The organism is Saccharothrix sp. NPDC042600, assembly GCF_040647305.1.
Lineage (GTDB): Bacteria > Actinomycetota > Actinomycetes > Mycobacteriales > Pseudonocardiaceae > Actinosynnema > Actinosynnema mutabilis.
Genome location: NZ_JBEZBW010000031.1, coordinates 1 through 57,671, shown reverse-complemented (window position 1 = coordinate 57,671; position 57,671 = coordinate 1). Strand labels below are relative to the sequence as shown.

Annotated in this window: 52 protein-coding genes, 1 tRNA gene and 2 pseudogenes (1 of these 55 running past the window's edge); 20 read left to right on the top strand and 35 right to left on the bottom strand. The window is 68.7% G+C overall.

The window, feature by feature from the left end:
- Positions 1-30, top strand: partial view of an MFS transporter gene (locus AB0A74_RS20380; RefSeq protein ID WP_358251483.1) — the 3' end only. The gene continues 1,236 nt to the left of window position 1, outside the view; only the last 30 of its 1,266 coding nucleotides appear in the window; its start codon lies off the left edge, out of view; its stop codon occupies positions 28-30.
- Here AB0A74_RS20380 and AB0A74_RS20375 read toward each other — a convergent pair.
- Entirely contained in the window at positions 14-835 is an 822-nt protein-coding gene (locus tag AB0A74_RS20375; protein ID WP_358251481.1) for a class I SAM-dependent methyltransferase, read from the bottom strand. The genes AB0A74_RS20380 and AB0A74_RS20375 overlap by 17 nt on opposite strands.
- A gap of 329 nt (positions 836-1,164) precedes the next feature.
- Positions 1,165-2,181 (bottom strand): hypothetical protein, encoded by a 1,017-nt coding sequence (locus tag AB0A74_RS20370; protein WP_358251479.1) that lies wholly within the window; start codon positions 2,179-2,181, stop codon positions 1,165-1,167.
- 178 nt (positions 2,182-2,359) lie between these two features.
- On the opposite strand from AB0A74_RS20370, the gene AB0A74_RS20365 reads away from it, so the two are divergent.
- Positions 2,360-2,866: a DUF6630 family protein gene (locus tag AB0A74_RS20365; protein ID WP_358251477.1), complete on the top strand. Its 507-nt coding sequence runs from the start codon at positions 2,360-2,362 to the stop codon at positions 2,864-2,866.
- A 33-nt stretch (positions 2,867-2,899) separates the two neighbouring features.
- Here the strand turns inward: AB0A74_RS20365 and AB0A74_RS20360 are convergent, their stop codons facing one another.
- From AB0A74_RS20360 to AB0A74_RS20340, 5 genes are all read right to left on the bottom strand, one after another.
- Positions 2,900-4,207, bottom strand: a complete 1,308-nt coding sequence (locus tag AB0A74_RS20360) for a hypothetical protein (RefSeq protein WP_358251475.1) — start codon at positions 4,205-4,207, stop codon at positions 2,900-2,902.
- A 107-nt stretch (positions 4,208-4,314) separates the two neighbouring features.
- Positions 4,315-4,713 carry a hypothetical protein gene (locus tag AB0A74_RS20355; RefSeq protein ID WP_358251473.1) on the bottom strand — a complete coding sequence of 133 codons (399 nt, stop codon included), beginning with the start codon at positions 4,711-4,713 and terminating at the stop codon, positions 4,315-4,317.
- Positions 4,714-4,910: 197 nt separating this feature from the next.
- Positions 4,911-5,459: a PH domain-containing protein gene (locus tag AB0A74_RS20350; protein ID WP_358251471.1), complete on the bottom strand. Its 549-nt coding sequence runs from the start codon at positions 5,457-5,459 to the stop codon at positions 4,911-4,913.
- An 80-nt stretch (positions 5,460-5,539) separates the two neighbouring features.
- A complete protein-coding gene (locus AB0A74_RS20345; protein ID WP_358251470.1) occupies positions 5,540-11,731 on the bottom strand; it encodes a PA14 domain-containing protein in 6,192 nt (2,063 codons plus the stop codon).
- 190 nt (positions 11,732-11,921) lie between these two features.
- Complete coding sequence (locus AB0A74_RS20340; protein ID WP_358251469.1) at positions 11,922-12,314, bottom strand: MerR family transcriptional regulator; 393 nt, start codon at positions 12,312-12,314, stop codon at positions 11,922-11,924.
- 59 nt (positions 12,315-12,373) lie between these two features.
- On the opposite strand from AB0A74_RS20340, the gene AB0A74_RS20335 reads away from it, so the two are divergent.
- Positions 12,374-13,747 (top strand): MFS transporter, encoded by a 1,374-nt coding sequence (locus AB0A74_RS20335; RefSeq protein ID WP_358251467.1) that lies wholly within the window; start codon positions 12,374-12,376, stop codon positions 13,745-13,747.
- A gap of 77 nt (positions 13,748-13,824) precedes the next feature.
- Here the strand turns inward: AB0A74_RS20335 and AB0A74_RS20330 are convergent, their stop codons facing one another.
- The 5 genes from AB0A74_RS20330 to AB0A74_RS20310 form a co-directional block, all read right to left on the bottom strand.
- Positions 13,825-14,694: a helix-turn-helix domain-containing protein gene (locus AB0A74_RS20330; RefSeq protein WP_358251465.1), complete on the bottom strand. Its 870-nt coding sequence runs from the start codon at positions 14,692-14,694 to the stop codon at positions 13,825-13,827.
- A gap of 43 nt (positions 14,695-14,737) precedes the next feature.
- On the bottom strand, positions 14,738-16,534 hold the full coding sequence (locus tag AB0A74_RS20325; protein WP_358251463.1) for a copper resistance CopC family protein: 1,797 nt from the start codon (positions 16,532-16,534) through the stop codon (positions 14,738-14,740).
- Between the two features lie 70 nt (positions 16,535-16,604).
- A complete protein-coding gene (locus AB0A74_RS20320) occupies positions 16,605-17,327 on the bottom strand; it encodes a YcnI family protein (protein WP_358251461.1) in 723 nt (240 codons plus the stop codon).
- A 28-nt stretch (positions 17,328-17,355) separates the two neighbouring features.
- Positions 17,356-18,321, bottom strand: coding sequence for a multicopper oxidase domain-containing protein (locus AB0A74_RS20315; protein ID WP_358251459.1), 966 nt, complete (start codon positions 18,319-18,321; stop codon positions 17,356-17,358).
- A gap of 142 nt (positions 18,322-18,463) precedes the next feature.
- The gene (locus AB0A74_RS20310) at positions 18,464-21,163 is read right to left on the bottom strand and encodes a cupredoxin domain-containing protein (protein WP_358251458.1); all 2,700 of its coding nucleotides are present in this window, start codon (positions 21,161-21,163) and stop codon (positions 18,464-18,466) included.
- A 479-nt stretch (positions 21,164-21,642) separates the two neighbouring features.
- Between AB0A74_RS20310 and AB0A74_RS20305 the strand changes: the two genes are divergently transcribed.
- Positions 21,643-22,101 carry an MmpS family transport accessory protein gene (locus AB0A74_RS20305; RefSeq protein ID WP_358251456.1) on the top strand — a complete coding sequence of 153 codons (459 nt, stop codon included), beginning with the start codon at positions 21,643-21,645 and terminating at the stop codon, positions 22,099-22,101.
- A 100-nt stretch (positions 22,102-22,201) separates the two neighbouring features.
- Here AB0A74_RS20305 and AB0A74_RS20300 read toward each other — a convergent pair whose 3' ends face one another.
- The 3 genes from AB0A74_RS20300 to AB0A74_RS20290 all read right to left on the bottom strand — a co-directional run bounded on the left by AB0A74_RS20300 (position 22,202) and on the right by AB0A74_RS20290 (position 25,695).
- Positions 22,202-22,741 (bottom strand): pyridoxamine 5'-phosphate oxidase family protein, encoded by a 540-nt coding sequence (locus AB0A74_RS20300; RefSeq protein ID WP_358251455.1) that lies wholly within the window; start codon positions 22,739-22,741, stop codon positions 22,202-22,204.
- Positions 22,742-22,922: 181 nt separating this feature from the next.
- Positions 22,923-24,194 carry an S-methyl-5-thioribose kinase gene (gene mtnK / locus AB0A74_RS20295; RefSeq protein WP_358251454.1) on the bottom strand — a complete coding sequence of 424 codons (1,272 nt, stop codon included), beginning with the start codon at positions 24,192-24,194 and terminating at the stop codon, positions 22,923-22,925.
- A 28-nt stretch (positions 24,195-24,222) separates the two neighbouring features.
- Positions 24,223-25,695 carry an NAD(P)/FAD-dependent oxidoreductase gene (locus AB0A74_RS20290; protein WP_358251453.1) on the bottom strand — a complete coding sequence of 491 codons (1,473 nt, stop codon included), beginning with the start codon at positions 25,693-25,695 and terminating at the stop codon, positions 24,223-24,225.
- Positions 25,696-25,831: 136 nt separating this feature from the next.
- Between AB0A74_RS20290 and AB0A74_RS20285 the strand changes: the two genes are divergently transcribed.
- From AB0A74_RS20285 to AB0A74_RS20275, 3 genes and pseudogenes are all read left to right on the top strand, one after another.
- Positions 25,832-26,557 (top strand): hypothetical protein, encoded by a 726-nt coding sequence (locus AB0A74_RS20285; RefSeq protein ID WP_358251452.1) that lies wholly within the window; start codon positions 25,832-25,834, stop codon positions 26,555-26,557.
- Positions 26,554-27,981 (top strand): NAD(P)-binding domain-containing protein, encoded by a 1,428-nt coding sequence (locus AB0A74_RS20280; protein ID WP_358251451.1) that lies wholly within the window; start codon positions 26,554-26,556, stop codon positions 27,979-27,981. Before AB0A74_RS20285 ends, AB0A74_RS20280 begins: the two co-directional genes overlap by 4 nt.
- 30 nt (positions 27,982-28,011) lie before the next feature.
- Positions 28,012-28,158 (top strand): annotated as a pseudogene (locus AB0A74_RS20275) (hypothetical protein); the annotation flags it as partial.
- Positions 28,159-28,245: 87 nt separating this feature from the next.
- Here AB0A74_RS20275 and AB0A74_RS20270 read toward each other — a convergent pair.
- Positions 28,246-28,653, bottom strand: a complete 408-nt coding sequence (locus AB0A74_RS20270) for a hypothetical protein (protein WP_358251450.1) — start codon at positions 28,651-28,653, stop codon at positions 28,246-28,248.
- 721 nt (positions 28,654-29,374) lie between these two features.
- Here AB0A74_RS20270 and AB0A74_RS20265 point away from each other — a divergent pair.
- On the top strand, positions 29,375-29,509 hold the full coding sequence (locus AB0A74_RS20265; RefSeq protein WP_358251449.1) for a hypothetical protein: 135 nt from the start codon (positions 29,375-29,377) through the stop codon (positions 29,507-29,509).
- Positions 29,510-29,776: 267 nt separating this feature from the next.
- Here AB0A74_RS20265 and AB0A74_RS20260 read toward each other — a convergent pair whose 3' ends face one another.
- A complete protein-coding gene (locus AB0A74_RS20260; protein WP_358251448.1) occupies positions 29,777-30,781 on the bottom strand; it encodes a YafY family protein in 1,005 nt (334 codons plus the stop codon).
- Positions 30,782-30,886: 105 nt separating this feature from the next.
- On the opposite strand from AB0A74_RS20260, the gene AB0A74_RS20255 reads away from it, so the two are divergent.
- Positions 30,887-31,621: an alpha/beta fold hydrolase gene (locus AB0A74_RS20255; RefSeq protein ID WP_358251447.1), complete on the top strand. Its 735-nt coding sequence runs from the start codon at positions 30,887-30,889 to the stop codon at positions 31,619-31,621.
- Here the strand turns inward: AB0A74_RS20255 and AB0A74_RS20250 are convergent.
- The 3 genes and pseudogenes from AB0A74_RS20250 to AB0A74_RS20240 all read right to left on the bottom strand — a co-directional run bounded on the left by AB0A74_RS20250 (position 31,513) and on the right by AB0A74_RS20240 (position 33,740).
- Positions 31,513-32,394, bottom strand: coding sequence for a DUF932 domain-containing protein (locus AB0A74_RS20250; protein WP_358251507.1), 882 nt, complete (start codon positions 32,392-32,394; stop codon positions 31,513-31,515). The two genes, AB0A74_RS20255 and AB0A74_RS20250, sit on opposite strands and share 109 nt — an antisense overlap.
- A 47-nt stretch (positions 32,395-32,441) precedes the next feature.
- Positions 32,442-32,519, bottom strand: a pseudogene (locus AB0A74_RS20245) (TetR family transcriptional regulator); the annotation flags it as partial.
- A 480-nt stretch (positions 32,520-32,999) separates the two neighbouring features.
- Positions 33,000-33,740: a hypothetical protein gene (locus AB0A74_RS20240; protein WP_358251446.1), complete on the bottom strand. Its 741-nt coding sequence runs from the start codon at positions 33,738-33,740 to the stop codon at positions 33,000-33,002.
- Positions 33,741-33,788: 48 nt separating this feature from the next.
- On the opposite strand from AB0A74_RS20240, the gene AB0A74_RS20235 reads away from it, so the two are divergent.
- Together AB0A74_RS20235 and AB0A74_RS20230 are read left to right on the top strand one after the other, a co-directional pair.
- Positions 33,789-34,382 carry a squalene/phytoene synthase family protein gene (locus AB0A74_RS20235; protein ID WP_358251445.1) on the top strand — a complete coding sequence of 198 codons (594 nt, stop codon included), beginning with the start codon at positions 33,789-33,791 and terminating at the stop codon, positions 34,380-34,382.
- A complete protein-coding gene (locus AB0A74_RS20230; RefSeq protein ID WP_358251444.1) occupies positions 34,352-35,278 on the top strand; it encodes an integrase in 927 nt (308 codons plus the stop codon). The genes AB0A74_RS20235 and AB0A74_RS20230 overlap by 31 nt, the downstream gene beginning before the upstream one ends.
- Here the strand turns inward: AB0A74_RS20230 and AB0A74_RS20225 are convergent.
- Positions 35,272-35,493 carry a hypothetical protein gene (locus AB0A74_RS20225; protein WP_358251513.1) on the bottom strand — a complete coding sequence of 74 codons (222 nt, stop codon included), beginning with the start codon at positions 35,491-35,493 and terminating at the stop codon, positions 35,272-35,274. The two genes, AB0A74_RS20230 and AB0A74_RS20225, sit on opposite strands and share 7 nt — an antisense overlap.
- On the opposite strand from AB0A74_RS20225, the gene AB0A74_RS20220 reads away from it, so the two are divergent.
- A complete protein-coding gene (locus AB0A74_RS20220; protein WP_358251506.1) occupies positions 35,392-35,670 on the top strand; it encodes an integrase core domain-containing protein in 279 nt (92 codons plus the stop codon). The genes AB0A74_RS20225 and AB0A74_RS20220 overlap by 102 nt on opposite strands.
- Before the next feature lie 87 nt (positions 35,671-35,757).
- Here AB0A74_RS20220 and AB0A74_RS20215 read toward each other — a convergent pair whose 3' ends face one another.
- Entirely contained in the window at positions 35,758-36,159 is a 402-nt protein-coding gene (locus AB0A74_RS20215; RefSeq protein WP_358251443.1) for a hypothetical protein, read from the bottom strand.
- 923 nt (positions 36,160-37,082) lie between these two features.
- Here AB0A74_RS20215 and AB0A74_RS20210 point away from each other — a divergent pair.
- Both AB0A74_RS20210 and AB0A74_RS20205 read left to right on the top strand, forming a co-directional pair.
- Entirely contained in the window at positions 37,083-37,412 is a 330-nt protein-coding gene (locus AB0A74_RS20210) for a hypothetical protein (protein ID WP_358251442.1), read from the top strand.
- On the top strand, positions 37,391-38,029 hold the full coding sequence (locus AB0A74_RS20205) for a hypothetical protein (RefSeq protein ID WP_358251441.1): 639 nt from the start codon (positions 37,391-37,393) through the stop codon (positions 38,027-38,029). Before AB0A74_RS20210 ends, AB0A74_RS20205 begins: the two co-directional genes overlap by 22 nt.
- Positions 38,030-38,084: 55 nt before the next feature.
- On the opposite strand, the gene AB0A74_RS20200 is transcribed toward AB0A74_RS20205, so the two are convergent.
- Positions 38,085-39,722: an integrase gene (locus AB0A74_RS20200; RefSeq protein WP_358251439.1), complete on the bottom strand. Its 1,638-nt coding sequence runs from the start codon at positions 39,720-39,722 to the stop codon at positions 38,085-38,087.
- An 853-nt stretch (positions 39,723-40,575) separates the two neighbouring features.
- On the opposite strand from AB0A74_RS20200, the gene AB0A74_RS20195 reads away from it, so the two are divergent.
- Both AB0A74_RS20195 and AB0A74_RS20190 read left to right on the top strand, forming a co-directional pair.
- Entirely contained in the window at positions 40,576-40,878 is a 303-nt protein-coding gene (locus tag AB0A74_RS20195; protein ID WP_358251438.1) for a helix-turn-helix domain-containing protein, read from the top strand.
- Positions 40,872-41,057: a hypothetical protein gene (locus AB0A74_RS20190; RefSeq protein ID WP_358251436.1), complete on the top strand. Its 186-nt coding sequence runs from the start codon at positions 40,872-40,874 to the stop codon at positions 41,055-41,057. Before AB0A74_RS20195 ends, AB0A74_RS20190 begins: the two co-directional genes overlap by 7 nt.
- A 141-nt stretch (positions 41,058-41,198) precedes the next feature.
- Here the strand turns inward: AB0A74_RS20190 and AB0A74_RS20185 are convergent, their stop codons facing one another.
- The 4 genes from AB0A74_RS20185 to AB0A74_RS20170 are packed head-to-tail and all read right to left on the bottom strand — an operon-like array spanning position 41,199 to position 42,891.
- The gene (locus tag AB0A74_RS20185; protein WP_358251434.1) at positions 41,199-41,390 is read right to left on the bottom strand and encodes a hypothetical protein; all 192 of its coding nucleotides are present in this window, start codon (positions 41,388-41,390) and stop codon (positions 41,199-41,201) included.
- Complete coding sequence (locus AB0A74_RS20180; protein WP_358251432.1) at positions 41,387-42,295, bottom strand: hypothetical protein; 909 nt, start codon at positions 42,293-42,295, stop codon at positions 41,387-41,389. The genes AB0A74_RS20185 and AB0A74_RS20180 overlap by 4 nt, the downstream gene beginning before the upstream one ends.
- 45 nt (positions 42,296-42,340) lie before the next feature.
- A complete protein-coding gene (locus AB0A74_RS20175) occupies positions 42,341-42,628 on the bottom strand; it encodes a hypothetical protein (protein WP_358251430.1) in 288 nt (95 codons plus the stop codon).
- A complete protein-coding gene (locus tag AB0A74_RS20170; protein ID WP_358251428.1) occupies positions 42,625-42,891 on the bottom strand; it encodes a hypothetical protein in 267 nt (88 codons plus the stop codon). The genes AB0A74_RS20175 and AB0A74_RS20170 overlap by 4 nt, the downstream gene beginning before the upstream one ends.
- A 223-nt stretch (positions 42,892-43,114) precedes the next feature.
- Here AB0A74_RS20170 and AB0A74_RS20165 point away from each other — a divergent pair, with 223 nt between their 5' ends.
- From AB0A74_RS20165 to AB0A74_RS20150, 4 genes are all read left to right on the top strand, one after another.
- Positions 43,115-43,963 (top strand): hypothetical protein, encoded by an 849-nt coding sequence (locus AB0A74_RS20165; RefSeq protein WP_358251426.1) that lies wholly within the window; start codon positions 43,115-43,117, stop codon positions 43,961-43,963.
- A 4-nt stretch (positions 43,964-43,967) separates the two neighbouring features.
- On the top strand, positions 43,968-48,245 hold the full coding sequence (locus AB0A74_RS20160; protein WP_358251424.1) for a caspase family protein: 4,278 nt from the start codon (positions 43,968-43,970) through the stop codon (positions 48,243-48,245).
- Between the two features lie 625 nt (positions 48,246-48,870).
- Positions 48,871-49,092 carry a hypothetical protein gene (locus AB0A74_RS20155; RefSeq protein WP_358251422.1) on the top strand — a complete coding sequence of 74 codons (222 nt, stop codon included), beginning with the start codon at positions 48,871-48,873 and terminating at the stop codon, positions 49,090-49,092.
- The gene (locus AB0A74_RS20150; protein WP_358251420.1) at positions 49,089-49,673 is read left to right on the top strand and encodes a hypothetical protein; all 585 of its coding nucleotides are present in this window, start codon (positions 49,089-49,091) and stop codon (positions 49,671-49,673) included. Before AB0A74_RS20155 ends, AB0A74_RS20150 begins: the two co-directional genes overlap by 4 nt.
- Here the strand turns inward: AB0A74_RS20150 and AB0A74_RS20145 are convergent.
- From AB0A74_RS20145 to cmk, 8 genes are all read right to left on the bottom strand, one after another.
- Positions 49,670-50,740, bottom strand: coding sequence for a hypothetical protein (locus AB0A74_RS20145; protein WP_358251418.1), 1,071 nt, complete (start codon positions 50,738-50,740; stop codon positions 49,670-49,672). The two genes, AB0A74_RS20150 and AB0A74_RS20145, sit on opposite strands and share 4 nt — an antisense overlap.
- Positions 50,737-51,822: an XRE family transcriptional regulator gene (locus AB0A74_RS20140; RefSeq protein WP_358251416.1), complete on the bottom strand. Its 1,086-nt coding sequence runs from the start codon at positions 51,820-51,822 to the stop codon at positions 50,737-50,739. Before AB0A74_RS20140 ends, AB0A74_RS20145 begins: the two co-directional genes overlap by 4 nt.
- Before the next feature lie 804 nt (positions 51,823-52,626).
- Positions 52,627-52,700 (bottom strand) — tRNA-Pro (locus tag AB0A74_RS20135).
- Between the two features lie 173 nt (positions 52,701-52,873).
- Positions 52,874-53,998, bottom strand: a complete 1,125-nt coding sequence (locus AB0A74_RS20130; RefSeq protein WP_358251414.1) for a histidine kinase — start codon at positions 53,996-53,998, stop codon at positions 52,874-52,876.
- Positions 53,992-54,654 carry a response regulator transcription factor gene (locus AB0A74_RS20125; protein WP_358251412.1) on the bottom strand — a complete coding sequence of 221 codons (663 nt, stop codon included), beginning with the start codon at positions 54,652-54,654 and terminating at the stop codon, positions 53,992-53,994. Before AB0A74_RS20125 ends, AB0A74_RS20130 begins: the two co-directional genes overlap by 7 nt.
- Positions 54,655-54,675: 21 nt before the next feature.
- Positions 54,676-56,085 (bottom strand): ribosome biogenesis GTPase Der, encoded by a 1,410-nt coding sequence (gene der, locus AB0A74_RS20120; RefSeq protein ID WP_358251411.1) that lies wholly within the window; start codon positions 56,083-56,085, stop codon positions 54,676-54,678.
- Entirely contained in the window at positions 56,082-56,729 is a 648-nt protein-coding gene (locus tag AB0A74_RS20115) for a lysophospholipid acyltransferase family protein (RefSeq protein WP_358251409.1), read from the bottom strand. The genes der and AB0A74_RS20115 overlap by 4 nt, the downstream gene beginning before the upstream one ends.
- The gene (gene cmk, locus AB0A74_RS20110; protein ID WP_358251407.1) at positions 56,726-57,445 is read right to left on the bottom strand and encodes a (d)CMP kinase; all 720 of its coding nucleotides are present in this window, start codon (positions 57,443-57,445) and stop codon (positions 56,726-56,728) included. Before cmk ends, AB0A74_RS20115 begins: the two co-directional genes overlap by 4 nt.
- Between the last annotated feature and the right edge of the window lie 226 nt (positions 57,446-57,671).

Sequence of the window (57,671 nt, the reverse complement as noted above, 5' to 3'; positions counted from 1 at the left end):
CGCCGCCGGTCGGTTACTTCGCCTCGATGAGGTACGCCGCGCCCCACCAGAAGTCGGAGACGCGGCGGGGTTCGCCGTCGAGCGCGAACCCGGCGGCGGCGAGGTCGTCGCACCAGTCGTCGATGGTCTGCTCGAAGTGGACCTTGTCCTCGGCGGGGCGCAGCGTGCCGAGCAGCACGGGGGCGAGGAAACCCTGGCGCACCAGGTTGTGCGCGCCCGGGTACTCGGCCATGCCGGCTTCGTAGCGGGTCACGACGTACCGGAACCAGTCGGGGTGCAGCGGGTGTTCGGCCCGCGGCACGTCGAACTCGACCAGGATCAGCCGCGACGTCCGCTCCCGCAGCCACCGCAACGTGTCGGCGCGCTCGTGGGCGGGCAGCGACAGCATGGCGAAGGTCTCCTGGACCAGTTCCCAGCGGTCGTCGGTCTCATCGGTCCGAGCCATGAAGTCCGACATCGTGGTGGCGAACGCGCGGTGCGGGATCCGGCGTTCGGCCAGCCCCGCCCGCACCACGTCGATGCGCGTGGTGGACGGCTCGACCACGTCGACGCGACCCACGGCGGGCGTCAGCGCCGGCAGCAACCCCAGACCCTCGCCGGTGCCGATGTCGAGCAGCGCCTCGGGCTGCAACGCCTCGTACCGCTCGCGCAGCGCCGCGTGGGTGCGCTCGTAGAGGGCGACGTTGCCGCCGCCGCGCCCGAACGCCGAGAACGCCTTGGGGTCGAGGTAGATCTCCGCGGTGCCGGCGCGCACGGTGCGCGGCGGGTGTTCCAGGTAATGCGCGCACTCGGCGAACACGATCCGATCCGGCGCCATGTCCCGCGCTCGGCTCACGTGCGCGAGTCCGGCCAGATGGTCACCTTCGGCCAGCGCGACAAGACCGACGTAAAACTCCTCCTCGGCACCATCGGCAAACCCGCCGAGGCGAGCATGGTCAACCCCCGCACGATAATTGTCCCACAATTCCTGCAATGCCACAGTTCCCCCTGTGATCTGCGGAAACACGCACTCCAGCGCACGGCTACGAGCGGCAGAGCACACTGCCGTCAATTGATAACCCGCGCTCCCCAGCAAACGACGACAGGCTAGCACGTGGAGTTAGTCGAGAATTACGACAGACGGGTGAACCGCGTTTGTCGCATTCTTTGCCTTTACCGCCGGGATCAAGGTTCGGCGAGAACGAGCAGGCGGGAACCGGCAGTGGAGACGGCCAGGGTCCCGTTCACACACCGAGGCGGCCAGGCGGCCCCGCCGGTGTCGAGTACCTCGACCCGATCCGCCCCCGGCCGCCACCGCACGACCTCGCCGAGCTGGTCGGGGTAGCGGGGCCGGCTGAGCCAGTACAGGTGCCGGCCGCAGACCTCCGCGTCGAGCACGGTGGTGTCCAACGCGACTTGCCGCCCGTCGCGCCGGGCGACCAGCGGCCCCGGGTAGGCGGCCCCGGCCTCGTAGGGCGTGACCCCGGTAGTGATCTCCCACCCGTCCAACCAGGTCGCCCCCACGGCACGACAAGCCCCCTCCCCCGCTTCGACACGCTCGGGTGTGCCACCCGGTTCAAGCCTGAACCAGTTCGCACACGCCTCAGCCGGAGACGTCTCACGCCACCGAACATCGCGCACCCCGGCGGTCAACAACGACACCGTCCACCCGTCAGGCGGACAGTGCACGGTCTCTTCACCGGCACCCGCGAACACCCGCAAACACTCCTGCCCCTCCTGCAGGACAACAAGCCCATCAATGGCAGCCAACGCCCCCAAGCGCACCTTCTCAACCAGCACACGCTCAAGACCGGTAGTCAGGTCCACAGTGGACAGCCGAGCCATCCCCGCGGGATCCTGGTCCTGAACCACCACCGTCGATCCGGCGAGGACCCCACGCAACACCCCACCACCCCGGCCAACAACCTCCACCCCGGACCCACCAACAACAACCAGCCGCCGCACCCCATCCACGCCACGAACCGGAACCACCGCCCGCTCACGGTCAGCGACGGCATAACGCACCTGCTCAACACCCTCGGGCACCACCACAGACCGCCAAGGCACATCAGCAACCACCACCCGAGCAACCTCCCGCGGCGGCTCAGCACTGGTGGTGGGCGGCGCCGGCGGATCACGCAAAAACACAACAGCCACCACAAGCGCGAGGACCACCCCCACCCCAGCGACCACTTTGCCCACCAGACAACCCTGCCAGACCCACCACCCCTCCGCAGCACTCGCACAACCCGCCCAACACCACGAGCCGAAGCTCGCCAGAACTATTAAGGCGTTCGATGACCGGCACGATCGTCTCGTCCAGTTGCACATCTGGTGCTTCTAGACTCCGCCCACACAGCACCCAGCTTGGAGGACATCCATGACCGCACCGGTCCGTGACGCGCTGGTCGCCATGGCCGCTCTGCTCGCGCCGGACGTCCCGCAGGTGGCCGCTCACGTCGCGGCTGCCCACGACGACCCCGACGCCTACCTGCGGGACCACGCCGACCAACTCGACGAGCGCGGTATCGACGAGCCGGTCCCCGAACTGGCGTGGATCGCCCTCGTGGACGCCCTCGCCGACCACGGTCTGCTGGCCGAGATCGACTGGAAAGAAGCACCCGACGAAATCACCGCCCAGCTGCGAGCGTTGCGGTCCGCGCCGCAGGCGGACGAGCTCTGGGCCTCGCTGGCGCAGAGCGCACTGCCGACCTACGAGTTCCTAGAGGCGGCCGGGGAACGGCTGCGTGGCACCGGCACGGCTTTGGCCGTCCTCGACATCGAGTCCGACTGCTACCCGCTGGTGCTCACACCCGCCGCCCACGCCGACCACCTCGTCGCCTCCGCCACCACGGCCGGGTACAAGGCCGTGGTATTCAGCCGCTGAACCCGGCCGCGCTCCAACCCGGGCAGACGGTGGTCACTTCCAGCGGTGCCACACGGCGAAGGCGTTGGACTGGTAGAGCACGACGTTCGAGTCGTTCTGCACGACCAGGCGGTCGCCGCCGGAGTTCCAAGTGCCGGTGTGCCACTTCGCCACGCCGGCGGCGGTGTAGAGGACGAAGTTGCCGTCGTGCTGGAGGACCGCGTGCGTGGCGCCGGAGCCGTAGGTGCGGGTGTGCCACAGCGCCTCGCCGGTCGCGGCGTAGAGCACCAGGTTGCCGTCCGACTGCATGACCAGCCGGAACCTGCCGTCCCGCGAAGTCCGGTACTGGCCGATGGCCAGGCTCTCGCCGCGCACCACCCGGTCGCCGCCGAGCGCGGGCTCGCCGGTCGTGTCGCGGACCGTGACGAACTGGCCCGCGTCCTCGATCAGGTAGAACTCCGTGCCGTCCGGCGTGAAGGCCACGTGCGACGGGTGGACGCCGACCGGCTTGGTGGAGGCGATCGTGTTGGTGGCAACGTCGATCGCCAGCAGCGTGTGCTCGTGGTGGCTGGTGACGACGACCTGGCGACCGTTCGGTGCGACAGCCACGCCCCTGGGCGACCCGGCCACGTCGATGGTGGCTCCGACGCGGTTGCCCTCTGTGGCGATCATGTAGACCTTGTTGTGCGAGTAGCTGGTGGCGTACACGCGCTGGCCGTCCGGCGTGATGGCGATCCGGCTGGGGAGGGTCGGCATCGGCACGGTGGCGATCACACTGTCGGTCGCGGTGCTGAGCACCACGACGCTACGGCTGTTGTGGTCCGCGAGGTACACGCGGGAGCCGTCGGGCGTGACTTCGACGTCCGTGAGGGTGAAGTAGCCGATGTCCACCGCGCGGGGGACGTTGGTCGCGGTGTCGATCACCGACAGGTAGTTGGCGCCGGCGACGTAGGCCTTCTTCCCGTCCGGGGTGACGGCGACGGCGGTCGGGCTGATCAACGGCAGCACCGAGATCCTGGTGACCGCCCTGCTCGCGGTGTCGATCGCCAGCACCGAGCCCTTGTCGGCGTTGAGATCGCCGTGATCGGTGACGTAGGCGGTGCGGCTGTCCGGGGTGAACGCGATGCTGCCGGCCTTCGAGCCGACGTTGATGACGCCGCTGACCGTCCTGCTCGCGGTGTCGATCACCGTCACCCTGCGGTCCTCGGCACTGGTGGCGTACGCGAAGGCCCCGTTCGGGCTGACCTCGACCGCGACCGGGTACCTCCCGACGACCAGGTACGCCGGCCCGCCGGCCACCGCGGCCGGCACCGACACGCCCAAAGCCGCGACCGCGAGCAGTCCGACCGCAGCCGATCTCAACCGAATCCTCGTGCAACCGCGCATGACGCACTTCCCCCCTTGATCCATTTCCGCACGCAAACCGGCGCAACGCGGGACGCCCAGCGCGAGGTACTGGCGGTGGCGGGTCAACGGCCACCCGCCAACCGTCCTTCCCACGGCTCCCAGTCGTCCCGAAAGCGGCGGCCCGCCTCCCACCCGCCGTCGATCCTGAGCCAGGACCACCGCCACCTGCGGCCCGAAACACGCACCTCGGCCCGCCCGGACCACAGCGAGCGGGCAAACTCCTGCACCTCGTCCAGGCGGACGCCTTCGAACACGTACTCGTCACATGTCACTCTCGCGACGGGGTGCCCCGCCGCGACCGAGAAGGACATGGCCGGCACCCCTTCGACCTCCACCCACACGTCGGCCAACCGCGAGTCCCCCAGCGCGTCACCACGCACCTCCACCTCGGCCACGACCGCGAGGTCGGCGGCGGCGGCGGCGTTCAAAGCGGTGGCGACGAGCTGGGCCTCGTGCAGCACGATCTATCTCCCAATATCGGGACGACGCCGCCGACTACGTTTACCCGACCGATTCCTGGTAGGCGAGATAACCCTCCGCATCGTAAATGCCTTCACCTCTGGAGACCGCATGTACGTCCCGCAACGCACCGGATCCGGCCAACACAGTCAGCCGGCTCAGCGGAATGCTCCGAACCATCCACGTCAAGGTGAGGCCGTCAGGCGCCGAACCCGAGGGACACCAGGAACTGTCCCAGGGCAGCCGCCGGCAGCAGCAACGAGTACAGCGCGAGCGGCCGGCGCGGCAGGCGGTCCGGCGGGCGCACCACCTCGCCCACCGCACGCCCCCGTTCGAGCGCGGTGGTGAGCAGCGCCGCGTTGCGCCCGCGCCGAGCGCCGTAGGACTTCGACAGCTTCGACCACAGCCATGCCTGGTCGAACTCCCACACCTCTTCACCGCCTTCGGCGAGCACCACGTGCAGGCGGTTGAACTCCTCCTCGACCCGGGCGACCTCGCTCCACCGCAGGGTCGAGGCCGAGAACGGCCGCACGATGAGCAGGCCGCCGTCGTTCCACACCACCCGCGGCCGCAACCCCGAACGCCACATCAGCTCCAACAACGGCAACGCCACCACAACCGACACCGCCCACGGCGGCGCCCACGCGGGCAGCGCGACCAACTCCGCCGCCGGCACCATGCCCGCGAACAACGCGCACACGGTGGCCGCGAAGTAGTTGATCAGCCTGCTGCGCCTGATCTCGCCCACGCGCATCCCTTCACGACGAAGGCGGTGGCCGGCAGCTGCACTGCCGACCACCGCCCTTAGTCCGCTGTCAGGTCAGGCTACTAGTTGTAACGGGAACGGAACGTGTTCTGCCGGCTGTACTTGCGGTACCGGTTGAACGCCGAGAAGAGCCCCGGCTTGAACGTGCGCCGCGCCTGGGCGTACCGCCCCCACAACGAGGTGGCCTGCGGGCGGTGGCTCTTGGCCACCGGGAACCGCTTGAACGCGTACTTGGCCACCGCGAACGCCTTCAAGCCGCTGAACGCGCCCTTGAGGCCGCCGAGCGCGATGTGCCGCACCGGGTTCTCGTGCCGGCGGTTGACGTACCAGTTCGCGCCCCCGAGGGCCGCGCCGGCGGCGAAGCCGACACCGATCGCGCAGCCGACGCCGGCGGTGCCGACGCAGACCAGGCCGACCGCGACGCCCACCGCGATGCCCCGAACGATGCCGTTGTCCAGGGCGCGCTTCGCGGTGTTCTTGATCCCGCTCCACACCTTGCCCCAGTTCGGCCAGCGGCCGTCCAGGTCGGTGTCGTTGATCGGGTCGCCGTTGACGTAGTCGTAGTCGTTGGCGCTGCCGCCCTCGGCCGGGTCGACCGACAGGAACCGGCCCAGCAGCGGGCTGTACGGGCGCGCGCCCATCTGCACGATCGCCAGCGCACCCGCGTGTTCGTACGGGCGCTGGTGGCGGCCGAGCCAGCCGTAGTCGGACTGGCCGGGCTGGTTGTCCGGCACCTGGTCGGCGTCGACCGAGCCGGTGGCGTCCAACGGCTCGCCGAACGGCGTGAACACCCGCAGGTCGCCGATCTGCCTGCCGTCCGCGCCCGTGGTCAGGGCGAGGTCGCCGCGGACGGTCGACAGGTCCAGCGTGACCGCCGCAGCGTCCGGCTTCCACGTGTAGATCGTGCCGCCGGGCAGGGCGAGCGTGCGGGTCAGGACCCGCTTGCCGACACCGCCGAGGGTGATGTCCGCGGTGTCGCCGCCGCCGCTGTAGCCGTAGAACACCTCGGTCTGCGCGTCGCCCTCCGCCGCGTTGCGGCGGATGATCCGGTCGGCGGCGTCCCGCGTGTACGAGATGTTCGCCGGGTCGGCCCCGGTGACCCGCAGCGCGATGTTGCGGCCCGCGCCGTCCCACGACAGGTGGGTGGTCGCGCCGCCCACCGTGAACTCGGTCGTGTTGCCCGAGTCGTCGTACTTGACGTCCGACACGACCGCCGCGCCGGTCGTGCCGAGCAGGCGGTCCGCCGCGTCGTAGCAGTAGCCGACCACCGCGGTGCCCGTGGCCGTCTCGTCCACCAGCCGCATCCGGTTGGTGTTGAGCCCGGCGTTGGCCCGCGCGCCCGTCGGGCAGCCGGCCGTCTCCGACGTGAAGTCGTAGGTGTAGTGGTGACCCTTGACCCACGCCTCGGTCAGCCGGCCGAGGGCGTCGTAGACGTAGTTCGGCCCGGACGGCCGGGCGTCCACGCCGCCCAGCGACTCGTCGACGATCGTGCCGGAGCGGGTCCGGCTGACCGTCGAGGCGACCTCGGCCCCGTCGCTGGTGCGCCACGTGTGCGACACGGTCCGGCCCGCGTCGTCACGCCCGATGGACTTCAGCGAAGCGCCGTTGGCGTACGCGATGCTCGCCACGTCACCCGCCGCGTCGTACGTCACCGTCGCCAGCACCGTCGAGTCGAGCTTGACGGAGGTGACGCGACCCGCGTCGTCGTAGGTCTGGGTCGTCACCTGCGGCGCGTCCGCGGGGTTCGGCGGGACGACCTTCTCGGCGGCGACCCGGCCCGCGAGGTCGTAGGTCGTCTCGGTGCGCACACCCGCGGCGTCGGTGTACTCGACGGTGCGACCGAGCAGGTCGACCTTGGTGGTGACGGTGCCGTTGTGGTCGGTCACCGCCGTCACCAGCGGGTCGCCGCCGACTGCGTAGTCCGTGGTCACGGTGCGCTCCGGCGCGGACTGCGTCGCCGGGTACTTCACCGAGACCACCCGGTCGCGCACGTCGTGGGTGGTGCAGATCCACCCGCCCGCGCCGCCGCGCGCCACGACCCGCCCGGACGCGTCGAACACCTGCTCGTCCTCGCGGGCGACACCGGTCGCCGGGGTCGGCATTTTCGTGGTCTTGGCCATCCCGCCCTGGTTGATCGCCTCCACCTCCGGCGTGCACGGGTTGTCCCGCGTCTCGGTGTCGCCGTAGTAGGTGTGGGTCGTCTGCGCGCCCGTCGGCATGGTCCGGCTGGTCTTGCGCAGGTAGCCGGAGCCCACGGCCTCGTAGTTCGTGCGGGTGGTGACGCCCGCCGCAGTGGTGCTGGTGTTGAGGCCGAACGCCGGGTCGAAGCCGTTCTCGTCGTAACGGGACGTGGTGGACTTGTCGGCCACGCCGTTCGACTCGCCCTGGTACGCCGTCGTGGTGAGGGCGTAGCGAGGGCGCAGGCTGGTCGCCGGCACCACCTGCTGGACACCGCCGGGTGTCGTCCAGTGCAGTTCGAGCTGGGCGGTGACCGCGTTCTCGTAGTACTCGACGCGGATCTGCTTGTGGTGGTTGGGAGCCGGGCTGTTGACGGTGGCCGTGCGCCAGGTCGGCGCGCTGTCCACCCAGTGGTCCATCACCAGGTTGTCGTTGACCCACACCCGGACACCGTCGTCGGCGAGCACCCGGAGGGTGTAGTTGCCCGCCTCCGGGAACACGATGTCACCGGACATCCGCAGCGAGTAGTTGTCCGCCGGGATGCCGGCGGCCGGCGCGTCGGAGCCCCAGTTGCGGACCGCCGTGCCGTCCGGCGCGAGGCCGGTCTGGTGCGCCTTCGGCGCGCCCGACAGGAACCTGTTGTCGTAGAACGACACGGCGAGGCCGTTCACGTTCTCGTCGTACAGGGTCTTGTTGTGCGGCACCGTGGCGGCGCACGCCGGCGTCGGCCACTGGCCGTTGAAGCACGACGCGGGAGCCGGGCCGAAGGTGTCGATGGGCCGGTCGTTGCCGTCGTAGGTGTGGGTGGTCACCAGGCCCGCCGCGTCCGTGGACGTCAGCTTCTGGTCCTTGTGGTTCCACGTCTGCGACGTCTTGCGCCCGGTCGCGTCCGTCGTGGACAGCAGCCGGTGCCCCTCGTCGTAGCGGACCATCGAGAAGTAGTTGAGCGGCGAGCTGATGCCCGCGACGCCCACGTACGTGGCCCGGTGCACGGTGTCGTAGTGGTAGATGCGCTTCGGGCGCGGCTGACCGGGTGACGGTTCCGGCGCGACCACGGCCGTGGCGTACGGCTTGCCGTCGATCGTCTTGTACTCGACGGCCGAGGCCGCCGCGCCGCCCTCGCGGTTGGCCGGGTCGGCCGCGACCCAGTCGTTGCCCAGCGCGTCCCGGACGCCGGTCATCAGGCCGTTGGCGTCGTAGCCGTAGTCGGTGAACTCCGCGCCCGGGTCCTCGATCTTGACCAGGCGGTTGTTCGCGTACCACAGCCGGGTCTCGGTGCCGTCCCAGTAGGTGATGCGGCACAGCATCTGGGCGGGCGCGAGGTCCTGGACGTGCTGCGGTTTGGGAGCGCCCGCGTAGCAGTCCTCGCCGGGGCGGTTGTAGTGCAGCTTGTGCGAGCGGCCCGAGACCGGGTCCTTGATCTCCTTCAGCCGCGACGGCGAGCCGTCGTAGACGTTCTGCAGCGCGGCGGGCTTTCGGGTGTCCACCACGTTGGACACCTGGTCGAGCTTGCCGTCGGAGCGGAACACGAAGATGTCCGCGCCCTCGGTCAGCGTGACCCTGCCCGACGCGTCCAGCGACAGCTGGCCCGACTCGCCGTCCGGCGCGGAGTAGCCGCCGGTGCTCTGCTTCTTGTAGGTGTGCTTGGCACCCGTGCCGTCGGTGAGCACGACGGTCTGGTCGGTCACCTTGGCCTCGGTGTAGGTGGAGCCGTCACCGTCGAGGTCCGACGAGAGGGTCCAGCCCTTGGGCAGGGCGGGCAGGTCGGAGGTGTAGAGCCAGTCCGCCGGGACGACCTGCGACGGCACGTTGCCCTCGTTGGTCTGCACGAACAGCCGCAGCCGCGCGTGGCCGGTCTGCTCGGCCAGTTCCACCTTGATCGGCACGCGCTGGCCCGCGGTCAGCGCCACACCGGTCGCGACGCCGTAGTTGACGTCGCTGCAGCACGGCTGGTCGTACACGCTGTTGCCGTTGACCCAGATCTTCAGGCCGTCGTCGTGCACGCCCGCGAACCGGTAGGTGCCCGTCGCCGGGGCCTGGAAGTAGCCCTCCCAGCGGCCGACGAACCAGTCGACCGGCAGGGCCGGCGAGAACGGCGAGTCGACGCCCCAGTCCACGTTGACCTGCGGCTCGGTGCGCACCAGCACCGGCTCCTGGCCGGGGTTGATGTTCCCGTTGTGCGACAGGTCGGGGAAGTACGACGCCTTGAGCCCCTTGGGCTCCTGCTGCTGTGAGTTGTAGGACATCGAGACGCCCGCCGTGCCGGCCACCGTGGTGAACGTGGGCGACGCCTGCGAGGCCATCACGTTGCCGTTGGCCAGGTTGACCGTGACCGGGCCGAGCGAGTCGGTCGGCGCGGGGCCGCGGTCGCCGACCCGCTGGTCGATGCGGAAGTGCCGCACCGGGCTGGGCGTCATCGTCACGCCGCTGTACGCGTGGGCCTGCCACGTGTAGGCCACGCCGTCCTGGAGCACGGCTTCCGGCACCGTCCACGTCGGACTGTCGAGGCAGCCGGAGTCGACCACGACGCCGGACTTGGCGTCCGGGCCGGTGGCGACCTTGAAGCAGTACTTGACCGGGTCGCCGTCCGGGTCGGACACCGGGGTGACCGCGAGGGTGGGCGACAGGTTGGTGATCACCGCGTGGTCGGCGGGTCCGGTCGGCGCGGGAGCCGGCGGAGCGCTGCCGGTGTCCACCGTCATGGTGGCGTTGAGGTCCTTGTAGGTCCACACGCCCGCGGCTTCGTGGCCGACGAGCAGGAACGTCGCCGCGTGCCGGATGTCCACTACGTGCCGCAGGAAGCCGGTCAGGCCGTCGCCGGTGAACGTGCCGACCTGGCCGACCATCGCCGTGGCCATGTGCCCGCCGACGCCGTTGAAGTTCATCGCCGACGCGTGGTACAGGTGCGCGGGCCAGGTCTTGTCCGGGCTCAGCGGCGAGCGCTTGTTCGACACGTCGACCTTCGCGCCGACGATCGTCTTGCCGTACAGGGACGAGTAGTCGAAGCGCAGCGCGCTGCGCCAGTACTTGTCACCGTTGTCCAGGACGTTGCCGACCTGGACGCCGCAGTTGGTGCACCAGTAGCCGTCCGACTTGTACGCCTCGGAGTACACGACCCCGAAGGTGAAGGTCGGGTCCACGCTCACCGGGTACACGCGGGCCGGGTCGTTGAGCCAGGCTTCGTCGACCTCGACGGTCAGCGCCCACTGGTCACCGGCCTTCTCGACGGCGTAGCTGCCGCCGGTGACGGCGGGCGGGATCTCGTCGCCCTTGCCGGAGGAGTCCCAGGTGACGACCGGCGGCATGACGATCTTCGGCGTGCCCTCGGCGTTGCGCAGCTCGACCGTGCCCCGCTCGGTCACGACCGGCGTCAAGCCGCCGGTGTTCAGCGTGAACCGCCAGGACGACGTGCCGGGCTTCTTGACCCGGATGGTCTCCTTCACCGCGCCCGGCGTGACCTCGTAGACCAGGTCGGTGTCCGCCTTGACGTCGGTGTACTCCGCCGACTTGCCCTCCACCTCGACCGCGCGGCCCCGAGCCGGCTGGTCGACGCCCAGCGACACCTTGTTGCCCTCGAACTCCACCGCCACCAGCGACGGGTCGTCGGCGGCCGTGCCGAAAGACGGCTTGAGCGGGTGCTGCTTGACCTTGACCCGCTTGGACTTCGCGTCGGTGACCAGCGACGCGTCGACCGGGCTCCAGCGGCCCTGCGGGTCCTTGACGTTCAGCGGTTCCGTGGACTGCTTGATCGTGCGGGTGCCGTCCGGGTTCTCGTACTCGGTCTCGAACAGTGACCGCCGGACCACCTTGGACTTCTGCGGGTCGAAGTGCGACCCGCCCGTGCCCGCGAGCTTGGACAACGGCGTGAAGTCCGCCTTCGGGTCCGCGGCGGCGACGACCTTGTCGCCCTCCGGCTGGACCTCCAGCGTCCCGACGTCCCGCGGCTCGACCGAGCGGTTCTCCGGCGCGGCCACGGCCGGCGCCGGCACCGCGTTGAGCAGCGATGCCCCGAGGACCGCGCTGAGCAGCGCGGACGTGAATCTGGCAGCACGATTTCGGCGCGCGCGAGAGCGCACGCCTCTGACAGGCGTATGCAAGTGAAGCCCCCCGTGGGAAAGCCCGGATCCATCCGGGCAGTGCCCTGACCTGCGTCGATCTTTGCCACCCGAACGAGGGGCGTGCAATACGTCGTCCGAGTGACAGTCGCCACTTGTGCACCACGTTCCGGCGTCGGTCCGCTTCGGCGCGCGGTGCCGGGTCGCTTCGTCAGCCGGCGGTGCGGAGTTGGGCGGCTGCGTGCTCGACTGACGGGGGTGCCGTGGCGATCACCTGGTCCAGGGTGTTGCGGGCGGTGGTCAGTTCGGTGATCGCGGCGCTGATTCGGGCGCGTTCCCGGTGCAGGTCCAGCAGTAGTTCGGGGCAGTCGGCGATCAGTTGTCCGCCCGCGGAGCCCATGCAGGGCAACAGATCGGCGATCGTGGTGGTGGACAGGCCCGCGGCCAGCAGGTTGCGGATGTGTCCGACGGTGGTCACGTCGTCCTCGGAGTACACGCGGTAGCCGCTGGGCAGGCGCTGTGGTCGCAGCAGGCCCTGTTCCTCGTAGTAGCGCAGCAGACGCTGGCTGACCCCGGTCCGGCGTTCCAGTTCGCCGATGCGCATCCCCGCCCCCGAACTCCGCGCTTGACTCTCACATCTGTGTGAGACTTTAGCGTCGCGGCATGTCCGATCGACACCTCCACGTCTCCGCGGGACCACGCGAATGGCTCGGCCTCGCCGTGCTCGTGCTGCCGACCGCTTTGCTGTCCATGGACGCCACGGTCCTCTACCTGGCGCTGCCCAGCCTCGCCGCCGATCTGGACCCGAGCCCGAGCCAACTGTTGTGGATCTCCGACGCCTACGGCTTCCTGGTCGCCGGCTTCCTCGTCACCATGGGCACGCTGGGCGACCGCATCGGCCGACGCCGCCTGTTGCTGATCGGGGCCGCGGCCTTCCTGGTCACGTCGGTGCCGGCGGCCTACGCGCCGTCGGCCGAGCTGCTCATCGTCGCCCGTGCGCTGCTCGGCATCGCCGGTGCCACGCTCATGCCCTCCACCCTCGCGCTGATCGGCGGCATGTTCCGCGATCCGCGCCAACGCGGCGCCGCGATCGGTCTCTGGTCCGCGGGCCTGTCCGGCGGGGTGGCGCTCGGCCCGGTGGCCGGCGGGCTGCTGCTCGAATGGTTCTGGTGGGGTTCGGTGTTCCTGCTCGCCGTCCCGGTGATGACCCTGCTGCTGATCACCGGGCCGATCCTGCTGCCCGAACACCGCGACACCGAACACGGGGAACTGGACCTGGCGAGCGTGGCGTTGTCCCTGGCGGCGGTGCTGCCGATCGTCTACGGCATCAAGCACCTCGCCGAAGGCGGATCGCTGCTCCCGGGCGGGACCGCGCTGCTGCTCGGCGCGAGCGCCGGAGTCGTTTTCCTGCAACGGCAACGGCGGTTGAGCCTGCCGCTGATCGACCTCCGGCTGTTCGCCGCACGGCCGTTCCGCAACGCGCTGCTGGTCCTGCTCGGCGCCCTCGCCTGCGTCGCCGGGGTGTACCTGTTCGCCGCGCTCTACCTCCAGCAACAGGCCGGGCTGTCCCCCGTCCGGGCCGGGTTGTGGCTGGTGCCCTCCGCGGTGGCGATGGTCCTGACCTCGGTCGCGGCACCGGCACTGGCCCGCCGCATCCCCCTGCACCGACTGCTCGCGTGGTCACTGGTCGTGTCGGCCACCGGCTTCTTCGTCCTCGCCTGGACCCCCGACGAACACGGGGTCGCGCCGCTGGTCGCCGGACTCGTGCTGATCTACCTCGGCCTCGGGCCGGTGATGGCGCTGAGCACCGACACCGTGGTCGGCGCGGCACCACCCGGCCGGGCCGGTGCGGCATCGGCGTTGTCGGAGACCAGCGTGGAGTTCGGCCTGGCCCTCGGGGTGGCGGTGCTCGGCAGCATCGGCACCTACGTCCAGCGCGGACACGGCTTCACACCCGGACTCGTCGTGGTCGCGGTGATCGGAGTGGCGGCACTCCTCGGCCTCGCGGCACTCGCCGGTCGGCGCCCAGCAGCGTGACATGCCGCTTGGCCCGCGTGCGCCGACCGGGGCGTCGTGCCGACGAGGACGAGTTCAGCGCCGGAGAGCACGGCTCGTCAGGCGGTACCGACGTGCGGCGGGAGCGGCAGGGACAGCTTCTCCAGCAGCACCGGTCCGTCCACCGGTTGCTCGACGGCGTACCGCACCGACACCCGGTCCGCGTGCCGCGCGGTCCACGCGGTGAGCGCTTCGGCTCCACGCGTCGGCCGCCAGCCCGGCACGATGGTGAGCGGCCGGTTGCGTTGGCGCAGCAGCCGGGTGAAGAACTCCGCCACCCGGGCGCCGTCGAACGGGTCCACAGTGGACAGGAACAGCACCGTTCCCTGCGTGGACACGGCGTAGAGCACGGCGATCTCCTGCCCGCCGACCTCCGAGCCGGCCGCGTCCAGCCGCGGACCGGTCTGCCGGTGGGTGGGCGACCGGTCGATCCACCACGTCTCGCCGCCGACCGGCGCGGGGGCGGCGGACCCCGCGACCTGGTCGACGCGGCGGTCACCGAGCCGGTTGGACAGGACCGACTCGGTGAGCACACCCCACCGGATGAGGTAGTTGCGCACCGTCGTGACCGAAAGGGCGATGCCGAACCGGTTGTTGACCAGTTCCGCCAGCGCCTGGTTCGTCCACAGCCAGTACCTCAGCCCGGCTTGCTCCGGACCGCGGGTCGTCACGATCCGGATCGTCCACAGCTGCTGGGCGTAGGACAGCGCGAGCTGCTCACCCCGCCGTCTCCCCCTTCGCCTGCTCTGCAACGCTTCTTCGCCCCTGGCGCGGTACTCGCGGTGCCAGGTGCTGATCGTCTGCCGGGACACGCCGAGCATCCTGGCGACCTCCGCCCGGGAAGCGCCGGACTCGACCGCCGCGATGGCGCGGCGGCGCAGTGCTTCCAACGCGTCGGGGGGCAACTTGCGTGCGTCTTGCGGGTGCATGATGGCGTCACCGTCCGTTCGGCTCATCACCGCGTGCGCGGGATCAGGGAATGCCCACGGGAACGTCAACGATGGCCTCATCGACATCGGACGTGCGAATGGCCAACGACAACGACCAGACTCCGGATACGGGCACGGAGAACGCATTGGACACGTAATGTCCCGGCACACCGCCGTAACGCAACGGCACGGTCAACGGTCCCGGTGACCGCTCGGGGTGGCTCAGCGCCGCACGCACCTCGGCGACCGCCTTCGGCTGACCCCGCTCGTCCAGCACGGCCACGTGCAGCTCGCGCCCGCCGGACGCGCCGGGCGCGACGAGTGCCGCGACCTTGCCGCGACCGGACGCCCCGCCGGCGTCGAAATCGGCGGTGACCGGCTCGCCGGGAGCGGCAGCGGGCCGCGGCGGGGCGGCGGGGCTGGTCGCCCCGGCCTGCCGCACCGCGACGGTCTCGGTGTTGACCAGCACCGCGGTGAACCCCAGCACGACGGTCGCGATGGCCGCCTCGGCGAGGACCACCGCCCCGAAGCGCCGGACCTGCCCCTCACCGGGTCCCCGCGCCGCCCGACGCTTGTCCGACACCGTGACGACCGCGAAACCGTAGTGGCGCCGCACCCAGCGCCGAGCCGCGGCGCCAAGCGCGAGGAGCACGACCACCAGCACGGCCTTGCCGAGCAGCACCCGCCCGTAGGACGTGCCCACGAGGGCGGACGGGGTGCCCACGAGCCGCCAGGACTGGAACAGCCCGGTGGCCACCAGCACCAGGACCGACACCAGCGCGACCCGGGAGAACCGCGGCACCGCCACGCGCATCGCGGGCACGTCGTCGGACCGCACGACCACGGCCGCGACGACCACGAGACCGCCCAGCCACACGGCCATCGCGGTGAGGTGGGCCGCGTCGGCGACCAGCGCGAGCCCGGCCAGGTCGCCCGCCGCGCTGTGGGAACTCGCGCTCCACGTGGCCGCGAGCACGCCCGTGGCCGCCAGCACCGCGCCGCCGCGCCGCCTGCGGTCGGCGACCTCGTGCTGCCGGCGGTCGGCGACCTCGCGCCGGTGGCGCGCGAACCACAGGAGGGCGACGCCCACGAGCAGCAGCACCAGCAGGCGGGCCAGCATCGCCACGCCCAGCCGCGTGCTCGCCGTGGCGGCGACCAGGGACGGGTCCAGCGCGGCGGTCAGCGGCCGGCCCGTCGCGTACGGCCCGTACAGCAGCAGCACCAGGACGGTCGCCGCCAGCACGGACCACCACCCGCCGGCCAGCAGCACGCGGACCCGCCGGCCGACCGCGGTGCCGTCCTGGCACCACACGGCGAAGAACGCCGCCCCGGCCAGCAGCGCCAGCCCGGCGAAGGACAGCCACTTGGCCGTCCCGTACGAGAGCACGACCGCCCGGTCGGGTTCGGTGTGCGCGTCGACCGGTGGCACGGCCGCCGCCGAAGTGCTCGGCTGCCCCACGCTGAAGACGAACCCGCCGCGGATCGGGTGGGTGTCCGCGGAGGTGACCTGCCAGTCGACGGTGTAGGTCCCGTCGGACAACGCCCTGGGCACGGCGACCGCCACCACCTCGGGCCGGCCCGCCGGGTGGGCGGGCGCACCGGTGGTGATCGTGTCCCCGCGCGGTCCCAGGAGCCGGATCGCGGCCAGGCCGAGGTCCACCGGCTCGCTGAAGGTCAGCGACACCTCGGTGGGCGACGCGGCGAGCACGTCCCACCCGGTCGGACTGGTCGAGACGACGGAGGCGTGCGCCTCGGCGACGCCCTGGCCGCCCAGGACGGGCAGCACCGCCAAGGCGAACGCGACGCACGCGCGCGCGAAAGTGTTGATGGCTCCTCGCACCGCTCTTCCTCTCACCAGCAGTGGGCGCGGGGTCGACGGCCGGCGAAGGACCGTCGACCCCGCGCGGTGGTCAGACCCGGGCCGGCGACTTCCCGGCCGGTTCCACGGGGACGGGCGCCGGCGTCGACCGCCGCCGCGTCGTCAGCGCCACGCCGAGCCCGACGAGGCCCGCCACCAGCCCGGCGCCGCCGAGCACCCGGCCGAGCAGGTCGGCGCCCGCGGACGGCGGCGGGGCGGGCGCCGCCCGCGGTGCGGGCGCGGCGGCCACCGTCAACGTCGGGGCCGGGTGGTCCGGGCGGGCAGCACCGTCCTGCTGGAGGTCGATCCACCGGACGACCTCACCGCTGGAGTACGTCTGAACCGCCTTGAACACCAGCTTGCCCTCGGTCTTCGGCAACGGCCCCAGGGAGACGGGGAACTCCTGGAACTGGCCCGGCAGCACCGTGCCGCCCTCCCAGGCGATGGCCGTCACGACGTCGGACGACCCCTCCTCCCCCGCGGGCTGGTCGGACTTCTCCTTCGTGGTCGAGGCCGTCCACCCCGGGACCGGTTGCACGGACACCGAACGGAACCGGTGGTCGGTCGGGAGGGTCACCTCCAGCCGTGTCGTCGAGGCGTCCTCGCGCTCGTTGGGCACGCGGAACACCACGCGGGCGTAGCCGCCCGGTTCCGCGGTGCCCGGGGAGACGGTGACGTGCGCCGACGCGGTCGGTCCGAAGAGGACGGTCGCGGACGCGACGACCCCCAGCGCCAGGGCGAACGTGATGAGCCGCGTGGAGTTGTGCCAGGACATGGTTTCCTCCCGGTTGGGGGTTCGGGTGTCAGCCGCCGATCGGCAGGGGCAGCGGCAGGCCGATCGCCGGCGGGTCGACGTTGAAGATCGACACCAGCCCGGCCATGCCCGTGTGGGTCTCGGCATGGGAGAAGATGTGGCAGTGGATCATCCACTTGCCGACCCTGGTCGGTGTCCAGATCAGGTCGTAGGTCTGCCCGACGCCGACCAGCACGGTGTCCATCTGCTGGGGTGCCGGCAACCGCCTCCCGTCCTGCGCCACCACCTCGAAGTAGCCGCCGTGCAGGTGGATCGGGTGGATCATCTCCGGGCCGGACCCGATCAGCCGGATGCGCACCCGCTCGCCCACCCGGGCCCGCAGCGGCGCGGTGGCGGGGAAGCTCTTGCCGTTGAACACGAATCCCAGCGGGCCGTCGCCGATGATCAGCCGGTAGTCGCGGTCCGCGGCGATGTCGCCGAACCTGGGCACCACCTCCAGCGAGCCGTAGAGCCCGCGACCTTCCTGGTCGCCGTGCATGTGCGAGTGGTACCAATGGGTTCCGGTGCTGATGGCCTTCCACTGGTAGGTGAAGCTCTGCCCCGGCTCGATCTCCGGCTGGGTCAGGTTGGGCACGCCGTCCTGGTCGTTGGGCAGGTCCATGCCGTGCCAGTGCAGCGCGGTGGCCTCCGGCAGGTCGTTCTGCAGGATGAAGCGCACGGTGTCGCCCTCGTTGATCCGGATCACCGGTCCGGGCACGATCCCGTTGTAGGCGAACGCTTGCCGGACGTTGCCGGGCGAGACCTCCCAGTTGATCGGCGCCGCCCGCAGGCGGAACACCTTGACGCCGTCGACGACCTCGTACGGCGCGAGCCGCGTCCCGTCGCCGAGGTCCTCCCCCGCCGCGGCCGGCGGCACGGGGTCCGCGACGGGCGCCGGGGTGGAGCCGAACGTCGTCACGCTCACCGCGACCGCGGTCGTGGTGAGCAGGAACGCCAGCAGGACGGGCAGGACCACGCGTCTCACGGGAGTGCGGGACGGGCCTGCCGTGAACATGTCTTCGCTTGCCGACTCGGTGGACATGGGCCGCCTTTCGCAGGGCGCCCACGGGCCGGGAAACCACCCTTTAGGTGGCTTCCCGGCCGCGTGGTGGGTGGTGTCAGCAATCAGTGGAGTAGGTGATCGGGTGCCGCTGACGGCAGGTCAGCTGGTCGTTCACCGGGTTGCTGGGCACCTTCTGCACCCAGCCGTTGTAGACCAGCGGCACGGCGAGCACGCCCATGCCGCCCATGCCCATGTAGTCCACGACCTGGTCGTCCGTCGCGGTCGTGGACGTCGAGTCGAGCACCATCTTCCCGACCACGGCGGCGTCGGAAGGGCTGCCGTCGCCGTTGGGGTCGGTGTCGACCACGATGAGCGTGTTGGCGAACTTGCTGGAGATGTAGGCGTAGTAACCGCCACCCCGCTTGGCGCCGTAGTTGATGCCGTGGCAACCGGAGTCGCACGGCAACCACTTCACGATCTCGTCGGTCTTCGGGTCGATGACGGTGATGTTCGACGTCAACGTGTTCGCCACGAGCACCGCGTTGCCGTCCGGGGTCACCGGCAACTGGATCGGCAGGCCGCCGAACGGGCCGCGCTCACCGGCCACCGGGTCGTAGTTGCGCCACAGGTCGATCTGCTTGCTGTGCACCGTGGCGCCGCCGTCCTTGCAGGCGTCCTCCTTGAGCGAGATGCACGAGACCGTGCCGCCCATGAAGTTCGCCTCGTAGGCCTTCGCGCCGTCGGGGGTGATGCCCGTGGCGATCGGCAGTTCGCCGGTGGCCTCCTTCCGGATGTTGCCCGTGGGGATGTCCACGATGGTCGAGTCGTAGCTGTTGACGTTCGGCGTGACCATGGTCTTGCCGTCGCCGGTCATCCAGTGCGCGTGCGGGTTCGCGACCTTCTCCCCCACGCCCTGGACCGGGATGCGGCGGTCGATCTTCGTGCCGCCCGGCGACAGTTCCACCACCGACGCGCCGCCGTTGAGGGCGACGTGGAGCTGATCGGTGTCGGTCCTGGTCATCACGTGCGAGGGGTCGGGTCCCACTTCGATCTGCCGGACGAACCGGCCGGTCGCCCGTTCGAAGACGTCGAGCTTGTTGCCGAACCACTCGGTTTGGTAGATGTACCGCTCGTCCTTGTCTGTCCACATGTTGTGCGGGTTGTTCATGTTGATCTCGGGCAGCGCCACCTTGCGGTCCACCGTCCACGACGTGACGTCGACCTTGGTCGCGGTGCCGGACTTGGTCTTGCCCGCGGTCTTCTCCATCTGGGTGTCGATCCAGACCTCGCCCACGCCGGGGGTGCCCGGCCGCTGGTTCAGCGCCGGCAGGGTCTTGGGCGTGTCGAACTTGTTCTTGAAGTAGGCGTCCAGGATCGGGACGAGCTGCGGCGAGCCGTTCGAGTCGTACATCAGGATCGGCGCGGGCGGGAACGTCGGGTTCCAGGTCCGCTGTTCGGTGTTGCTGAAGGTCTGCCAGTTGCCCGGCGAGGTGATGTTGAAGAACTTCAGCACCAGCTGGGCGATGATGTCCGCGTCGGAGGGGACGTTCAGCGCGCGGCTGTTGACCTTGAGCTTCTTGCCGAAGTCGAGGCCCGGGGTGAGCGGGTCGTCCACCACGACCGCGCCCAGCATGTACGGGTGGATCTTGCAGACGAACGCGTAGAGGCCCGGTTCGGTCAGCTGCGCGGTCGTGCTGCCGACGAAGGCGCCCGGCTGGTCGAACGGGAAGCCCGCCGCGGCCTCCGGCCAGATCAGGTTCGTGATGGTGTGCGCCGACTCGGCGGCGGGCGCCGAGATGTCGAAGTTCACCGTCACGGGCAGGCTGATCGTCGTGCTGGACACGTAGGCCTGGATGTCGGCCAGCACCTTCATGAGGTCGACGCCGACCGGCAGGTCCAGCAGGCCGGTCTTGGCGTTGGCCGGCCGGGCCGCCATCTGCTGGGCGAGCTGGGTGATCAGCGAGTTCGCCTTGATCGACCGCCAGTCCAGCGGGGAGAGCACCTTGCCGATCGCGTTGCGCAGGTTGTCCAGCCCGAGCAGCTGCGCCGGGTCGACGCCGAGGCTTCCGATCAGCGGTGACCCGTTGTTGAACTGCAACTGGGTCAGGCTCGCCAGGTCACCGTTGAGCAGGTCGCTCGCGGCCGAGCCGAGCAGCGCGCCGTTGCCCAGCAGCGGCAGGCCGTTGAGCGGCACGCCGGGGATGAGCCCGCCGGGCTTGACCCGCGGCAGCTCGGCCACGGCCAGGGACCGCGTGCCGAACAGGTTGAGGTTCGTGTCGTACCAGGAGCCCTGGTTGTCGGTGATGTGGAACGACACCGGGACCGGGCCGCCACCGATCGGGAGGCCGCCGGAGCCGGTGGTCGTCGTGGGGGCGGGCGCTTGGGGGCTGGTGGTGGTCGTGGTCGTGGGTGCCGTGGTGGTGGTGGTCGTGGGTGTCGTGGTGGTGGTCGGGCTGGTGCCGCCGACCACCACGCTGCCGAGCATGTCCGGGTGGAAGCGGCAGCGGTAGTTGACGGTGCCGGCGGAGGTGAAGGTGAACGAGTAGGACTCCCCGGGGTTCACGTCCGCGGACAGCGGGCCGCCGGTGACGCTGTGCGTGACGCCGTTGGTCTCGTTGTTGGTCCACCTGACGGTGTCACCGACCTGGACGTTGAGGGTCGGCGGGTTGTACTGGAGGTTCTGCATCGACACCGTGAACGTGGCCGCGGTGGCCGTCGGCGCGGACAACCCGACGGCCGCCAGGGAGAGCAGCAGCGCCGAGCCCAGCGCGGTGGCCCGTGACCAGCGACGGCGTCTCCCTCCCGAAGAGAACATGCGTGGTACGTGCGGAGAGCGCATTGTTTCCCCTTCTGAGACCTATTTCGTCACATCGGAAAACCCTCACGCATGACCGGTGAACCGTCATCCGGAAGGCACCTCAATACATCCGCGACCAATGTCCGAGCGATTACCCATGCGTTAACGGTCGGTCAACTGGGTCGCACCCGACGCCTCTCAATGATGTGACCAACAGCTAACAGAACCGTTTGTGCCACAGAATGCCCGACAGCGCTCCCAGAGGCCAGTATCCAACATATGCGCAGGTCACAGCACGCGACCGCGACCCTCGAAGCGCCCACCAAAGTGACGGGTATTTGCCTTCCAGATTTGACAACCGACACCCGCCGGGCATCGGGAAAACGAAATCACACCCTACTGGAGCATTGGTCAACACAACGCAGCGGTGCGACCATGACCGCGCACTCGCCGCGATTGCGCGAACCCGTCCGGGCGGCGGGAGAAAGTGAGGAACCATGACCTCCGCCACCGGCACGCGCCCCGACCGCCGTCCCGGGCGGAAACCGGCCGGCCGACGAACCCGTTCGATCACCGCCATCGTGGCCCTGGCCGCCGCCGGCACGGCCGCGTGGATGATCACCACCCGGGAGCCCGACCCGGCCCCGACCACGCACACGGTCGTCTACGAGGTCACCGGCCCCGGCGGCAAGGCGCCCGCGATCAGGTTCGCCACCGAGGGCGTGAACACCACCGAGCTGGCCGAGACCGTCGACCTGCCGTGGCGCCGGGAAGTCGTCCTGCCCGCCGGGCCGGGGCTGGGCGTGGCCCAGGTGATGGCGACCAACGGCGAGGGCAAGTCGATCTCGTGCACCATCACCGTCAACGGCCACCTCGTCGCCAACAACACGGCCAAGGGCGAACACGCCACCGTGTCCTGCTCGAACATGATCACCCCCGCGGCCGGGGGCCGGTGAACCGGCGCGCTGGCAGGCCTGCGCAGTCGAAGACCTCCCAGCCCTCCTCGCCGCCTGGCACGAGCAAGCGAGCGAAGGCTTCGACCCGCGCGAGCTTCCTTCAGACCGGCGGTTGTCGGTCGAGCAGCCCGACGGGGTCGTTGCTGTAGGCGACCATCCAGCCGGGTTCGATGCGGTAATAGATGCTCTCGTCCCAGAACGGGTCGTCGCTGTCGCCGTCGTAGTGGTTGACGAGGTAGTCGCGGATCGCCGGCCAGGTCGGGTCGCTGCTCGCCCCCTCGGGGTTGAGCGGAACGGCGTGTCCGTGCGTGAAGATGCCGAGCTGCTCGCCGCGCATGAAGGTCGCGCTGATGCCGGGCCGTGCCGCGAGGTGACGGGCTTTGGCGGCCTGGCGGTGGGTGCCGACGATCCACCGGCCGTGCAGGAAGTGCCCGTCGGCGCCGCTGATGCGCGGCTCACCGCGCCGGGTGACCGTGGCGATGGCCAGGGTGCACATGCCTTGGCAGACCCGGACGACCTGCTCGGCGTTCAAGGTGCTCTCACCTGGCCGGATGATCGATTTGAGGTGGCTGCTGGAGCCGGCCAGCGACGTGTCGAGCAGGACTTGGAGGCTGTGGAGCTCGTCGGGGGTTTCGAACACTCGGCCAGTCAATCAGCCCCCACCGACAGTGTCGGCTCAGTCGATGATGATGGAGTTGATCTCCTCGCGTTCGGTCGGACAGTTACGCCGACGTGGTGGAGGTGCCACGGTGGGCGTTGGACCTGGGCGCGGTGTTCGCCGGAAGGGATGGGTGTGCGCGGCTTGGCCGGCCGTCTGGGGGTCAGCCCGCGGGTGGTGTCGAACTGAGGTGGCCGGCGTGGTGTCGGGACCGGCGGGCGGCCTCGGTGACGTCGTGGATGTCGTGGTGGTCGTCGAGCAGCAGGGTGCGGGCCAGGCGCAGTGCGGCGCGCTCGCACGTGGCTCGGTGGTCGGCGTCCTCGATGGTGGTGAAGTCGGCGGGGCGGGCGAAGCCGACGACGCGCCGCACGACCTCCGCGGCGCAGAAGCCGGTGGTGTCGCGGAAGACCTCGTCCAGGTAGCGGAGGCGTTCCGCGTGCAAGGTGTCCGTGCCGGCGGGGAAGAGCGCGGCGGGGTAGGAGTCGCCGGTCGGTGTGGTGCGCCAGAGGTCGGCGAAGCGGGTGGCGAACGCGGTCCACACCGTCTCGACGGTCTCCAGGACCCGGGTCTGGGCGGGGGTTTCCGCACCCCCGGTCGGCGGGGTGGTGGCGAAGTAGTTGATGAGCAGGTGGGCGAGCAGGTTGCCGATGTCGAACCCGATCGGGCCGAAGCAGGCGAATTCCTGGTCGATGACGTGGGTGGCGTGGTCGGAGACCATGATCGAGCCGGTGTGCAGGTCGCCGTGCAGCAGTGCCTGCCTGCTGGTCAGGTAGCGGTCCTTGAGGCGGGCGACCGCGATGAGCACGGCGGTGTCGGCGCGCAGGTGCCGGACGTCGGCGTCGAGGTGGGGGCTGGTCCACCGGTTGCGGTGGAACGGGTGGTAGATCTCGGTGAAGACCATCTGCTCCATGATCGCGCACATCTCGGTGTTGCCCTCGAACTCGGCGACCAGCGCTCGTTTGCGGTGCGCGGGGAGCGCGAGGTCGCTGGTGTGGAAGAGGGTCCGGGCGAGGTAGTCGCCGAGGTGGTGGCCGAGGCGGTCGGGTGGCGGGCCGGTGATGAGCGCTTGGCGGAGCACGACGTGCCCGTCGAGGTACTCGATGGCCTGCAGGTGGGTTCCCGGGTCGTGGTGCAGGGGTTCGGGCACGTGGTCGGGGGCGTGGCGGCGGTGTTCTTGCAGCGCGCGGTGCTCGTAGTGGGCGCGGTGCGGGGACAGGGGCCAGGACGATCCGGCGACGCGCACGTACGGCGGCGCCTGCTTCACGCAGACCGCGCCGTCGGGGCCGTGCACGGAGAACACGAAGTTGACGTTGCCGTCGCCGATCTCCCGCACCTCCCAGCGCGCCGGGTCGCCACCGAGCCGCTCGGCGAGCGCGGGGACGGCGGCGACCCGGGCGGCCAGGTCGACGAGATCGGGCTGGGTCGGGGTTCCCACGGTGTCCTCCGCGCGGTCGACGTGGTGGTCACGGGCGCCACCACGGGGGGACGGGCAGGCCGAAGCACGTGCGCAGGACGTCTTCGGCCGAGGTGAGCGTGCCTTCGAGCGACCCCGGGTCCGGGGTCCAGCAGTCGCTGACGACGTGCACCCGTTCGCCGGCGACGGGGTGGCGGGCGAGGGGTGCGTGGTCGCGGGCGTCGTGTCCCGGCCGCCACACGTGCCAGGCGGCGCTCCAGTCGGCCCAGCAGGCGTCCAGGGGGCGGTCGAGATCGGGCAGGCCGTGCATCCGGGCCAGCAGGGCGTGCGCGTGGTCCACCATCGCCGCGCCGGGGCTCGGCGCGGGTCGGGCGGTGTGGTGCGGCCGGCTGTCCCGGTAGGGCGTCCAGGCGCGCGTGCACCGGCCGCTGGGGTAGGCGGCCAGGACCAGTGCCGGGCCGTTCGCGGCGGAGGACGGGCAGGTGCCGCCGTACCAGAGTTGCCGCAGCGCGGTGTCGGTGGTGCTGCGGCCCCCGGTCGTGCCCAGGCGTCGCCACCACGGTCGTGGGTAGAGCAGGAAGAGCTTGAAGGCGGGCACGGCCTCGACCGCGTCCAGCGCGCGGCGCAGCCGACGGGCGACCGGCAGCCCGTCCGGGTCGAGGTCGCGCAGGGCCTCCGGGGGGAGCGCGAGCACCACCGCGCGGGCGCGGGCGGGCGGGAGCCCGGCGAAGGTCAAGCGGTAGTGGCCGGGCTCCCGGTCCAGGCGCAGCAGCCTGCTGCCGGTGCGCGTGTGGCCGCCGGCGACGGTGAACCCGGCGTGCAGGGCGTCGGTCACGCTCTGCATCCCGTGCCGCAGGGTGAGGTACTCGGCGTCGGGCGGGGTGCGCAGGAGCAGGTCGAGCCGGGCGGCGGCGCTCTCGCCGCTGTGGCGGAGGTCGTACCCGCCGACGTCGTGGAGGAACGCGACCGCGTCCGTGCCCAGCGCGAAGTCGAGGGCCTGGGGCCAGGTCAGCCCGCCCAGCGACCGGTCCGCGAGCCGGACCCGGTCCCGCCGGCGGCGGAAGGTCTCCAGCAGGTCCGTCCGGGCACGGTCGCCGCGAGCCTCGTGCAGGCGGCGGCGGAGGTCGGCGAACCCGGGGACCAGGCGTTCGGCGGCCTGCCCCACCAGGTCGTCGGGAGCGGGGCGGATCTCCCGCTCGCGGGTGACCACACCGTGCCGCTGCACCAGGTTCTCCGGGCGGGAGAACGTGAACGGGACCAGGTCGCGGTCCAGGCCCAGCGCGTGGAGCAGTCCGAGCACCGGCCTCAGCCCGCGGTGCACCCGCATCGCGCCGAGGTCGGCCACGAGGTCGGGGGCGTGCCGCATCGGGGCCGACCACAGCCGGCCGCCGATCCGGTCGGAGCGCTCGTAGAGGGCGATCGACCTGCCCGCGCCCGCGAGCCGGTACGCGCAGTAGCAGCCCGCCGCACCGGCTCCCACCACCGCTGCGTCGAGCACATCGCCTTCATGCACGCTCCGCATCAGGGTCGTCACTCTACGCCATGTGGGCATCTGTGACTTCCTGTACAGTGCTCGTCACGTGCAGTGATCAAGCGGTGTGACGAGGCGATACCGGCCGGACGAGCGCGATCGGCGGGTGCGCCGGAAGCGAGGCGACGTGATCTTCCGTGAAGCCGTGCTCGCCGAAGCCGCCGCCGGTTACCACCGGCTCACCGAGTACTACCGGGACATCCGCGTCTTCTTCGAGGTCCTCTCGGTCCGCTTCGCCCTGCCGGAGTACGGCGTGCGGCTGCGCCCGGTCGGGGGCAACGAGCTGTTCTCCAACGCCAACAGCTACCTGCTCTCCGACGACAGCGCCTATCCCTACTACCTGTGGACCCCGACCTGGCTCGGGCGGTCCTACGTCGACGCCGACCACGTGCCCGACGGGCAGGCGCCCGACGACCTGCTCACCGCCCGGACGAGGTTGATCGCCTTCGTCTGGCCGTGGCTCGGGTTCAACGACGCCTACGTCGAGGACGCCGCACAGCCCGAGTGCTGGTTCGGCGTCGCCGAGCCGCACCCGGACGACGACACCGAGACCGTCCACGCCACCGCCCAGAGCCTGTTCAACTTCTTCCGGTTGGAACGCACCTTCGAAGCCGAGGTCGGCGGCTGGCTCACCGGCAACTTCCACAGCCACCTCGCCATCGGCTGCAACCTCACCGGCCACTGGTTCCTGCGCCGCGTGCCGCTGGCCACCCTCACGAACTACTACCAGGTGGAACAACGGGTGATCCGGCCCATCGGCGAGAAGTTCGCCGCACTGCGCCACGCCCCGACCGAACGGCGGCACAACGGCCACGCGCCCACGCTCGACATGGTCGTGCCGCAACCGCGATGACCGGCGGCCGGGACGCCGGGGTGTGCGTGGTCGGCGCGGGTTTCGCCGGGCTCGCCGTCGCCCGGGAGCTCGACGTTCGGGGCGTCCCCTTCGCCTGCCTGGACCGCGGGACGGGCATCGGCGGCCTCTGGAGCTACTCGGGCGGTTCCGCCGGCCCGGCCTACCCGTCGCTGCGCCTGAACACCTCCAAAGGACCCACGGCGTTCAGCTGGGCCGCGATGCCCGACGCCTACCCGACGCACCCGCGCCACGACCAGGTCGCCGCCTACCTCGACGCCTGCGCCCATGCCTTCCGCGACCGGGTCGAGCTGCGCACCGCCGTCGAGCACGTCCGCCCCCACGAGTCGGGCGCCTGGGACGTCACCACCCGCGACCACCGGGGCGCGACCCGGGTCCGGCGCTTCGCGCACGTGGTGGTCGCCGCGGGCCACCACTGGACACCCCGGCTGCCGGAGCCGCCGATCCCCGGCATCGACTCCTTCCCCGGACCGGTCGTCCACACCCTGGACTACCACGGCGCGGACGCCTACCGGGGCCGTCGCGTGCTCGTGCAGGGACTGGGCAACTCCGCCTGCGACATCGCGTCCGACGTGTCCCGCGTGGCGTCGAGCACCGTCCTGTCGGCGCGACGCGGCGCACACGTGGTCCCGCGCAGGCTGCTGGGGGTGCCCTGGGACGAACTGCGCCGCCGGTGGTGGTGGACCGTCCTGCCGTTCGGGGCGCGGCGCCTGCTCGTGGAGGCCGTCCTGCACGCCCGACGCGGCCCGCTGACCGCGTACGGCCTGCCCGAACCGGCGCGGCGGGTGCTGTCCGAGCCCCTGGTCGTCTCCGACGACCTGCTGGAGCACATCGCCCGGGGCGCCATCACCGTCGCCCCGGCGGTCCGCGGCGTGGACCAGGCGACCGTGCACTTCGCGGACGGGACCAGCCGTGCGTTCGACGCCGTCGTCCACTGCACCGGCTACCGCCCGGACACGACCCTGGTGCCCCGCGAGGTGCTGTGCCGGGCCGACGGGCGGATCGCGCTGTACCTCCGGATCATCCCGCCACACCGCCCGGGCCTCTACTTCGCCGGTCTCGTGCGCGGGATCGTCCACCCGCTCGGCGCGCTGACCCCGGTCTTCGAGGCGCAAGCGCGGTGGATCGCCGACGTGATCCGCGGCGCGATCACGACACCGGACCCCCCGACGATGACCACCGAGATCGACGCCCACCTGACCCACACCGCCCACCTCCACGGCACCGCCCCCGCCGCCCCCCTCCACATCGACGTGCCCCACTACCTACGCACCCTCCACGACCAATCCCGCCCACGACGGGCGCCCCGGACACGCGAGCACGACCAATCCACGTTCGCCCAACCGCACACCACACGCTCGCCCTGGCGGCAGGAAGCCGATCGTGGGGCGCACCGGCCGACGTGACCGGCGGCCGGCGGTGCGCGGCTCGCGGTTCACCGGAACCTGTGGAAGCTGCGCACGGATGTCCCGTGGCGGGATCTGCCCGAGCGATATGGGCGGTGGCGGTCGGTCTACCGCGAAGCCATGGTCCGCTGGGCCATGATCCGCACCGCCACCCGCCAGCTCGCCCCACAGAGGTAGTTCACAAACAGCCACTTGTGATCAGGTACCTAGCTGCAATCATGTGGGCTGACTCGTTGCTGCCGCTCGGAGGCGCGGGATCGCCGCTCAAGCGGCAATGGAAACCCAATGAGTGCCGCCAAGGCCGCCGCCCCAGAGGATTTGCCCGGTTCGAATCGAATTGGTTGTCCGGCAGTAGACCTTGTAGTTGAGGTAGGTGCTCCCCCAAGTTTTCTTGTAGACATTGTGGTAATGGAAATACTCGGTGTAAGTGCCGAGCCCGCCTTGTGACGGAATGAACAACTTGTCGCCTTGAGGACTGTTGGGAACCCATACATAGAATTTCTCGACAAAGTCAGCCGGAGCGGGGTACCGGCTGACGCACGCCGCCCGCACCCAAAGATTGTTCCAGCCTGGGCCTGTAGTTGCCTGCGCGGACGTCGCCAGGAACAGCGACGCCATTGTCATTGACATCACTGTCGCGATCGCCAGTCGGGCAATCTTGTAAAGTTTCACAACAGCTTCCCCTTCGGCTTTGCCGCCCGCTTGCTTAAGGTGGCTTTTAATCTGGCGACACGATGCTTGCCAGCTGAAGGGGGCAACAGTTGCCGAGGATCGCGACTGCGATCGCAGTCGAGTACGGAGGCGGTGCTCGTCATCGGAAGATTGCCGCCGTACTGATACCTGGCACCCATCGGACCATCCCGTTCCACTGGGGCACTCTTGGAATAAATTGTGCAAAAGGCCGAACCGTTAACACCCAAATGGGTGAACCTTGGTGGGCTGTAGGTTGCCACCGCCCTTAGGTCCTGCGCGTGGCAGTCGACTGTCGTGCTGCGGTCTCCGGGACCGCGAGGGCGATGTGCCTGCTGGGGTGGCTGCGCGAACGTCGGTCGCCACAACCAAGCGGGGTTGAGGTCTCTCCGCATTGGGCAAGGGTCACGGACGCTGGTCCAGCGGCCAGAGCTTGTTCTGTCACTGCTCGTCGTGTCTCGCTCGCCCGTGCCCACGTCCCGACCGAGGAACACCTGTCGGCCCCTGATCATGCTCGGTGCTTCCGTCTTGTGCCGGGTGGTCGCGGACGGGCACCGCAGGCCAGCAGCCACGTTACGACGGTGTGGCTGCCGATAACTCCATCCACGCAGGTAGAGGGCGCGCTAAGCCCAGGAGCTCGAAGCGCTCGCAGCACGGCTGTCATCCGCCGTGGCATCGACCAGCACGGCATGACGACCGGCTGTTGCCGCTCCGTCTGGCCTACCGCGGCGCGACCAACGCCTTCGCGCTGCTGCGCCTGCTGCCCCTGAGCGACAGGTTCGGCTTCGCGCGGGAGCTGTCATTCATTCGCCCAACAGAGAAGCTGTGGATGCCCTGATTGTGCGGCGCGAAACCGGGTACGGGTGGCGCTTCCGCTGCGTAGGGCGGACGGTGACGACGCAGGCAGCGGTCCGTTGCCCGAAAATTGCGGATCGACCGCCGTGCGCATGATTGTGTGAATGGGTGGACGTTCGCAGCACCGCGCCGATGACATCGGTAGTTCTGGACAACGGATCAATCAGCGGGGTGTGGCGGCGGAGGCTGCTCTTCTGCACTGTGCAAGCCCGACACACCCCTGGTCGGTGTGGTGCAGATGCTGAAGGAGTCAGCGTTTGGCGCCTTGGCGGTCCGGGTCTTTGGCAAGGCCGGCAGGCGCCTCGGGTCGCGGGCTTCGTTCTGCCGGTTCTCGTTCTGCGGCTGCTGCGAGCTGTTCAGCCAATGCCCTGAGGGCATGCCTCAGCTCGGCGGGGTGGTGGATGGTGAAGGGCCATTGCAGGGAGGCGAGGAGGTGAGCCATGCCGTCGAGGCGTTCGGCCCGTGCGCGCATGAGGACGCCCGTGGTGTCGACGGTGAGAGTTGCCATCGAGCGGGGCAGTCGGCGGGCGATCTCGTCGATGGGTCCATGGATCGTCACCTCGACTTGCCAGCGGTAAGGGACCTGCGCCAGGGCCGCGGTCAGGTGGGCGACGGCGTCGAAGTCCTCAGGGACGGTGAAGTCGTGGGCTTTGGGGGTGGCGGATTCGATGCGGTCGACGCGGAAGGTTCGCAGGGTGTCTCGGAGGTGGTCGTGGCCGACGAGGTACCACCGGCCGTTGTGGAAGACCACGCCGTAGGGGTCGACGTCGCGTTCGGTGCTCTGCCGGCGCCACGACTGGTAGCCGATGTTGACCGTCGTGCGGCTGAGGGTGGCTTGGGCCAGGGCGAGCAGGATACCGGTGCCTGGTGCCTGCCCGATCACAGTGTTGGTTGTGAAGGCGAGGGACTCGCGGATGGCGGCGAGCGGTTCGCGCAGCGCTTGCGGCAGCACCCGCTCGATCTTCGCCAGAGCGCCCGCGGTGGCCAGCGTGGTGCCCATCCCGACACGTTCTGCGGCGACCAGGCCCAGGACAACGGCGAGTGCCTCGTCGTTGGTGAGGACCAGCGGTGGCATTCGGTAGCCGCGGGCCAGTCGATAGCCGCCATAGCGGCCGCGTTCCGCCTCCACCGGCACACCGAGGTCGCGCAAGTGAGCGGTGTATCGGCGCACGGTGCGGACATCGGTGCCGAGGCGGTTGGCCAATTCGGCTCCGGTGAGCGTGGGGTGGGACTGGAGCAGCTCCAGCAGCGTCAAGACGCGGGTGAGGGGATGCGACACGGGTCACCCCACATATCAGGGCCGATTCTGTCCTGTATCGAGTCTACGCTCCCGGCAGACACCAAAATTCGGGGAGATCGCATGGCTACGTTCGTACTGGTTCCAGGCGCCTGGCTCGGGGCGTGGGCGTGGGACGAGACCGCTCGCGCTCTGCAGGAGCGCGGCCACACCGCGATAGCGGTGACGCTGACCGGCCTGGCCGAGCGCGCCGCGCTGGGCGGTCCCCAGACGGATCTGGAAACCCACGTTCGCGACATCACCGATCTTGTCGAGGGGCGGGCTCTGCGCGGCGTCACGTTGGTGGCACACAGTTACGCGGCCGCTCCGGTCACCGTGGCCGCGGGACGTCTCGGTGACCGGCTCGGGCGCGTGATCTACGTGGACAGCGCCCCGTTCGCGGAGGGGATGTGCATGCTCGACCTCATGCCGCCGCAAGTCGCCGACCAGTTGCGTGAGCAGGTCACCGCATTCGGGGACGGCTGGCGGCTCGCGATGCCGCCGATCGACGTTCTCGGCGTGTCCAGCAGCCTCGACGGGCTCGACGAGGCCCAGCGGGAACGACTGCTCGCGCATGCCACGCCTCAGCCGTTCGGCACCTACACCCAGCGCCTCGCCGAGGCTGTCGCCCCTGGACCCGGAGTGGACCGTGTCGTGATCGCCTGCCACGACTTCAAGGGCCTGCTCGACGCCGGGATTCCGATGCTGACCTACCTGAACGAGCCGCCGTGGCGGCGCTTCGACATGCCCACGGGACACTGGCCGATGCTCTCGGCCCCTGCCGAACTCGCCGACGTTCTCGACGCGGCCGTCTCCTGAGCTGCCGAGCCTGCACAGCCATGCTTGACCAGGAACGCGTACGCATGTCGCGAGCAAGCGCACAAGCTCTGGCGGGCGGGGTCAGGAGGCCACAGCGGAGGCGGTGGTCCGGCGGGTCTTCGCCATCCAGGCCCAGGACACGACAGCGGCCGCCCTGGGCATCCTGCAGTGCGCTCGGGTCGGTGAGCATGCGGTGGATGCCGGCGGTGGATTCCGCGCCCATCCCGTAGGAGCAGATGTACGGGATGGGCGTCGCGGGAGGGCTCGTAGTGGTCCAGGTACTCGGTGATGGCCTGCAACCCGGCCCAGCGGGTGCCGCGGATGTTGTGCTGGGTGCCGGCGTCGGTCCACAGCCGCATCAGCTGGTGGCGGCGACGGTCGGCGTTCAACCGGGTGCGGGGCGGGGCGGTGGCGTCGTTGACCGGCCACACGGTCTCGACGAACTCGCGGATTTCGTCGGTGGACAGCTCGGCCTCGATCTTCCGCTGGGCCTGTTGTTCGAAGGCCTCGGCGTAGCCGTACATCAGCCGTAGCTTCGACCTGATCTCGGCGACGTTGATCGTGGCGTTGCGGGTGTGGCGGATGGCCACCGACGCGACCTGGTCGCGGATCACCATCGGGAGCTGGTTGGCGCACGCCACCCGGAACGGCACCAGGCTGACCCGGAACGCGGCGCTGCCGTCGTGGGAGTTGAACACCACCAGGTACAGCTCCACCGTGTCGACGCCCGCGACGCTCGGTGTCGGGCAGCTGGTCCAGCCGGGTACGGCGATCGTCGTTGACGGCGCGCATGGTCTCGTCGACCACCGCGCAACAGCCCTTCCTTCGACCGGAAGTGGTAGCTCACCGACGCGATGTTGGTACCGGCGGCCTCGGTCAACGCCCGCAGCGAAGTCATGGGCCTGACCGCAGTGGTGGTCGGCGCCGGGATCGGCGGGTTGACGGCGGCGCGTGCGCTGGAGCGGGCGGGGTGGCGGCCTACGAGTTCCCGGACTACCCCGATCCGACTACGCGGGCTACACGGTCTGGCGCGGGCTCGTGCCGGACGCGCTGCCGAACGTGCCAGTGGTGCTGTCGGAGGCCTGGGATCGGGGCGCTCGGTTCGGGATCGCTGTGCTTGCCGAGTTGGCCGTTGACGATCGGGGCGGCGCCGTCGAGCGCGAGCGTGACGAGGCTGACGAAGGCCAGTAGCAGCCGAGTTGGGCGAACCTGAGCGCGCCCTGCACGGGCGATCGTCAGGTGATGTGTGGCCTGAGTTGGCTCATGCCGCGCCGTGAGGCCCCCGTCGCGTGCACCTGCGGTGATGCTGCAGGTGGGGCTGTTTCACGCACTGACCGAATGAGTCGGCTGGGTCTGACCGGTCAGCCGTCCGGCGGCCTCAGAGTCGCAGCAGCCCCGCGGCGAGCGACTCACGCAATCCGGCGGGCGGCTCCTGGTAGCCCTCGTCCCACAGTGCACCGGGAAAGCCGCCGGCCGCGAACGCAGCGTTGAGATCGTCGACGAACCAGATCGCGGGCCCCACCTTCCCGTCGATTCCGGGGGCGGGCAGGTCGATGCCGTAGGGGGCGTCGCCGCTGATGTTCGCCTTGTGGAGCTCGTCGGGCGCGTAGTCGAGCTGGAACGGGATGCCGGCGTCCCGGCGTGCGGTGTCCTTGAGGTACGCGGCGTACTCGGCCTCGTAGTAGGAGCGCGAGCCGCCCCGCTCGGCCCACTCGAGCCGCACCACCAACGGGTCCGCGAGCACGCTGGTCGGCCACTCGGGCAGATCCCCGACGAGCCACACGTCGCCCACCTGTCGGATCCACGCGCTGATCGTCATCGGGAACGGCGCGAACGTCACCTCCAGCCAGTCGGCCAGCGCGGACGCGCCCGGCGACGGGGGAACGTGGGCGCGACACGGCGTCCCCTCGTCGTCGTTCTCCCGCGCACGGAAGCCCCGCGCCTGCAGCCGCTCAACGAGCGTCTCGACGTTCCTGCGGGCACGGTCGGCGAACTCGCGCGCCACCGCCTCGGCGTCCTCGCGGTACGGGGCGTCGAAGACCCGTAGGCCAAGACCGCGCAGATCGCGCCATACGTCGTCGGGATCACCGGACACGTACCGCTTGTGGAAGCTCGCCATGGCCACCATCCTTGCAAGGGGCCACCGGCGTTGGTGGCGAGGTCTCGGTTGCCGACTCGAACGGCGATCCGCAACGTCATCGAGCAGCCGCACCCCGCTGCGCTCGGCGACCATCGCGATCAGTGGCACGACTCGGACCTTCGCCGAGCCATCCCCGCCGAGAAGCACGGCATCGTCGAGGATCCACAGTTCGCGGACATCCTCTGTGATCTTGCCGAAGATCTGGACGACGGGCGCCTGTACCTGCCGTTGGAGGATCTCGACCGGTTCGGTGTTAGCGCCGAGGACTTGAAGTGCAGGCGGTGGACGCCCGCTATGGCAATGCTCATCGCGTTCGAGACCGACCGTGTCAGCCGAGGTTTCGCAGAACTGTTTCCAACGTTGTGGTTCTTGCTGCAGATGCGTGAGGTGCGGGCCGCGGGACCGGCGGTGCTGACTCGATCCACCCGGTTCCGGTTTCCCGACTTCGTCAACGCGTGGCGGCCGGCGTTGTGCCTGCCGATAACCTCATCCATGCAGGTAGAGGACGCGCGGCACCCAGGGCATCGAGGGGCTCAGGGTCACGGTTGCCATCCGCCGTGGTGTCGGCCAGCACGGCATGATGATCGGCTGTGCTGCTCCGACTGGCCTACCTCGGCGTGACCAACACGTTCGCGTTGCTGCGCCTGCTGCCCCTGAGCGACCGGGACAAGGACACGGAGATCCTGGCGCTGCGCCACCAGATCATGGTCCTACAACGCCAACTCGGAGACACCCGACCACGGTTCTCCCCCGCCGACCGGGCCTTCCTCGCGGCACTGCTGCACCGACTCCCGGCGCAAGCGCTTCGTCGACTCCGGCTACTGGTACGCCCGGAGACAGTCCTGCGGTGGCACCGCGACCTCCCCGCCCGCCGCCACGCAGCCAGATCCCGCCCCAAGCGGCCCGGCCGACCACGGACCATCCGCTCGATCCGACTCTTGGTACTACGCCTAACGCGCGAGAATCCCACCCGGGGCTACCGCCGCATCCACGGCGAACTCCTCGTACTCGGCATCACAGTCGCCGCCTCCACCGTCTGGCAGATCCTCCAGGACGCCGGGGTCGACCCGGCACCAGAACGCGTCTCCACGCCCTGGTCGGCCTTCCTCCGCTCCCAAGCCGACCCGATCCCGGCCTGCGACTTCTTCGAGACCACCACCCTGAGCGGCACCCGCCTTTACGTGCTCGCGGTGATAGAGCACGCCAGCCGCCGCATCCGCGTCCTCGACGCCACCGCGCACCCCACCGCCTCCTGGGTCACCCAAGCCGCCAGGAACCTCGTCATGGATCTTGAAGAGGCGGGTAGTTCCGCGCGGTTCCTGATCCGCGACCGGGATGGAAAGTTCCCCGCCCTGTTCGACGCCGTCCTCGCCGACGCCGGTATCCAGGTCGGCCTCACCTGTGTCCGGATACCGCGCATGAACGCGATCATGGAACGCTGGATCCACAGCTGCCGCCACGAACTCCTCGACCGCACCCTCATCTGGAACCAACCGCACCTACTCCAAACCTACTGATGGACCTCGGAGACCCGGTAGACGACTTCCGATTCCTCATCCGCGACAGGGCAGGCCAGTTCACCACCTCGTTCGACGCGGCCTTCTCCGCCACCGGCACCCACGTCGCGAAGATCCCACCACGATGCCCACGAGCCAACGCCCACGCCGAACGATTCGTCGGCACCCTCCGACGCGAAGCCACCGACCGACTGCCCATCCTCAACGAACACCACCTCCGGACAGTGCTGGACCGCTTCGCGACCCACTACAACCACCGCAGACCACACCAAGCACGCCAGCTCGCACCAACACGACCGGACAGGCCAGAGGTAGAGCCCAGCTGCACGTCGATACATCGCCGACCAGCCCTCGGCGGCCTAATCAATAAGTACGAACACACAGTCGCTTAACCGCAGGTCTGACCCCTGTAGCTGACTTTTGACACCCCACAAGCGCGCCCCGATTTCCCAAACCTCTCAAATGCCAGGCCGAGTGGATCACATTCGCATGGAACGAGGTCGTTCACACACTTTCAATCCACCACTACGGTCAATTTCGAAAAATACGCTGCCCGCGTCGTATTTGTGCAACAAGTCTGCCGCATCAGACCTCACAATGACTTGATTTTCAATCGCCGACCTGACAACGGAAACGATACGCTCGCGAATCACGTCGAGTGATCCTGCGTCATCCAAATCGAGTTCGGGCCGCACCGTAGGAGGTATCGCAAGAAACTTGATACCGACCTCTTGCGGGTTCCATGCCAGTTGAAGTTTTACATCGGAGTCACCATAGGCAAAATCGTAAAAAGACGATCTATAACGGGCAATGCCCTTCGCTAGCCAGGGCTTCAAGTTCTCTACTACGGCATTTTCAAGGCGCTGGAGGGAGTTTTCCATTGCATATCCGATGTGAGTAAGTTTCGAGATAGTGAGTCGCTAGGCTACGGACTATTATCGGACATCGAGTGACCTCCCTCAACTTGATCACGATAACATGTAAGATCGACGATCAGTTCGATCTTGACCGCCGTCCGGCGACGGGGTAAGGCAGACGCTGGTTCAATCGTCCACCAGGCCGCAGATCAGCCGCTCCACGTAATGGTGCCTTCCGCATGTTTTGCCCCACCTCCCTCCCAAGGTGGGTTCTATACGGCAGCGCGCTTGTTGCCTCTTCTCGATACGGCGCCCTAGCAAACGTTATCCGCTCTCTGCACGGGACAGCCCTTCGAAGGACACGAGGCTGATGCAGCGAGAGAGCAGATCATGTAACGATCAGTCCTTACGGAACGATTCAACTTGCATAGCTAAACAGGAGGAGGTCTCATGTCTCCCGATTTCTGGCTTGGCCTATCCCTCTCCGTGCCAATCGGCTTGGCCGTCAACATTGCAACCCCATATCTCGCAAGTCTCCTCGCACGAGGAAGCAGCAAACTAGCAATCAAACGCGCAGATCAGAAATCTCAAATAATCACAGAAGCCGCGCAACTCAACTCGAATGTTCGATCATTTTACTCCTTTCTCCTAACGTCGGTTCTGCGTACTACATACGTCGGCGCTATTGTGGGAATTCTTACCAGCCTACTGGGTGCAATAAGTACCGCATCTATACACTATGGCCCGATCTTTCGCCTCCTTGCACAACTCTGTGCACTTGCTGGCGCGGTTCTCGTGCTAAACATCGCACGAAACGCCCTTACGATGGTTCGTGCGGTTAATGATCTCCGCCGCAAGGCCCATATTCCGCTGTAACAGCTTACTGAGCTTTGTTTGTTGGGGTTACGGGTTGGATGGGTGTGAGGCCGGTTTCGGGGAGGAAGCCGGTGAGCAGGGTGGGGTGGCGTTGGAGGTTGGAGAAGTACGTCGCCGACCACGCCCCGGCCGCAGCCGACCCGGCTCCACCCGCTGTCGCACCGGCCACCAAGCGGGTCCGCGACCTCCGTGCCGAGGTCGACGAGGCCCACGTCCTTCTGGAATCGCAGGCCGACGCCGCGCCGCTGCTGGTGGACACCGACCGGGTCCGGCGCAGCCGCAAGCGCGCAGCCGCAAGCGCGCAGCCGAAGCCGCCCGCCTGCACGCCCTGGCCCAGGACCCGGCCGCACGGGCCTGGCAGGCATCGCGGGTACGCCTGGTGCTCACCACCGCGGCGCTGACAGCACTGGTCGGGGCACTGGCATGGTCCACCACCGGAATTCACCACACGCTCACCCGAGGCATGGTCGAACGCACCGCCGGGTGGTGGGGCGCCTGGGCAGTGGAGCCGGTGATCTCGACGGTGCTGCTGGTGGTGGTCGGCGCCCGGGCCTTCCTGGCGACCCGCGGCCGGGTGCTGCACCACCCACACCTGACGGTGGTCGAGTACGGCGCATTGGCGGTGACGCTGACGCTCAACGTGTGGCCGTACCTGCCGTGGGTGTCGTTGCCGTGGACGCGGTTCGACTCGATGCAACTCCTCGCCCACGCCATCGGCCCGCTGGTCGCGGTCGGCGCCGTGGCAGTGTTGCCGATCATCTGGACGGCATTCGCCGACCTCGACCACGGCCTACCGGTAGGCCCTACTCCCACCTCCACCAGCCCTGAGTACGGGCAAAACGCGCCTGGCACCGCAGCGGCACAGCGCGACCACCGGCGACCGAGTGGCCCTACTGGTAGACCGCGCCCGCTGGATGATCGCCGCTGGCCAACTGTCCGCCGACCATCCTCGACGCAGCTGCGGAAGGCGTTGGGATGCGGCACCGGCACCGCGGGAAGACCGAGACGCCTTGCGTAGGAGTACCGCGTGAGCGTCCCCGAAAAGAAGACCAACTCAACCCTTGAGTAGGCTTCTACACTCCTGGCCGCTGCAATAGGTCGACCAGCGACAGGCCACTGTCTCCGTCGACCAAAGACGCAGACAACTCGGCTCGAGCAGCTAAATCCAGGGGTGACATCTGCGACTCATAAAAGTGATGGGCAATGCGATCGAGTCCAGCGCCAACAAGCGGCGCCGCAGTTCGCAAAGCTGCATCCAGCACGACACTAGAGGTCGAACCTCCATGCAAGACAAGATTGCGCGCTCGGTACAGTCGACGAAGGGCAATTTGTATCGCCTTAGTGACTTCACCAATCACACGCTTCGGCTCAGCAATACAGTCTCGCATCCGCTCGGCTGCGGCCATATCGCTGTACCGAGTGGCCCCAACGAAGCGAAGGTTCCCCACGCCGTTCGCTTTGATTTCTTCCAGAATCGCACGGGCACGCTCGCGGTTTGTCGGCAGACCTTCTCTCGCACGAACCAGCGCATCAGGTAAAGTTGGCTTATGGCGGTGGATCAGGGTGGTCAGTTCTGCGCGCGGCCAAGAACATGCCACAATTGCAGCCAGACGATCCGCTGCGACCGCCTTCCCGCTCCGCTCGTCATCTGAGACTGGATCACCGGGGTTCGTAAGCAGCGACTCTACCGCCGCCCAGGCTCCCGCAACAGCAGGACCAGGCGCAGCCTGGTTGACAGGCGCTGCCAACTCCAATGCGTCATCGATAGTACTGGGCTCGCCGCTAACAGTATACAAGTGGCCCATATGTGACAACGCCAGCACGTCAGCGCTACGCGCTTTTCCTTCCAACGGAAGGACCTCAGAATGGTCGGCAACCCATAGATAGGGCAAAGCTTTGAGACCACCACGATCTTTCCGGATGAAGAGAGAACGAGCTACCAGACGCTCATAAATTCGCCTAACCTTCTCGGCTGCACTGTAAGGATCGCGAGCTTCAACAGAATATACAAACGCACCCCCGGAGCGGACCCCTGCCTCATCGGCATGCCCGTTACTTCTGAGCCAGTCGTTAACCTCGGCTTTATGCATCCACCCAGGAGACGATTCCGCATCCGCTCGCTTAGGGATGGTATCGAGGGCGAGTAGAACTTCGAAGTACTTAGGAGATTCACGTGCTATTGCGGCGGCACTTTCCGCGATAGCAACGGCGTCAGCCCTCTCAGACCGCAGAACCCTAACCCAATTGGTCGCCAGGTAGGTCGGAGTGTATCCGAGGTCAAGGAGGTGTGACGCCAGCGTACGCGCAAGTCGCTCAGGCTTAACTGCCTTGCCAGCCTGTAGCGCTGCAACCCAACGATCAAGATAGCCAACACGTGCATGCTCTGTGATCTGACGCAATCTACGATGCCCTGGACCAGGCTCTGCAAGGTCAGACCTTGACAGTAGTTGGATGAGCTCGCGGCGCAGGTCACCATCACCCATGCCGAGGTCAGGTCCAACCAACCGCTTCAGCTCATGACGTTGCCAGTCCATCGCCGAAGGCGCGATGACCTTCCGAGGCTGCCAGACACCTGCTTCACACAACTCCTCCAGCGCAAGGATCGAGCCAACGTCCCACAAGCGCCTTGACCAGGGGATACCCTCTGACATGAAGTAGTCGGTCAGGCGAGCGAGTGCATGCTGACCGTAGGCTGGATCCGCTGTTTGCACTGAGGCACTCTAGCGGGTAGACTTGGTCAAAGCTTGAGGGAGGTACTCGCTGGGCAACCGGCCACTACCTCCCTTTTTTCTTTGATCTTGCGGCTTGTCAGGCTGATCAACCTCACCGAGCTGCCCGGCTTGCCGCACGGCGAGGCATCGTCGCTGGTAGAGCAATGATGTCACCTTCCGAGCAACTACTCGCATGATCATCTTTTGCGGCGAGACGTCGGTTAGCGTCCGTCCTACGGGTGCTGGCTTGCGGCGAGGCACGTGCCATGGAGAGCGCGATCAGACGATGATGGATCCGGTGGCAGCCGCACGCCTAGCCGGCGAGATCGCCATCGCCACTGCTGATGCATCAGAGCTCGCTAGCCAGGAACGCGAACCACCAGTGCCGGGGCTGCAGAGCCACCTGATCAGCGAAAACGAACTCAGCGTGACAGCTCGTCGGCGCCTGCCAAGCGAATCGATCGCACCTGCGGCTCGGTACATGCGTAGCTGGCACAGCCGCTCTGCAGGCTACCGGGGATAAGTAGCCAAAAACTTGATGTCCACAGGCGCGGGGGGTGTCAGAACTCCGCACTGGGATGCTGAACTGCGGCGATCGCGCACGCCGGACCTCCAGGGCATGATCGTGGGGTGTGGCGTTACGACTGCTGTACCTGATCTTTGTCCGACTCGGTGACTGGCCGGTTCTGCTCGGCCGGTCCTCCGCAGCCAAGGACGTGGAGTTGCTGGTACTGCGGCACGAGGTCGCAGTGCTGCGCCGGACCAACCCTCGCCCACGGTTGGAGCGGGCCGATCGAGCTGTGCTCGCCGCGCTGGCTCGCCGACTCCCCGGTCGTCGCGCGAGCACCGGTTGGTGACACCGGGCACCCTCCTACGCTGGCACCGGCGCCTGGTCGCGGAGAAGTGGACCAACCCGAACCGGATCGGACGACCGCCGGTCGACGACACCACCGAGGCGTTGATCGAGCGAATGGCCCGGGACAACGCCGCGTGGGGTTACCGCCGGATCCAGAGTGAGCTGCTCAAGCTCGGACACCGAGTAGCCGCCTCAACGGTTCGCCGTGTGCTCCAGCACCTGCGAGTCCCACCCGCGCCCCAGCCGACACCGACACCTCATGGCAACAATTCCTGCACGCGCAGGCGGCGAGCATGTTGACCTGCGACTTCTTCCACGTCGACTGCGCCATCACCCTCAAACGGATCTACGTCTTCTTCGCGATGGAGGTCGCCACCCGCTACATCCACATCCTCGGCACCACCACCAACCCCGACGGCGCCCACCACAACACGGCCGCCCTTCCGTGGGGAGAGGCCCGGCGGACAGCAGTCCGGTGAACCCGGTCAGCAGCCCAATCGCGGCCAGGGCCAGCGGGCTGGGGGCGAATCGCGTGCCGAGGTGCAGCAGTGCCAACGCCGCCGCACCGACGGCGGCCACGATCGAAGTCAGGTCACCTCGGCGAAAACTTCGACTCATCCTCACATGTAGAAGGCGTAGCGCCCTTGCGGGCGATCCTGTGGGCTGAGGTGGCGCAGGATCTGCCCGACCCGGTCGGCGGTGCGCAGGGTGATGGGTTGCCGGCCGTCGAGCTGGGTCTGGTTCCAGTTCATCTTCGTCAGCGCGAGCAGTTCCTCGGCGATGTGTTCGGGGCTGGACTCGGTCTCGATCATGCGGAAGGGCAGCGGTGTGGGGATGTACATGCCGGGTAGGTGCCGTAGAAGGGGACGCTGCCGCGGGTGTAGAGGACGTGTTGGTGGGCGTCGAGGCTGAACAGGGTGCCGCGTAGAGGCGGGTGTGCGGCGGGACGAAACAACCGCACAGGGTCGTGGGCGGGGAACCAGAGCAGCTCGACGGTGTCGATGTCGGCCTCGTCGGCGGCAGCGCGGAAGCCAGCGATTTCTTCCGTGGTGTAGGAGGAGGTCTTGTGCAGCACGACCCGCGCGGGAAGGTGACGGTGTTCTTTGCGGTAGCGACCGAGGGCGTCCGTCAGCAGGGCGTGGGCGTCTCTCTCGGTGAGGTGGGGTTGTTTGTCGTGTCGGGAGACCTTGGCCGGGGATCCTCGGACGATGACTCCGTCGCCGCGTTGGTTGAACACCTGGGCGACGCTGGTCTCGAGGGTGGTGTGGTCGCCGCTGCGGTAGAAGGTGACCCCCACGTAGCAGCTGTCCAGGTCGGTGGCCTCGCGCGGTAGGCGCCAGGGCACGCCGCCGGCTTTGTAGTAGAGGGCGGTGTGCAGGTTCCACGCCCGGGTGGCTTCGTCTTGCAGGCGGGGCTTGTCGCCGCCCGGCGGAGTGAAGGTGGGGTCCCAGGTGGTGCGGCGGATGATCTGGATGGGGCGGCTGTAGCGCATGGCCACGGCCTTGAGCACGGCGCGGAAGTCGTCGACCGGTTCGGCCGGCGGAGCCTTCTTCCAGGGTGCGTCGGGGTCGGTCTCGGGCGCGGGGCGTTCGGGAAGCTGCTCGGGCCGGGCAATGAGTACGACGTCGCAGCCGGGCTCTTCGTCGAGGACGTCGAGTTCGGCGGCGTAGAGCTCCACTGCGGCCTTGACCGCTGCCTGCGGTGTCAGGTCGGTCAACCGCTTGAGGTCGCGTTCGCGGATTGGTCGCTCCAGGCGGGAGTCTTACACGAGGGTCGAGCGGAATCCGGCACTGGTGTCGAAGCCGGGGAACGTTACAAACAACCGTCCGAGCCGGCTATCTTTGGCGGCGATGGGCTGGCGGCAGCCGTCCAGCCAGCGTCGTAGGCCCTGAATGGCGGCGGGTGTACCGACGATGCCGACGCGGATGGTGCGCACGGCGGTGTTGGTGGCGTCGGCGGGCCCGTAGTCGGCGATGCCGTGACGTGGGTCGGTGTGGCGTGCACCGCCGCTGAACTCCAGCGAGGGTTCTTCCAGGACGGTCAGCTTCACGGTTCCACCTCGAACAGGGCTAGCTCGTCGTTGGTCTGCACGTCGACCTCGGCGGGGACGTCTGCGGCGTCGGGATCGGGATCGGTCTTGCGGGGGTCGATGAGCCAGGCGGTGTCGTCGATAGCCCGGTCGGCGGTGAAAGTGGTTGGATCGCGCACGCCGCCGTTGATCGGTGATCCGGGTGACAGGGGTGCCGATCCCCGCCGGGAACATCCGCTCATCGGCAGAAGCGGACGTTCGTCCTCGTGCTCGATCAGCAGCATGAGCGGATGTCGCTGTGCCTCGAACGATGTCCGGGATCCATCGGTGGATGAAGAAATTCCAACCGAAGTGTGGAGCCTCGTCCGGGTGTCGCAGAGCCCGAGGATGTCAGTCGGCAACCCAGTCATTCGGATGTTTCCCAACAATGACACTTGCGGCTGGTAACGTCGATCTCGCACACGCGACATGTTCATGTATCGGGCTTGTGTTGCGACAGGAGGATGCATGGCTCGTGTTGTGGTGGTACACGGTATCGGCCGCCAGTACCTGGGGCCTCGTTCCATGCATGGCCTGGTTGCCCCGGCCTTGGTGGACGGTGTGCGGTTGGCGGGTGGTCCGGGCGATCTGACCGAGGATGACGTCGCCGTCGCATTCTACGGCGATTGGTTCCGCCCGTCGGGTGGAAAGGGAGAGCCACTGCTGACTGCGGAAGACCTCGACTCGTTCGAGGAAGAGTTGCTGGTCCAGTGGTGGCAGGCAGCGGCTGAGACCGAGCCGCACCGGGTGCCTTCCCCTGGAACAGCGGGTCTCAAGGTGTCGACGCCGGTAACCGTGCAACGCGCGCTCGACGCATTGAGCCGGTCCAGGTTCTTCGCGGGCGTAGGTGACCGGTTCCTGATCGGTGTGCTGCGTCAGGTCAAGCGCTACCTGACCGAGTCGTCGACGAGGCAGTTCGTCCGGTCCCGTGTCGTCGATGCGGTCGATGCCGACACCGTCGTGCTGGTTGGGCACTCGCTGGGGTCGGTGGTGGCCTACGAGGCGTTATGCGCTCACCCGGAGTGGCGGGTTCGTGCGTTTGTCACCCTCGGCTCGCCGCTGGGCATCCGAAACCTGGTGTTCGACCGTCTCGATCCTTCGCCGACGGCCGGCCGGGGGCATTGGCCCGGCTCCGGCCGGCGATGGACCAACATTTGCGATTGTGGAGACGTAGTGGCGTTGGTCAAAGACCTGGCACCGCTGTTCGGTGAGGTGGTGGATCGGCGAGTGGACAACGGCTGGCGGGCACATGCGCTGGCTGCGCATCTCACCGCAGTCGAGACGGGGGCGGCGGTAGCCGCCGGTCTGGTCGAGTGAAGTGGTGCGGCGGTACCTGATCACCGCCGGAACGCGGCACTACCTCGATGCCGAGGAGTTGCCGTCGGTTCCGGAGGACCTGGAGCAGATCGGTGCCGCGTTCACCGAGTTGGGATACGCGCCCGCACTCCGTTTGCTCGACCCGGACACCGATGTGTTGCGACGCGCACTGGGGTCCTGGGCGCGTGAGGTGAGCCCGTCGGAGGATGCGCTGGTGGTCTACTACACCGGTCACGGGGAGCGGGACGGTTTCGGCCACTTCCTCCTGTGCGCGGACAGTGAGTCCAGCGGGCTGATGGACACCGCACTGCGCACCGAGGACATCGCGATGATCTTGACTTCGCATGGGGTGCGCAGGCTGCTTATCATCGTAGACACTTGTTATGCCGCGGCGGGCACGGTCGAGAGCGTGCGCCGGATGGCTGAGCTGCTCAGAGCGGAGTTGATGCCGCGGGCCGACAACGAGCGACGCGACCCGGTGGACTTCGCAGTCGTCGCGGCGGCGAGGACGCGTGAAACCGCCGAACAGGGAGTGTTCGCCCGTGCCTTCCGATCGGCGTTGCGTAAACGCGAGTTCGGTGATCGACGACAGCCATATCTACGCCTCGAAGACGTGGTCAACCACGTCAATCGCCAGTTCGAACGTGACGGGGTGCTGCAACACGCGACGTTATCGGTACTAGCGGGCGGATCGGGCTTCGGCTTTCTGCCCAACCCCCGGCATCCCGAGTGGCTTCCTCCGGAAGGCGTCGACCTCGCGGAGCAGGAGGTGCAGTGGCGGCAGCGTCGTAGGGAGTTGGCCGACCACTTCGGACCGCGTGGCCGCGGCAATGATACTCGCAAGGACGTAGGCAACTACTTTGTGGGTCGAGTGGCAGTGCTGCGAGAGCTTGCGGGGTGGCTGCGCGACAGGTCGGGCCAGGAATCAGTTGTGGTCACCGGTAAGGCGGGTGCTGGGAAGTCCGCCGTATTGGGCAGATTAGCGGCGCTTGCGGACGCGGAGACACGTGCCGGGTTGTCGGAGGGGTCGGTGCCGACCGGCACCGACCCGGGTGTAGGGGCGGTGGATGTGGCCATCCATGTCCGCCATAAGACCCTTGCGGACGTTGTCGCCGGGATCGGCGCGGCAGCAGGTGTCTCGGTGACCTCAGTCGATCAGTTGATCGCCGCGCTGCGCGGGCGCCAGGAGCCGTTGGTGGTCTTGGTCGACGCGTTGGACGAAGCTGGTTCTGTCGACACAGCCGAACCGGAGCGGATCGCCACGCTTTTGCTCAAGCCACTCGCGAACGTTCCGGGCGTCCGGCTTCTGGTCGGTGCTCGCCCCCATGTGGTTGATGCGTGCGGACCGGGTTTCCGGGTCCTGGATCTGGACGAGCCGCGGTGGGTGGCCCGTGAGGATCTGGCCGAGTACGCCCGGATGCTCCTGCTCGCGCCACACGGCCCTGGCAGTTCCAGTGCCTACGACGAAACCACCGCTGCGCCCATCGCCGAAGACATCGCAGGTATCTCGCATCCGAACTATCTGCTCGCCCGAGTGATCGCGCAGGCACTGGCCAAGCAAGGCGAAGTGATCTCGGCTCTGCCCGGCTGGCAACGCGAGCTGCCCGCACCGGGTCCCGACGAAACTCGGGTGGCAGGACCAGCATTCCGCTGGGCGTTGGCGCGGCAGTTCGGCGACGAGGAGTCGTGGGCACGGATGCTGCTGATGCCACTGGCCTTCGCGGAGGGAGAGGGCGTGCCGTGGGGACAGGTGTGGCCGGCGATGGCAGCGGCGCTAGCCGGCCAAGCCGTCGGCTCTCAGGACATCGAGTGGCTGTTGACCAGATCCGATCGGCACATCGTCGAGGTGAAGAATGCCCAGGACCGATCGGTGTACCGGCTCTACCACGAGTCCTACGCCGATGAGTTGAGACGCACCGAGTCGCGTCACGCCCAGAGTCGCATAGTAGATGCGTTGCTCGGCCTCGTGCCAGGCCGCGACTGGCAGGCCGCCGATCCGTACATCCAGGCCCATCTCGCAACGCACGCCGCCGCCTGCAGCCGGTTGGACGAGCTGATGGTGGATCCCGGCTTCCTGCTGATCGCCCAACAGGCAGCGCTGCGGCGGGGATTGGCGACGTTGCGGAGGAAAGAGGCGGTGGCGGCCGGTGCCGCATACGTCCACTGCGCTCATCTGCTCGAGGACTCCACTCGCACTGTCGAGGATCGGGCTGCGGCGTTGCTGTTGTCCGCACGTGCGATGCGGGCGAAAGCCCTGGCGCGGTCATTGTGGGGCATGCCCGGACTGCCCTGGCGCACGCTCTGGGCCGATATCGGGCAGGACTCCGGGGTCAGACCCATCGGGCTGCACGAGCACGAAGTGACCGCGGTCGGCCACGTGCGGTTGAACGGGATTCTCTGCGTCGTGACCGGCGACGCTGCGGGCGGCGTGCACGTCTGGGAATTCCACAGCGGGAGGCGTCTCCACCAGTTGTCCAACGTACACCGTTCGGCAGTGCTGAACCTGACCACGCTGGACGAACACGGACTGATCGTCAGCGTCGACACGGACGCGATAATGGTCGGCTGGCATCCGACTTTCGGCACGTTGACCGGCCCGCCAATCAGGACGGGGTTCACTCAACCCGGAGGCTTGGCGGCCACGTTCGTCGATGGCGAACCTGTGGCAGCATACTCTGCGGGAAAGCACGTGGCGATATGGAATCTGAGCACCGGTCAACGTCTGACGAAACAGCGGATAAGCTGGGTCGCATTTCAGGCAGAAACGAACCACCTGCTCGCATTTATGACCTGGCAGGGGTATCCAGCACTGCTGGTGGCTGTCACTCGAGTGCCCGACCCACTCGGTCATTCGACGAAGTTCCGCGCAGTGTTGCTCACCCTCGACGGCAAAGTAGTCGACCATCGCAATCACGCGGACGTTTGGGGCATCTGTGTGAGCGAAAATGACGGGAAACCGACACTCGTTATCGCCAGGGATCGGAGCCACTGGGGTTTTATCTCCTCGGAACCATGGTCGGTCCCCGAGACTCTGGTGAAAGACTACGGGCTTGGGCGCCCGCGTCCGCCAGGCGTCTTCGTTCGGCACGCTGACGATGCGCTTGTGGCCGTGCGCACCAGCAATGGCATCGCTTTGTGGGGTTTGGAGGACGGCCGACAACGCGGCTACATCGATACCCCTGCCCGCGATCTTACCGGATTTGCTGTCGCCGGTACGACCTGGTTGGCAGCCGCAGACGCCCTCCGGGTGCAGATGTTCGAACTCGGCGAATGGGATGCACTTGCGGCGCAGCAAGTGGACATGGTGGTGGGGATAGCGATGTCACAGGCCGAACCCGGCCGTGTCGTCGTCGCCCGGCGTACGTCCAGTCGCCAGGCCGTCTTTCTTCATCGCCTGGGAAGCGGCACGACAGAGAAATCCTGGAGCACTAAGGGCATCCTCATAGACACCATAATCGCCGGCGGACTTGATGACGCATACTCCCCTTTGGTAGTACGCGAAGAATCTAGCTACGGCGGCAGCGACGTCGTCATTGAAGATCTGGACAGCGGATCCACTTTGTGGAGACACCAAATCGGCGGACGGGTGTGGTGGACAAGATCGCACCACCTGCTCGTGGTCGAAGGCGACTTCGGGGCAGTCTCGATTTTCGACGACCTGGTTGTCAGGTATAGCACAAACCGGTCTACGAGCGAATTTCCCATTCCGCATTGCTACGCGGCAGCAGCGTTGGCAGTGGACGGCCGTCCGCTGGTCTTCGCATGTCATAAGGATCGCCTAACTGCTTACGATGCAGATTTGGGCACCGAGGTTTGGTCGGCTCCGGGCGAACTCCGCGTGGCAGGCGCTGGAACGGGATGGGACGGCGACCGGCCGATCATCATCACTGGCGGGATGAATCTGCGAGGCTATGACGCACGTACGGGAGAGCCTCTTGGTGAACCCATGAGAGGGCATGCGCTGCCCCCAAGTGTAATCGAGTTCGGACGTATCGACGGGCGCACAATCGTGGCCAGCGGCGGTGGCGACCAGACTGTGCGCGTCTGGGATTTCGCCGCTGCGCGCCAACTGGCGCTAATCGATGTCCGAGCCGAAGTCACCGCGATCCGTTTCGGGCCCGGCACCTGCCTCGTGATTGGGACCCGGGCCGGTCTCCTACGAGTCGACCTCGCCATTGGCGTGCCGACTGTCGCCTCGGTACCGAAGTCCCATCGCCGCCGCGTCAGGATGCCCAGAGTCAATCTCTCTCGTCGCACAAAACGACGACGCAGGCGCGGATAACGAAGAATTCGCATCTCGAGCCTCGCCACGCTCGAGTGGCACGGGTCCTCGTGTTGGCATATATGTACGCGACAGTCGGAGTCTGCCTTCGCCTCGAACCAGGGTGCTGATCATTTACCACCCCGTCAACACTCACACGAGAACCACGCCGCCGGCCGCGCCGAGAGCGCCAACCGACCGGGGTGACCACAGGCCCTGTACCCCAGGCCCGGGTGCCGCACGACCGCGGACACCGCCATCACCTGGTCCGGATCCTCGAGCACGCACGTGATGACCGGGAGGTCGTCGGTGGTGTGGCGTCCGCCAACGAACGCAGGTACTCCTCATGCCGCACGTGTGTGTGGTCCACGTCCTGCGGCCCGGTCGCCGCGACGAACTCGGGGAACTGATCCTAGCCCGCACACCCTGGTGACCGCGCAGCCCTACAAGATCCACCGTGTCCGACCACGGCCCTCCCACGGCCGGCACCAACCGTGGAGCTGGCCGGCTCGACGGCGCCTCCGTTGCCGCGAAGGACACCTCACAGGAGAGGTGTCGTCGCCTGCCCGCTAGGCGCCGAATCGCAGCCAACGCCACCCCGACGAGTTCGGCTTGTAAAACTTTTAATGTCGCGTATGGTCGAACTATGGACCTGTTGCCCGCGTTGATCGGACCCCGGAGCGTGTCGGCGGTCAACCAGGTGGCCATCCCGGTGCCCTTGATGCGCCTGCTCGGCCTGTCACCGGGAGACCAGGTGTTCTTCGAGGCCGTTACCGGGCCCGAACCGGAGGTGCGTATCGTGCCCGCCCGGCGGGTGCAGCAGCGGTACTCGGAAGCACGCGATCGGCGAGGGAGCGGGACGACGTGACACCCTCGGGCCGCGATCTGCACGTCCGCCACGGGCAGTCGAACCCGCACGAATGGCAGGAAGCTCTCGGTGCTCTCGGCTGGGCGGGCACCGTGCTACCGGACGTGGAACTGTTCGGCGAGCGGGTGACGGTGGTGGCGTCCGTCGACGCGGAGGTCCACGCGCAGCGGAAAGCGGACGGATGGGGTCCGGTCACCGACCGGACGGCCGTCGCGATGTGGTCCTGGCCGGAGAACTGGTCGACGACTCCGCGCCCAGCGGTTCGGGTCGTCGGTGTCGTCGCGGACGGTCGGGACTGGATGCGCGCGATCAAGACGGCTGCGGGGTTCGGCGGGTTCGGCTCGACCGCGGTCGTGCGGGGCGGTGCCCAGCCGCCTGGCGAAAAGGTCCTGCTCACGGCGCAATTCCGCGGTGTCGGCGTGGTGTGGCTGATGCCGGACAGGGTCGTGCGACTGCTCAGCCCTGGCCGTGTGGGGCCGGTGTCGACCTCGCGTCCCACCGTGGTGTCGCGTTGGGTGGAGGAAGTGGTGTATGAGCGCTACCTGGCTGTAGACGGCTCCGAGCGGCCTGTGCCGGCTTAAGCGGTGGCCTCGCGGGCGCGCAGCGAGTCCCAGTTGCCGAGGTAGGCGGGCGGTTCCCAGTCGGTCAGTTCGCTGAGTTCGTCGTGCCGGAAGATCGCCGAGTCACACTGGGCGATCCACGCCTGCCGCCGCTGCTGTGGCGTCAGGTTGTTGTCGAACAGGTCCCGCCGGATCTGGTGGAGCACCTCGACCGAGTGCAGGTAGGCCGACTGCCAAGGGTCGGGGGACGAGCCGACCCAGCTCAGGTCGGCGTCGGCGCAGACGTCGCATCCGCACCGCCAGAGGTCGTTGTCCGGGTCCATCTGATAGGCCCGGTCCAGCTTCGCGAGGGTGATGTAGGACATCGTGCTGCGGACGAACACCGCGATGCTCGCCTTCCTGCCACCACGCCGTCCCAGCGGGTAGAGGTGACGCAATCCGGTCCGGGTACCCACCGCCGCAGCGATGGCGCCGTAGCACAGCGATCCGACGGCCGAGGCGTCGCTGCGCAGCAGCATCGTGGACGGTGCGGCGTCCAGGAGATCGACGAGGCCGTGCACGGACCGGCGCACCTGCATCGGGTCCTTGGGGTGTTCGAGCACAAGCGCGAGCGGCACCCCCGCCGCCAGGGCGTGCTGCTTGAGCGTCGGCTGGCCGTGCTTGGGGTCGGTCCAGCTGTGGTGCAGCGCGAGCAGCGCCACGGTGCCCTGCGGTTCCTCGTGCACCCGGTACAGCACGCTGAGCAGACCGTCCTCGTCGTCCTCGGCCACGTACCCGGCGTCGGGTAGGACGGCCGGCAATCCGAGCCTGCGCTGGTGGCGCATCCAGTCGCGGTCGAACGGGTCCGATGCGAAGCGTCGTCGCCGTCCCGCGTAGGCGGACGCGTCAACGAGGATGGGCCTGCGGAACCCGAGATCGGAACCGAGGATGCGCTCGGCGGCGACCAGGCCACCCTTGCCGTTGAGCACGAGCCCGCCGCCGTCCCGGTTCGAGCTTTCCACGGCCAGTTCGCAGTCCTGGGCATCGGTGTGCAGCAGCAGGGCGTGCCGCAGGTGGTGTTCGAGTTCGGTCTCGCTGATCGCGGTCATGGGACCTCGCTGGTTCCGGTGGCCGCGGGAGGCGGCTGGGCTGAGGTGGTGAGGTAGTGCCGGGCGAACGGCTCTGGCCGCATCAGCGCGAGGTCGGCGAGCTGCTGGGCGGTCCGCCCCAGGTCGAGGTGGTGTTCGATCCGACTGCGCAGGAGCCGGGGCACCTCCGCCGGGATGTCCCCCGGCTCGCGTTTGGACCACCCGTACTGGTTGAGCCGGATGCGGAAGGACTTGTACTGCGACGGGCTGATGACAGCCAATTGGTGCGCGCGTTGGATGAGCGCGCCCATCGACACCTTCCAACGCGCCTTAAGCTTCGCCAGGCGGGGGAACTGCCGCACCGTGAGGCCGTCGAGTTCCGGTCGGATGTCTTCGGCCGGCATCAGGAACGCCGCGGCGAACTCGTTGGCCTGCTCCTCCTGCCCGTCGTCCGGGAACTCGTGCAGGACGAGGTGACCGAGTTCGTGGACCAACGTGAATCGCGCTCGGTCCGGCGGCAACCCGGTGTTGAGCAGCACCAGTGGGTCGGTCCCCGGCGGCCACATGCTGACTGCGTCCTGGGCATCGGTGCCCAAGTGGCGCGGCACGACCGCGATGCCGGCGCGTTCGAGCAGGTCGACCACGTTGTCCACGGGCCCGGGTGGCACGCCCCAGTCAGCTCGCAACTTCATGGCTGCCTCCGAGGGCGTCGACCCGGAGTCCACGGGGTGTCGTTGCAGGGACAGCATCGTCGGCGCGGCCGTCCCGGCGGACAGGCGTCGGACGGACAGGCCCACGAGCTGCGTCAGACCCTCGATCCGCTTCGCCGAAACGGCGGGGATTCGACTCGCCCGCCGGCGATGGTGCAGGCACGTCAGCGCGAGACCGGGTAGGTCGTGGTCTCCAAGGAGCAGGGCTGCGGGCACGTCCAGCGCGTCGGCGAACTCGGTCAACTTGACTTCGTCGAGTGCCAATTGGCCTCGCTCGACCTTGGACACGAAACCCTGGGACACGTCGACGCGTTCGGCCAGGTCACGCTGCTTCCAGCCCTTCGCCTCGCGGGCGAGAGCGATCAGCTCACCGGACACGCCCACGTCGTTCATCCCAGCCCCACTTGATCTTGGTGACCGCCATCACGATAAACTGTACCAGATGGCCATGATCGTATTCCGGGTGCATGCCGGACATAATCCTGCGCGCCCTCCGGACGGCCGAGCCGTCCGGTCCATCTGGATCGCTAGCGGATGTCTGCCAGCGGGCGGACGCGGCCGCTCGCCGCCGACACGCTGGAACGTGCAGTTGGTGCGACGCGCCTCCGGCGGCGACATCGCCCGAGGTGCGTTGGCACCGACTCAAGTCGCCCTGCCCCACCATCGACCGACCCTCGGCGGCCGACACCGGACGCCACTGCCGACACCCGAGCCCCCGACTACGGGCCAAGCACCGAGCCCGCGCCGGCAAGATCGCACAGCATCACCGCACGCATCCCGCCTGACCGGCGACGAGTGGCGACGTCGACGGATCTCGTCCGGGATACCGGCCAGCGGTCGATTGCATTCACCTGCCATAGCGCGGTCACTAGCAGTCCGGGCCCAGACACGTCGGTTCGGACGGGTCGGGGGACGCACCGGCAGGTTGGGGCCAGCTACGGACGTTCGGCGCAGCTTGAGGGCGGTTCACGCCAACGGGTGATTCTTCGGGACAGTTGGGCAGGTTCACCCGTTCGGGACGACCCCATTTGGTCCTGGTCAAAGATTTGGAGCGACTCGCTCCTGATTTCGCTCCTAAACAGCGTTCACCAAGATCGCAAAGTTACCGTTCCGTGACCAAGTCAAGATCCACGCCGCAACATGAAAGAGCCCGCCGACCTGGGCTTATACCCAGAGCCAGCGGGCTCCTTCAGACCGTCGGGACGACAGGATTTGAACCTGCGACCCCTTGACCCCCAGTCAAGTGCGCTACCAAACTGCGCCACGTCCCGGCCGTGTGCTCCCCGTTGTGGGGTGCGCGGATAGCTTAGCGCACCCACAACGGGCCCCCGACAGCGGCCCCCCGGTTGTGGATCTGGGAGGGGGTTGCAGAGGTCCGCGGGTGGGCGGACCTCTGCGTTTCCCCTCGGTCTGACCCTGCTCCCCCGGATCGACGCGTGCTCAACTATGCGTTTGCCGGGTTTCGTGCACTACCGCCGAAAGTCGAGTCATCTGTGTCAACTTTCGACGGACGGGACAGCGGGAGGGTGGCGGTCAGGTCGAAGCTGCCGTCCTCGCGCGGGGTGGTGGTCAGGGTGCCGCCTACCAGGCTCACTCGTTCCGACAGGCCTACCAGGCCCTTGCCGCCGGTGGAGGTTGTCGGCGGGCGGGTGGTGGGGTGGCCGTTGGTGACCTTGATCGTCAGGGTGTTGTCCTTGTCGGCCAGGCGGACTTGGACGGGGGCGCCCGGGGCGTGCTTCGTGACGTTGGTCAGGGCCTCTTGGATCACTCGGAACGCTGCTCGGCTGATCGACGGGGGGATCGGGGCCGTCGAGCGGTCTTCCAGGCGGATGGTCAGGCCGGCTGCCCGTGCCCGTTCCACCAACGCCGGGATGGAGGCGTAGGTCGGGGACGGGTCCGTGTTGAGCAGGCCCAGGGCTGTGCGCATCTCGGACAGGGACTCCTTGGCCAGGGAGCGCAGGCGGGTCGCTGTCTCGCGAGTGTTCTCGTCGGTCGTTGTCGCAGCCAGAGCGGCTGATTCGACCGCGATGAGGGTGGCGTGGTGGCCTACCGCGTCGTGGATCTCACGGGCGATCCGGGCGCGTTCGGACGCCCTGGCCGACTGTTCGCGGGCCTCCAGTTCTGCTGCTCGGGCATCCCTGGTCGCCTGCAGGCTCGCTGTCAGGTCTTCGCGGGTCTTGATCAGAGCGCCCAAGGCGGCTGGGGCGCCGGACATGAAGAGGGTGAAGGAGTAGGTCAGGAGGATGCCGCCGACGGTCAAGGACTGGGTGGCTACGACCAGGGTGGCCGGTAGGACCGTGGTCAGGGTCACGGCCACGGCCATGAAGCGCAGGGGCGAGGTTCGGCCCACTCGGTACAGGGCCACGACCGTGGGAGGCCAGCCCAGCCCGCCCAGCAAGGCCGGGAGGCAGAGGAAGACGGCGACCAGGGGCCAGCGGCGGCGTAGGGGCAGGGCGGCGCACGCGGCCAGGGCCGTCGGGATCGACCAGGTGTACGGGATCTGGTCGGCCAGCAGGACCATGGCGGCCGGGATGAGCACTGCCGCCAGCTCTACGAGCACAGTCACCATGTGCCACCCACCTGGTGTGCGACCAGGGCCGCCTGGACGCGGTTCTCCACCCCCAGCTTGGTGAGGACCGTGGAGACGTAGCTCTTGACCGTGGCCTCGCTCAGGCCCAGCTCGCCGGCGATGGTGTTGTTGGACTGGCCGTTGGCGATCAGGGCCAACACCTGCCGTTCGCGGGCGCTCAGGGCGTTGAGGTGCGGGTTGTCGCGCAGCCTGCCCGCGCCGCGGAGTTTCGGGAGCAGGCGGGCCGTGATGCGCGGGTCCAGGACGGCTCCGCCGGAGGCCAGGTCCACGACCGCGCGGATCAGGGTGTCGGGTTCGGCGTCCTTGAGCAGGAAGCCCTGGGCGCCCAGGTCCAGGGCCGTCGTGACGTAGTCGTCCAGGTCGAACGTGGTCAGCACGGCCACCGCGGGCGGGTTCGACCAGGCCAGCAACGCCCTCAGCGCGGACAGGCCGTCCATGCCCGGCATCTGGACGTCGACCAGCGCCACGTCGGGCCGATGTCGGCGCACGGCGTCGAGGAGACCCGACCCGTCCGCCGCCTCACCGACGACCTCGACCCGACCGTCCGCCTCCAGCAGCACCCGCAGACCCCGCCGCAGCAGCGGCTCGTCGTCCGCGAGGACCAATCGCACCGGCACGTCGTCAGGCAACCGCATTCCGCATGCCGGGGCAACCGATCACTTCCGCGGCTTCTTCTCCCGCACCCGCACGGAGATCCGGACCGGGCTGCCCTCGAAGCCGAACTCCTCGCGCAGCTTGCGCTCGATGAACCGCCGGTACCCGGCCTCCAGGAAGCCGGTGGTGAACAGCACGAACGTCGGCGGCCGGGTGCCCGCCTGGGTGGCGAAGAGCACCTTGGGCTGCTTGCCGCCGCGCACCGGCGGCGGGGTGGCCGCGATCAGGTCGCTCAGCCACGAGTTCAACCGTCCGGTGGGCACCCGGGTGTCCCACGAGTTCAACGCGGTGCGCAGGGCGGGCGCGAGCTTGCGCACGGCCCGGCCGGTCAGCGCGGAGATGTTGATCCGCTCCGCCCACGGCACCCGGACCAGGCCGCGTTCCAGCTCGCGCACCATCGCGTGCCGCCGGTCCTCGTCGACCAGGTCCCACTTGTTGAACGCCAGCACGCACGCGCGCCCCGACTCCACGACCATCGTCAGCACCCGCAGGTCCTGCTCGCTGATCGGCTCGGACGCGTCCAGCAGCACGATCGCCACCTCGGCGGACTCGATGGCCGCCTTGGTGCGCAGCGACGCGTAGTACTCGGCGCCGGAGGCGAAGTTCACCCGCTTGCGCAGACCCGCCGTGTCGACGAACCGCCACACCTCGTCGTCCAGCTCGACCAGCGAGTCGACCGGGTCCACGGTGGTGCCCGCGACCGAGTCGACCACCGACCGCTCCTCGCCGGTCAGGCGGTTGAGCAGGGACGACTTGCCGACGTTCGGCCGGCCGACCAGCGCGACCCGGCGGGGACCGCCCGCGCCGGAGGCGAACGTGTCGCGCGGCGTCTCGGGCAGGGCCTCCAGGATCTTGTCGAGCATGTCGCCGGACCCGCGCCCGTGCAGGCCGGACACCGGGATCGGCTCGCCCAGCCCCAGCGACCACAGCGCCGCCACGTCGCCCATCACGCGCTCGTCGTCGACCTTGTTGGCCACCAGCAGCACGGGCCGCTTGGACTTGCGCAGCACGCGCACCGCGGCCTCGTCGGTGGTCGTCGCGCCGACGGTCGCGTCCACCACGAACAGGATCGCGTCGGCGGTCGCCATGGCCAGCTCCGCCTGCGCGGCGACCGAGGCGTACATGCCGGTCGCGTCGGGCTCCCAGCCGCCGGTGTCCACCACGGTGAACTTCCGGCCGCTCCACAGCGCGTCGTACGCCACGCGGTCGCGGGTCACGCCCGGCACGTCCTGCACGACCGCCTCGCGGCGGCCGATGATCCGGTTGACCAGCGTCGACTTGCCCACGTTCGGGCGGCCGACCACGGCGAGCACGGGCTGCGGGACGCCGCCGCCCTCCTCACCGTCGACCGACTCGTCGTCGAACGCGGTCCACTCGGACTCGTCCGCCCACGTGCCGTCCAAGTCCGTCATCGCGATTCTCCACTCCGCCTGCTGTCCAGCTCGGCCACCAGCGTGGCCAAGCGGTCGCGGACCTGCTCGGTGGCCTTCTCCAGCGCCTGCCGACCCTTGTCGGAAGGCAGCTCGAACGGCTCACCCACCAGCACGTCCACCACCGGTCGGAACCTTCGCCCGGTTCCGGGTGGGCGCAGGGTGCCCCGCGTCGCGACCGGCACGACCACCGCACCGGTCGTCCGCGCCAGCCACGCCGCGCCCTGCTGCGCCTGCGCCACGTCGCCCGCGCCGCGCGTGCCCTCGGGGAACACCCCGATGACACCGCCTTCGCGCAGGACCTTCTGGGCCGCGAGCAGCGGCGCGCGGTCGGGTTCGCCGCGGCGGACGGCCAGCTGGCCGATCCGGCGCAGACCCCACCCGGCGACGCCGCGGAACATCTCCTGCTTGATCAAGAAGACCACACGACGGGGCACTACGCCGAACAGGATAGGCCCGTCCACCATCGAGCTGTGGTTCGCGACGACCACCACCGGGCCGCGCCGCGGGAACCGGTCCCGCCCGGACACCCGCACCCGGAACGCCGCCGCGAACGGCCGACGCGCGATCCACCGGCCGAAGTCGGTCAGCCACGGCCAACCGTCTTCGGGGAGCGCCCCGCTCACCCACCCACCGCCACGACCCGCAGCCCGCGCTGTTCGACCAGGTCGAGCAGGGCGGCGACGACGCCAGGGAGGTCCAGCGGGGTGGTGTCCAGCTCGACCGCGTCCTCGGCCGGCCGCAACGGCGACACCGAGCGCGACGAGTCGTAGGCGTCCCGCCGCCGCACGTCGGCCAGCACGGCGTCCACGGTCGCCGCGCGCCCGGACGCGGTGTCCTGCTTGGTCCGCCGCTGGGCACGCGCCCGGGCGTCCGCGGTCAGGTAGACCTTCAGCTCGGCCCGCGGCGCGACGACGGTCCCGATGTCCCGGCCCTCGACCACGATGCCGCCGGCGGTCGCGAGGGCGTCCGCGATGATCGCCCGCTGGTGCTCGACCAGCAGCTCGCGCACCTCGGCGACGGCGGACACCGGCGACACGGCCAGCGTGACCTCGGGCCCGCGGATCTCGGCCCCGACGTCCTGCCCGTCGAGCAGGGTGCGCGAGGCGTCGGGGTCGGAGGTCTGCGTCAACTTCGCCGCCCGAGCGACCTCGACCACCCGCTCGGTGTCGGTCGGCTCGACGCCCGCGCGCAGCACGGCCAGCGTGATCGCCCGGTACATCGCCCCGGTGTCCAGGTAGCGGGCGCGCAGGGTGGCCGCGAGTCGGCGCGCGGCGGAGGACTTGCCGGTGCCGGACGGCCCGTCGAGGGCTACCACGCCACGCAGCTCACCGTGTCCCACCGGGGTCTCCTCACTCGAACGTGCCGGCAACCCCCCAATTGTGCCTGGTGCGGCGCATCACACCCGCATCGGGCAGCACCACACCGCAACCGCTCCGCGGACCGCGCCGAAGGCGCGACGCCGAGCTGCAGAGCCCACGGGAAGGGCCTCGGTCTCCCTCCGTACGGCCTGGGCGCAGCCCAACCACAGATCGCCGGGGTCGGCCTGAAAAAGTTTCGCGAGGAAC

Coding starts and splice junctions, on each gene's coding strand:
- der (WP_358251411.1), bottom strand. CDS start 56,085: ATGACGGACTTGGACGGCACGTGGGCGGACGAGTCCGAGTGGACCGCG.
- AB0A74_RS20340 (WP_358251469.1), bottom strand. CDS start 12,314: ATGCGCATCGGCGAACTGGAACGCCGGACCGGGGTCAGCCAGCGTCTG.
- AB0A74_RS20140 (WP_358251416.1), bottom strand. CDS start 51,822: ATGAACGACGTGGGCGTGTCCGGTGAGCTGATCGCTCTCGCCCGCGAG.
- AB0A74_RS20215 (WP_358251443.1), bottom strand. CDS start 36,159: ATGGAAAACTCCCTCCAGCGCCTTGAAAATGCCGTAGTAGAGAACTTG.
- AB0A74_RS20125 (WP_358251412.1), bottom strand. CDS start 54,654: ATGCGGTTGCCTGACGACGTGCCGGTGCGATTGGTCCTCGCGGACGAC.
- AB0A74_RS20320 (WP_358251461.1), bottom strand. CDS start 17,327: ATGTCCTGGCACAACTCCACGCGGCTCATCACGTTCGCCCTGGCGCTG.
- AB0A74_RS20185 (WP_358251434.1), bottom strand. CDS start 41,390: ATGATCGAGACCGAGTCCAGCCCCGAACACATCGCCGAGGAACTGCTC.
- AB0A74_RS20335 (WP_358251467.1), top strand. CDS start 12,374: ATGTCCGATCGACACCTCCACGTCTCCGCGGGACCACGCGAATGGCTC.
- AB0A74_RS20280 (WP_358251451.1), top strand. CDS start 26,554: ATGACCGGCGGCCGGGACGCCGGGGTGTGCGTGGTCGGCGCGGGTTTC.
- AB0A74_RS20365 (WP_358251477.1), top strand. CDS start 2,360: ATGACCGCACCGGTCCGTGACGCGCTGGTCGCCATGGCCGCTCTGCTC.
- AB0A74_RS20190 (WP_358251436.1), top strand. CDS start 40,872: ATGTTGACCTGCGACTTCTTCCACGTCGACTGCGCCATCACCCTCAAA.
- AB0A74_RS20305 (WP_358251456.1), top strand. CDS start 21,643: ATGACCTCCGCCACCGGCACGCGCCCCGACCGCCGTCCCGGGCGGAAA.
- AB0A74_RS20255 (WP_358251447.1), top strand. CDS start 30,887: ATGGCTACGTTCGTACTGGTTCCAGGCGCCTGGCTCGGGGCGTGGGCG.
- AB0A74_RS20165 (WP_358251426.1), top strand. CDS start 43,115: ATGGCTCGTGTTGTGGTGGTACACGGTATCGGCCGCCAGTACCTGGGG.
- AB0A74_RS20330 (WP_358251465.1), bottom strand. CDS start 14,694: ATGCACCCGCAAGACGCACGCAAGTTGCCCCCCGACGCGTTGGAAGCA.
- AB0A74_RS20310 (WP_358251458.1), bottom strand. CDS start 21,163: ATGTTCTCTTCGGGAGGGAGACGCCGTCGCTGGTCACGGGCCACCGCG.
- AB0A74_RS20290 (WP_358251453.1), bottom strand. CDS start 25,695: ATGCGGAGCGTGCATGAAGGCGATGTGCTCGACGCAGCGGTGGTGGGA.
- AB0A74_RS20240 (WP_358251446.1), bottom strand. CDS start 33,740: ATGGCGAGCTTCCACAAGCGGTACGTGTCCGGTGATCCCGACGACGTA.
- AB0A74_RS20170 (WP_358251428.1), bottom strand. CDS start 42,891: ATGCTGCTGATCGAGCACGAGGACGAACGTCCGCTTCTGCCGATGAGC.
- AB0A74_RS20145 (WP_358251418.1), bottom strand. CDS start 50,740: ATGACCGCGATCAGCGAGACCGAACTCGAACACCACCTGCGGCACGCC.
- AB0A74_RS20130 (WP_358251414.1), bottom strand. CDS start 53,998: ATGGTGACTGTGCTCGTAGAGCTGGCGGCAGTGCTCATCCCGGCCGCC.
- AB0A74_RS20155 (WP_358251422.1), top strand. CDS start 48,871: ATGGACCTGTTGCCCGCGTTGATCGGACCCCGGAGCGTGTCGGCGGTC.